Origin of the sequence: Stenotrophomonas sp. C3(2023) (assembly GCF_032911385.1) — a bacterium.
Taxonomy (GTDB): Bacteria; Pseudomonadota; Gammaproteobacteria; order Xanthomonadales; family Xanthomonadaceae; genus Stenotrophomonas.
Genome location: NZ_JAWJLO010000001.1, coordinates 2704409 through 2760291 on the forward strand (window position 1 = coordinate 2704409; position 55883 = coordinate 2760291).

A 55883-nucleotide genomic window follows, 5' to 3' on the forward strand; every position below is an offset into this window, starting at 1 on the left:
CGCGATCATCTCCGACGCGCTCAACCATGCCTCGATCATCGACGGCGTGCGTCTGTGCAAGGCCAAGCGCTTCCGCTACGCCAACTGTGACATGGCCGACCTGGAGGCCCAGCTGCAGGCGGCCGATGCCGCCGGCTGCCGCACCAAGCTGATCACCACCGACGGCGTGTTCTCGATGGACGGGTTCATTGCCCCGCTGGACGAGATCACCGCGCTGGCGAAGAAATACAACGCGCTGGTGCATATCGACGAATGCCATGCCACCGGCTTCCTCGGCGCCACCGGCCGCGGCTCGGCCGAGGTCAAGGGCGTGCTGGACCGGATCGACATCATCACCGGCACCCTGGGCAAGGCCATGGGCGGCGCGCTGGGCGGCTTCACCTGCGCCAGCAGCGAGGTGATCGAGCTGCTGCGCCAGCGTTCACGCCCCTACCTGTTCTCCAACTCGCTGCCGCCGCACGTGGTGGCCGCGGGCATCAAGGCCTTCGAGATGCTGGCGGCCGCAGACGACCTGCGCGATACGCTGGTGGACAACACGCGCTACTTCCGCGAGAAGATGACCGCTGCCGGCTTCGACGTGAAGCCCGGGGTGCATCCGATCAGCCCGGTGATGCTGTACGACGCACCGCTGGCGCAGCGCTTCGCCGAACGCCTGCTGGAGGAAGGGATCTACGCGATCGGCTTCTTCTTCCCGGTGGTGCCCAAAGGCCAGGCGCGCATCCGCACGCAGATCAGCGCGGCACACACGCGCGAACATCTGGACCGCGCCATTGATGCGTTCACCCGCATCGGCCATGAGCTGGGCGTCATCAAGGCCTGATCCGCGCGCCACGGAGCCGGGCGCTGCCCGGCCTCCGTCGACGCGCGCGATGACGCGTCACTTCTTCTTCTTTTTCTCTTCTTCCTTGCTGGCAACGACCACCGGTTCAAGGGGGCCATCGTTGCCCTTGGCCACACGGATGCCGTTGGCCTTCATCCAGGCATCGAACTGATCGGCGGTCATCTTCTGGTCGCCGTCGCTCATGGTGAAGCGGAAACTGCCGAGCGCATCACGCTCCTGAGGCTTGATCTCGACCACCGGCGGCGGCGGTTCGACCGGTGCGGCCACCTGCTTGTTGGTGCTGCACGCGGCGAGGGCGAGCACCGGCAGCAGGGTGGCGGTACAACGCAGTGGAGACAACAGGAAGGGACGGAACATGGCGGAACTCCTCGAACAACAGGGTGCAAAGACAGGCGCTCCCCCTCGCGCCCGGGCGATCAACCAGCGCACGGCGCCGGCTGCGGGTCTCCGCCCACGGTCTGGGCAGCGTCCAGCTGCCGCAATTGTTCGGCCTGCAGCACGCGCCACTGGCCCTTGCCGAGCTCACCCAGCGTCAACCCGCCGATGGCAACCCGGACCAGCCGCAGCACCTGCAGGTCGAAGGCCGCCAGCAGGCGGCGGATATGGCGGTTGCGGCCTTCTTCCAGCACCACTTCCAGCCAGGCGTTGCGCTGGCCTGAGCGCAGCAGCGCCACCCGGCGCGCGGCAAGAAACTCACCGTCATCGTCGATGCCGGCGCACAGCGCGGCCAGCGTGGAGGCATCGGGCAGCCCATCGACCTGGACGTGATACGTCTTGTCCGGTCCGGTCGTGGGATCGGTCAGCCGCGAGGCCCATTGCGGGTCGTTACTGAACAGAAGAAGGCCCTCGCTGGCCTTGTCCAGCCGCCCGACCGGCGCCAGCCACGGCAGGCCTGCGCCATCGAAGCAGCGGTAAACGGTATCGCGCCCCTGCTCGTCCTGTGCGGTGGTGACCAGCCCGCGCGGCTTGTTCAACATCAGATAGATGCGCGAGGCGGCGCCCAAGGGCTGGCCGTCCACTGCAATCTGCTGCAGGCCGGCCTGGATGGGAAACTCGGCATTGCGCACGACGCGTCCGTCCACCGTGACACGACCGGCCTCGATCCAGCGCGCAGCCTCGGTGCGCGAGCACACCCCCGCCTTGGAAAGGATCCGCGCCAGGCCGTGCCGCGGCGCAGACGACGTTGCAGGCGGAGGCATGCGCCCCGGCGCATGGCCGGGCCGCTGGTTGGGGGCTGCACGGGGGCGCCTGGCCCGCATGTCCTGCCCCCCTCGCATTACTTCTTGTCGACTGGCGGGGTTTCCGCCGCCGCTTCGGTGACCGGCGCCGGCGCGGCTGGACGCGCCTTGACCACGCGCACACCGCGCGCCTTCATCCAGGCGTCGAACTCTTCGGCGGTCATGCGCTTGCCGCCCTGGCTCATGTCAAACCGCCACGGCGTGTTGTCGTACTGGGTCGCCGGCTTGTAGGCCCCGGCATCGTTGGCCGGCACGGCCGATGGCGCGGGGATCGCGCTGGCCACATTCTGGCAGCCCTCGATGCGCAGGCGCTGCAGCACGCTGTCGAGCGACTGCGATGCGTCGCTGTTGCCACTGAGCACGCCAGCGGGCATGCCCAGCTGGACGTTGCGGATCGCCAGCTCGTCAGCCACCGGCGCAATGGCCGTAGCCGGCAGCGGCAGCGGTGCGGCACTGGGCCGGACCGAGCAGTCAACCGCCGCGTGGGCGGCAGGAACCAGGGCCAGCGCCATGACGGCAGCCGATGCGATGCGCAGCATGAGAGACATCCAGTAGAAGGGTGACGTCGGGAGTTTAACAGCGGCACAACGACTTACAAGATCCCACATTCAATGAATACGGCAACTCGTTGGTTTTTTTATGGTTTCACTGCAGTGGCTGCGGGCCCGCGAACGGCGCAGCCCCTCGCGGCTGGCACGAAAACCCACTCCTTGTGAGGGCCGGGCGGAATGGGGTTGAAGGAGACGCCGTAAATCCATCCATGGAGGCTTGGTCGCCGCATCCATGCGGCTCACACTCCTGCAACCCCATCCCGCCCGGCCTTGGACAATCTCCGCGTGTGCCAGCCGCGTAGAAAGAAAAAAAGGATCAAGAGCAACGGCAACAGCGTGACGGTCGCCGGTGGTCACGCTGTTGATCCTGCTTTCGGCTTTTATTCTTTCTTTCTCAACGCGGCTGGCGCCCACGCTATCTGTCCAAGGCCGGGCGGGCGAGGTTTGCGGGGGCGTAGAGCGCAGGATGCGCGTCCGAGCTTACATGGACGTACTTGCAGCGTCCCCCGCCAACCTCGCCCGCCCGGCCCCCCCGGATGATCGGGTGTCAGCCGCGAGGGGCTGTGCCGTTGGCGGCCATATCCGACGCATGAAAAAACAGGACCCGGCCGAAGCCGGGTCCTGCTTGATCTTACCGGTGAAGCGTCAGAACTCAGTTCTGGACGTTCAGCTCGGTACGACGGTTCTTGGCGCGACCTTCCGGGTTGTCCGAACCATCCGGGTTGGTGTTCGGGGCAATCGGACGGCTCTCGCCGTAGCCGATCGGACCGACCAGACGCGAAGCGGCAACGCCGTTCTGGGTCAGGTAGTCATACACGGCGGTTGCGCGACGCTCGGACAGCTTCTGGTTGTAAGCGTCAGAACCCTTCGAGTCGGTGTGGCCAGCCACTTCGACGCGCAGGTCCGGGTAACGCTTCAGGATTTCCGAAGCTTCGCTCAGGATCGCAACAGCGTCCGGACGCAGGGTCGACTTGTCGAAGTCGAAGTTGACGCCCTTCAGGTCGATCGAGACCGGGACCGGGCAACCGTCCGGACCGATGGTCTGACCCGGCTGCGAATCCGGGCAGCGGTCGTCGCAGTTGTTGACGCCGTCACCGTCGTCGTCCAGGTCGGCGCAGCTCGGCGCAACCGGAGCCGGAGCCGGAGCAGCAGCCACCGGGGCCGGGCCCAGCGGGATCACGACGCCGACCGAAGCCAGCACGTCGCCGAACCAGCTTTCGTTCGGAGCAGCGTTGCTCTGATCGTCGAAGTCACCGCGGTAGGCCACTTCGGCGCGGACAGCGACGCGCTTTTCGAAGGTGGTCTGCAGGCCGACGCCGACCTTGGCGGCGAAGTTGCCGTCCTTGCGCTTGGTCGGACCATTCAGGTCCAGAGCCGGCACTTCCTCTTCCGAACGCTGGTAGCCCAGGCCGAACAGCAGGTACGGGTTCCAGCCGCGGCCGTCCTGGATGAAGTGGCGACGCATGTCCAGCGAAGCGCCGTACTGCGACCAGTTCAGATCCTGATTGCCGTCGAAGTTCGGGTTCTGATAGTTCAGCTCACCGTCCAGCGACCAGTTCGGGCTGATGAACTTGCCCAGGCCCAGCGTGACGAACGGAGCATCGTTGGTGGTGCGATCGTTGTCCTGGAAGTTGAAGCCAGCCGAACCGGTCAGGTACCAGCGGTCGTCGAACTCCTGTGCCGAAGCAGCCTGGGCGAAAGCCAGACCGCCCAGCAGTGCGGCAGTAAGGATCTTCTTGTTCATTGAGTACAACTCCTATTTCGGGGGTATGAAACCGGTAGAGGCATGGCCCAGCACTACAATCGTCAGAACGCTCCGACAGCCGATTCAGCACGCCACCGTGGCGACATTATGCTCAGAGCGGTGAAGGCCATGTTAACAGTCCCGTAACATGTGAAACCGGGACCAAGCCGCCTGCCGCCTCTCGCCGTTGCACCCTATACAGGATGATGAAAAACCGCAACTCCCCTCTGCTACAAGGGTTTCGAGGCGATTGCCACATGCCGGCACAGAAGCCGGAGCCGCGCCGGATAAAGCGATTCATGCCGTAGGTGGCAGCGTGAGGAACTTTATACGCGGCCTATCGCTAGCTGTTTTCTGAATGAATCCCAAGGCATTCGCGACAGGAGTCGCCTGCAATCTCCCTGCATCGCGCCGTGCGTCCGTGCGCCGGCCGGTTGCGCGCTGCGCCTGCGCTGCGGTTGCGGTAACGTGCGCCATCGTCCGCCTGTCGCCGTCCGCCGTGTCCCTTCGCTCTGTCCCCGCCGCCCTCCCCGCTCGCCTGCTGCAGCTTGTGCTGGGCCTTTTCCTGTACGGCATCGGCATTGCACTGATGGTGCTCGCGCACGTCGGGGTCGCCCCCTGGGATGTGCTCTCGCAGGGCATCGCCAGCAGCTCACCGTTGTCGTTCGGTCTGGCCACCAATGTGGTCGGCGCCGTGGTGTTGCTGCTCTGGTGGCCGCTGCGGCAGAAGCCGGGCGTGGGCACCGTGCTCAACGTGCTGATGATCGGACCGTCGGCGCAACTGGGGCTCACGCTGCTGCCCGCGCCTGAAGGTCTGGCGCTGCGCATTGCCACCTTCGCCGGGGGCATGCTGTTGTTGGCGCTGGCGACCGGTCTGTACATCGGCGCCCGGCTGGGTCCGGGGCCGCGCGACGGCCTGATGACTGGCCTGCATGCACGCACCGGCTGGCCGATCTGGCAGGTGCGCAGCCTCATCGAGGGCAGCGCCCTGCTGCTCGGCTGGCTGCTGGGCGGCAATGTTGGTCTGGGCACAGTGGCCTTTGCCATGTTCATCGGCCCGCTGTGCGGACTGACCCTTGGCTGGTTCGGGATCGGTCGACCCCAGCCAGCGCCACGCGCGCCCTGAAGCCGACCGGATAACCCGGACGGGGCCTTGCCCGCTGGCGCGTTTCGCGGCACTCTGGCGATCTCCGTACGCAAGCGTATTGACATGTCGCCAGCTGCCGCCAGTCCCTACCCCCATCTGTTCACCCCGCTGGACCTGGGCTTCACCCAGCTGCGCAACCGCGTGCTGATGGGGTCGATGCATACCGGTCTGGAGGATCGCACCCGGGACTTCCCGCGTCTGGCCGCCTACTTCGCCGAGCGGGCGCAGGGCGGCGTGGGCCTCATCGTCACCGGCGGCTTCGCACCGAACGTGGTCGGCTGGCTGAAGCCGTTCGGCGGCAAACTCTCCTGGCCGTGGGAAGTGCGCCCGCACCGCCAGCTCACCGCTGCTGCGCACCAGTACGGCGCAAAGATCTGCCTGCAGCTGCTGCACGCTGGCCGCTATGCCTACCATCCGTTATCGGTGGCTCCGTCGAAGTTGAAGGCACCGATCAACCCGTTCACTCCGCGCGCCCTCTCCGCGCGCGGAGTGGAGAGGCACATCGATGACTACGCGCGCAGCGCGCGGCTGGCCCGCGAAGCCGGCTATGACGGCGTGGAAGTCATGGGTTCGGAAGGCTATCTGATCAACGAGTTCATCGCCCCGCGCAGCAACGCCCGCACTGACCGCTGGGGTGGCGATGCGGCCTCCCGCATGCAGTTCGCGGTGGAGATCGTGCGCCGTATCCGCCAGACATGCGGACCTGACTTCATCATCATCTTCAGGCTCTCGCTGATCGACCTGGTCGAGGACGGCAGCAACTGGGAGGAGATCGTCGCCCAGGCCCGCGCCATCGAGGCCGCCGGCGCCACGATCATCAACTCCGGCATCGGCTGGCACGAAGCGCGCATTCCGACCATCGCCACCTCGGTGCCGCGCGCTGCGTTCGCCGCAGTTACCGCCAAACTCAAGCCGCACGTGGGCATCCCGCTGGTGGCCACCAACCGCATCAACATGCCTGATGTCGCCGAGCGGATCCTGGCCGAAGGCAGCGCCGACATGGTGTCGCTGGCGCGTCCCCTGCTGGCCGACCCGCAGTGGGCCGACAAGGCGCGCCGCGGCCGGGCACACACCATCAACACCTGCATTGCCTGCAACCAGGCCTGTCTGGACCACGTGTTCGAGAACAAGCTGGCCAGCTGCCTGGTCAATCCGCGCGCCGTGCATGAAACCGAACTGGTCTACCGGCCGACCACCGCACCGCGGCGCATCGCGGTGGTCGGCGCCGGCCCGGCCGGTCTGGCCTGCGCCACGGTCGCGGCCGAGCGTGGCCACGCGGTGACGCTGTTCGAGGCCAGCGCGCAGATCGGCGGTCAGTTCAACGTGGCGCGGCTAATCCCCGGCAAGGAAGAGTTCAACGAGACCCTGCGCTACTTCGGCCAGCGTCTGCAGGACACCGGCGTGGAGGTGCGGCTGGGGGTGCGTGCGGACATCGACCAGCTGCGCGGATTCGACGAGATCATCCTGGCCACCGGGATCACCCCGCGCAGGGTGGCCTTCCCCGGTGCCGACCATCCCAAGGTGGTCAATTACCTGGACGTGCTGCAGGGCCGGGTCGTGGTCGGCCAACGGGCAGCCATCATCGGCGCCGGCGGCATCGGCTTCGACGTCGGCGAGTTCCTCGCCCACGCCGGGCCATCGCCCGCGCTGGATGCGGCGGCCTGGATGGCCGAATGGGGCGTGGACCCGGCTTTTGAGACCCGCGGCTCACTGTCTGCACCGCAGATCGCCCCTTCGCCGCGCCAGCTCTGGCTGCTGCAGCGCTCACCCGGCAAGCCTGGCGCACGACTGGGCAAGACCACCGGCTGGATCCACCGGGCGACGCTGAAGGCCAAGGGCGTGAAGATGCTCGGTGGCGTGCAGTACCTCGGTGTGGACGACCAGGGCCTGCATGTCAGCATCGGAGGCACGGCGCAGGTGCTGCCGGTGGACCACGTGGTGATCTGTGCCGGCCAGGATTCCAATAGGACGCTGCTGGAAAAACTTGAACAGGCGGGCCTGTCAGGCCGGGTCATTGGCGGCGCTGACGTCGCTGCCGAACTCGATGCGAAAAGAGCGATAGATCAAGGCAGCAGAGTCGCTGCAGAGCTCTAGGGAATCCTGAATGGGGGGCAGAAAGTGGGCCTCAGCCCCCTTTGTGAAACTGAATGTCAACCTGGACGGTTCAGGACAGGTTTGGAAAAGCCCCCTTACCTTGCGCCCACTTTCCGCTCACCAGCCAGTTTCCGGTGAGCAGGCGCGGCCCTTCCCCCGATCTCTTCCGGGCCGCCCGCGGGGCGGTCCCGATGATCGCCTCCCCATGACGCCAAGACGTAACCCAGCGTCTTCCTGCCCCTGCGGCAGGCAGAACCGCCCGGTGCGTCCCATACGGAGCAAGGAGTTATATGAAACTGGCCTGGATTCTCTGGCTGTCGCAGTTGTTGCCGCAGCCGGCCGCCGATTCGTTGTGCCTGAGCACGACCGTTTACCTGGAAGCCCGCGACCAGACCGTGCGCGGTCAGCAGGCCGTCGCTGAAGTCGCCCTGCGCCGCCGTGACAGCGGGCTGTGGGGTGACTCGATGTGCCAGGTGGTGACCGCACGCAAGCAGTTCGCACCGACCATCGTCTCACCGGGTACCCGCCTGGCCAATGACAAGGCCTGGAGCGAGGCCATGACCGTGGCATTCGACGCCGAGCGCAACTGGGCGCTGCCAGCCGGCGAGCGTCGCGAGATCGTGCCCGGTGCCAGCCATTTTGCCGCGCTGGCCATCGCCAGCCCCAGCTGGCGCAACGCCTACAAGGTCGGGACCATCGGTGACCACACCTTCTACCGGGTGCAGAGCCTGAAGCCGCGCGCGTCGTAACAGTCTGTCGCCCCGGCGCAATTGCCGGGCAGCGCTCCGCTCTGGGATAGTGTCCGCTTTCCGCGACCGACCCAGACGGAGTCTCCATGAAGCTGTACAGCAAGCCCGGTGCCTGTTCCACCGCCGACCACATCGCCCTGCAGTGGACCGGCCAGCCGTTCGAGGTTGAACTGCTGGACAAGGACACGCTGAAGGGGCCGGCGTTTCTGAAGATCAATCCGGCCGGCTCGGTCCCGGCACTGGTCGACGGCGACTTCGTGCTGACCCAAAACGCGGCCATCATGGGCTATATCGCCGATACGTTCCCGCAGGCCGGCCTGACCGGCGATGGCAGCCCGCGCCAGCGTGCCGAGGCCGCCCGCTGGCTGGCCTTCGTCAACTCCGACCTGCATCCGGCGTTCTCGCCGCTGTTCGCACCGGGCAAATTCATCGCCGATGAAGGCCAGAAGAGCGCCTTGGCAGAAGCCGCGCACAAGCGCCTGCGTGGGCTCTTCGAGCGCGCCGATGCCCAGCTGGCCGACCGCCCGTGGCTGGCCGGGTTCCGCAGCGTGGCCGATCCTTACTTCTACATCACCCTGCGCTGGGCCGAAGGCATGAAGGTCGACCTGTCCGGGCTGGAGAATCTCGCCGCGTACCGCAAGCGGATGGACGCCGACGCCGGCGTACAGGCCGCGCTCAAGGCCGAAGGGCTGGCCTGACCCTGGTCGCCAGGTCGTTGCTCGCAATCAAGAGCGTGACGACCAACGCTGCGCCGGTCATCCTGACCCGCGCCCTTGGGGCCGGCGCTTGCGTCACCTGCCGCGTAGTGCCGGGCTCTGCCCGGCAACCAACAAAGCAGGAGCCTGACGACCACGGTGCGCCGGGCCACCCCGCCAGTGCCCTTCGGGCCGGCGCAAGCTCCGTCAGCAAGGGGCTCCTGCCGTTGCCTGCGTCACCTGCCGGACGCAAAGGTCGCCCCGACGGCCTCAGCCTACGATGGCCGCCGCCTCACCGCGTGTATCGCGCAGCGTGGTCGGCCGCACCTCGATCACCAGCGCGCCGCCGTCGCCGAGTGGATACAGGCCGCGCTGTGGCCTCAACTGCTGCAGCAGCTGCGCCAGGCTGGCGGTGACCACGGTGCAGACCGCTGTCGCGCCGTCACACTGGACCCGGTCCACCCTGCCCGGCTCGAACACCCAGCTGCGTTGGCGGCCGGCCAGTTCCAGTGGCCGCCCATAGGGCAGGCGCGCTGGCAGCAGCCGCTGCAGGCGGGCTACCTGCCCGGCACCGATCACCAGCCGTGCAGGCCCCTGCCCGGTCACCTGCCAGTCGAGGTCGTCAACGAACAGGGCGGCGGTGCTGGACCCCTCGCGCTGGCTGCCGTGCCGGATCTGCCCCGCCAGCGCGGGGTCATCCATCAGGTCGCCACGGTCCAGATCGGTGATCCACAGGGGCATGGCCGGCGCGAGGGCATGCAGCACCGCCTCGGCCGACCACGTCAGGATCGCGTCCATTTCGCCGTCAGCCAGCCCGATCGCCTGCAGCAGTTCCAAGCGCCCATGGGGGGTCTGTCGGGGTGCCAGCTGCGGGTCGCGCATGAACGCCAGATGGCGCAGCCGCGTGTCGTGCTCCAGCGCGATCGGCCCATTGGCGTTCAGGTAATGGCCCTGCTCGAACACGTTGCCAGACTCGAACACATAGCGCGCCAGGTTCTGCAGCAGATTCAGCGGCCACATCGGAGGGGGGCTGTCTGCCGACGCATCGAGCGGCGCCGCCAGGCGGAAGGTCAGCTCGAAGCCGAACCCGCTGTGATCGGGATCGTCACTCTGCTTGTCGTACAGCTCGGAAAAGCCAAAGGTGACAAAGTGCCAGTGCGGTCGCGGCGTCCCGGTCCAGTAGACACTGATGCCGTCGAGCGGATCGTCGCCACCCAGCGTCAAAGGTCGCAGCGTGCCGAAGTGCCTCGGTTCCTGCCCGGGATACAGCGCAGTCATGGCCTGGTTGATCGCATCCCATCCGGGCGTGCCGTCACTCTGTGCGCTCCCTGGGAGCGCCGCGCGATGATCGTCCTGCACCTGCCAGCCCTTCACGGTTACGGCGCATCACTGTAGCCCAGCACTGCCGCCCTGTCGCTTACAGCAGGGCGGCTTCGATCAAAAGCCAGTAATTCAAAGGCGAGCGCGATGGCGCCCGCCAGGAAGCGGCCGGGCCGCAGCCCGGCCCAGCCTCTCTCACCGCCCCAGCGCGCGGCGGATCTCGTCCAGGGCACCGGGATCGTCCAATGTGGACAGATCCCCCGGATCACGCTGCTCGGCCAGCGCCTGCAGCGAGCGCCGCAGCAGCTTGCCCGAGCGCGTCTTGGGCAGGGCGTTGACTACATGGATGTGGGCAGGACGCGCCACCGCACCGAGCGAGTCGGTGACCTTGGCCATCATCTGGCCGACCACCTGGGCCGGATCCTCACCATTGAGACCCTGCTTGAGGGTGACGAACACCAGCGGCACCTGGCCCTTCAACTCGTCCTTGACGCCGATGACGGCCGCTTCGGCCACCTGGGGGTGGCTGGATATGGCCTCTTCGATCTCGCGCGTGCCCAGACGATGGCCGGCCACATTGATCACATCGTCGGTACGGCCGAGGATGAAGGTGTAGCCATCCTCATCCCGGATCGCCCAGTCCAGGGAGCTGTACAGCAGCTCCTTGAAATGGCTGAAATAGCTCTGCAGGAAACGCTCATCGTCATTCCAGACCGTGCTCATGCAGCCCGGCGGCAGCGGCGGGCTCATCACCAGCACGCCTTTCTGGCCCGGGCCCACTTCCTCGCCGGTGGCTTCATCGATGACCTTCATCCGGTAGCCCAGGTTGGGGAAGCCCGGCGAGCCGAAACGTACCGGCTTCATCTCCAGCCCCGGCAGCAGGGTCAGTGCCGGCCAGCCGGTTTCGGTCTGCCAGTAGTTGTCGATGATCGGTTTGCCCAGTGCTTCGCTGGCCCAGTGCGCGGTGGGCTCATCCAACGGCTCACCGGCCAGGAAGATGTATTTCAATGCACGCAGGTCGTGGCGGCGGATGAAATCAACATCGTGCTTCTTCAGGACACGGATCGCGGTGGGCGAAGAGAACAACGTACGCACGTTGTACTGCTCGCACAGCGCCCACCAGATGCCCGGGTCCGGGTTGGTCGGCAGCCCTTCGTACAGCAGCGACGTGCACCCGCCGATCAGCGGTCCATAGACATTGTACGAATGCCCCACCGCCCAGCCCACGTCGGAGGTGGAAAACATGACCTGGCCGGGCCTGCAGTCGAAGACCGTTTCCATGGACTGCGCCATCGCCACGGCGTAGCCGCCGACATCACGCTGCACCCCCTTGGGCTTGCCGGTGGTACCGGAGGTATAGAGCAGGTAGCTGGGCTCGCTGGACTCCAGCCACTGCACCGGCACATCGGTCTGGCCTACCTCCTCGCGCAGCTGCGCGTAGTCCACATCGCGCCCGGCCACGCGCGGCTGCGCCGGGTCCAGCCCACGCGAGACGATGAGCACGTGCGGCGGCGGACTGCTGGCTTCGGCACAGGCGGCATCGACCATCGGCTTGTAGGGGATGAGCTTGCCGCCGCGCATGCCGGCGTCGGCCGCGATCAGCAGCTTGGGTTTGGCGTCGTCGATGCGCAGCGCGAGGTTGTGGGCGGCGAAGCCGCCAAACACCACCGAGTGCACCGCGCCGATGCGCGCGCAGGCCAGCATGGCGAACACGGCCTCAGCCATATTGGGCATGTAGACCACCACGCGGTCGCCATGGCCGACGCCAAGCCGCTGCAGCACGGCAGCGAAGTCATTGACCTCGCGATACAGCTGGCGGTAGGTGATTTCGCGGGTGACGTTGGTCTCGGTGGACACCGTGACCAGGGCGAGCTGATCACCGCGTTCGGCCAGGTGGCGGTCCACGGCGTTGTAGCAGAGGTTGGTCCTGCCGCCGACGAACCAGCGCCGGAATGGCGGGTTGCTGTAATCCAGTATCTGCTGTGGTGGTTCGTGCCAGTAGATCCGTTTGGCTTCCTCGCCCCAGAACGCCTCCGGTTCGTCGATCGAACGGCGGTAGGTTTCCTCGTAGTTCATGACGCAGCCCTCCCAGACAAAGTCATGCTTCGAGCATAGTGCGGTGGCGGCCACCGGACCGCCCTACCTTGGTAGGGGGGTGGTAGCCGGGCTGCCGCCCGGCACCCGCCGAAGCCGAAGCCGAAGCCGAAGCCGAAGCCAAAGCCAAAGCCAAAGCAACAGCAACTGCTGGGTTCTGCGGGTTGGCGGGGCGGGGTCATTGGCGGGGGCCGCCGCAAGTACATCCATGTAGGCTAGGTCGCCGCATCCATGCGGCTCACACCCCCGCCAACGACCCCGCCCCACCTTCGACAACTCCCCGCAAGCTGTCAGAACAGCTCGATGCCTCCCCGTCTTTTCTCTCTCTGCTCAAGATGCTTGATTTCAATACATCTGAACTTTCAGATCATCTGAAAAATAGATTGAAGAAAAGAAAGCCTCGGGAACACAAGTTTCAACGCTGCAGCAGACGACAACTCGCAGTCACCTCGACATCGCGCAGCCGGTCAGCGGCCGCAGAACTGTCGAAGGCGGGGCGGTGTGGGTTTGCGGGGTGTGAGCCGCATGGATGCGGCGACCTAGCCTCCATGGATGGATTCACGGCGGCCCCGCAAACCCACACCGCCCCGCCACCCCGCAGAACCCGGGCTGTTGCTGTTGCTGTTGCTGTTGCCCTTGCTGTTGCCCTTGCTGTTGCTTCTGCGGGTGCCGGGTGCAACCCGGCCAGCCCCCCCTCCCCCTAGAACGGGGGGGCGGAGTGGAAGGCCAGGGACTGGCCGGTCACCGGATGCGCAAAGCGCAGTTCGCTGGCATGCAGGTGCACCCGCGATGCTGGCTCGGCTCCGTAGAGGACATCACCTACGATCGGGTGACCCAGACTGGCCATGTGCAGGCGCAACTGGTGACTGCGCCCGGTCACCGGCTCCAGCGCCACCCGCGTGCGCCCTGTGTCCGGGTCGCGGGCCAGCACCTGCCACCGCGTCAACGCCGGCTTGCCCTGCGCGTGATCCACCTTCTGCCGTGGCCGGTTCGGCCAGTCCACCACCAGCGGCAGATCCACCTCGCCCACGTCGTCCCGCACTTCGCCCTGCAGTACCGCGTGATACCGCTTGCCCACCTGGCGTGCGGCAAACAATGCCGACAGCGCCGCCTGCATCGGCTTGCCAAGCGCATGCAGCAGCAGGCCAGAAGTCACCTGATCGAGCCGGTGCACGGTCAGCGCCTCGGCGTGCACCTGCTGCAGGCGTGCGATGACGCAGTCCTGGTTGGCTTCGCCCCGTCCCGGTACCGAGAGCAGGCCGGCCGGCTTCTCGGCCACCAGAAGGTGCGCGTCGATGTAATGCAGGTCGATCAACTCTGACATTCCGCTCCCCCTACGCAGACGGGGAAGCCGAAGCTTCCCCGTCCGTGTCGCAACCGCGTGCCGCCCGGAGGCAGCCGCACACTCAGCCCAGCAGGTGGGCGACGCCGGCGCGCTCTTCTTCCAGCTCGGCCAGGGTCTTGTCGATGTACTTCTGGCTGAAGTCATCCACCGGCAGATCCTTGACCAGCGTGTATTCGCCGTTCTCGGTGGTCACCGCGAAGCCGAAGATCACGCCTTCCGGAATGCCGTAGGAGCCGTCGGACGGAACGCCCATGGTCACCCACTTGCCGTTGCTGCCCAGCACCCAGTCACGGATGTGGTCGATGGCGGCGTTGGCAGCCGACGCGGCCGAGGACGAGCCACGGGCGTCGATGATCGCCGCACCGCGCTTGCCCACGGTCGGAATGAAGGTGTTGGCGTTCCACTCCTGGTCGTTGATCGCCTCGGCGATGGACGCGCCATCGGCGGTAGCGAAGCGGTAGTCCGGGTACATGGTCGGGCTGTGGTTGCCCCACACCACCAGCTTTTCCATGCCGCCGACCGGCTTGCCCAGCTTGGTCGCCAGCTGGCTCAGGGCGCGGTTGTGGTCCAGACGCAGCATGGCGGTGAAGTTGCGCGGGTTCAGGTCCGGCGCCGACTTCATCGCGATATAGGCATTGGTGTTGGCCGGGTTGCCGACCACCAGCACCTTCACGTCACGCTTGGCGACCTTGTTCAGCGCTGCGCCCTGGGCGGTGAAGATCTTGGCGTTTTCCAGCAGCAGATCCTTGCGCTCCATGCCCGGGCCGCGCGGACGTGCGCCGACCAGCAGGGCGATGTCGGCGTCCTTGAACGCCACTTCGGCGTCATCGGTGCCGACCATGCCGGCCAGCAGCGGGAAGGCGCAGTCTTCCAGTTCCATCATCACGCCCTTCAGGGCGGCCTGGGCCTTGTCGACCGGCAGTTCCAGCAGCTGCAGGATGACCGGCTGGTCCTTGCCCAGCATTTCGCCGGATGCGATGCGGAACAGGAGGGCGTAGCCGATCTGGCCGGCAGCGCCGGTCACGGCAACACGAACAGGTGCTTTCATGGGGTTTTTCCTCTGCTAAGAAGCGATGGCGCAACGGGGAGCAGGGCCGCCGGGCGGGGGTTACCTGGCGGGGCGGCCGCAGACGTGAAAACGGCCCCCTTGCAGCAAGGGGGCCGTCGCATGAATCAGGCGGCGAGGTGCTTGTTCCACTCCGCCACGCGCTCGGCCTGGGCGGCCAGCACGGCGTCGGTGTCGCCTTCCAGGGTGATCGAGTGGATCACGTCCCCCTGCTTGACCGAGTCGACGATGGCCTGGCCTTCCAGCACCTGGCCAAACACGGTGTGCTTGCCGTCGAGCCAGTCGGTCTTGATGTGGGTGATGAAGAACTGGCTGCCGTTGGTGTTCGGGCCGGCGTTGGCCATCGACAGCGAGCCGATCTGGTGCTTCACACCGTTCTTCTCGTCCTCGAACTTGTAGCCCGGGCCGCCGGTGCCCTGACCCTTGGGGCAACCGCCCTGGATCATGAAGTCGGCGATCACGCGGTGGAAGATCAGGCCGTCATAGAAGCCATGCTTGACCAGGTTCACGAAGTTGGCGACGGTCAGCGGCGCCTTGTCGGCAAACAGCTCGACCTTGATCGGGCCCTGGGTGGTATCGAAAGTGGCGATGAGGGACATGAAGATCCTTGGGTGCAGATGGGAAGGCGTCTATCCCCCTAGTTTACACCTGCCCCGCGACGCCGGCGGCTTCGACCATCGGTGGATGACACGGCCCTCGGCAGGGTCCGTTCAGGCCGCCCGGCGCACTGGCTGAATGGGCGGCCGATCCCCACCGAACATCTGTTTTCGCGAAAGGCAAACTTACCCGTATAATGTTGGACTTCTTTTTCCAAATCCGGCGCCGACTGGCCCCCTTTCGCATGTCCATCGAAAACCTTCGCAACATCGCCATCGTCGCCCACGTCGACCATGGCAAGACCACCCTGGTCGATCAGCTGCTGAAGCAGTCCGGCACCCTGTCCGAGCGTACCGTCCTCGCCGAGCGCGTGATGGACAGCAACGACCAGGAAAAGGAACGCGGCATCACCATCCTGGCCAAGAACACGGCCATCACCTGGGAAGACAAGCGGACCGGCGTCAAGAACCGCATCAACATCGTCGACACCCCCGGCCACGCCGACTTCGGCGGTGAGGTCGAGCGCGTGCTGTCGATGGTCGACACCGTGCTGATCCTGGTCGATGCGATGGACGGCCCGATGCCGCAGACCCGTTTCGTGACCCAGAAGGCCTTTGCGATGGGCTTCAAGCCGATCGTGGTGGTCAACAAGATCGACCGTCCGGGCGCGCGTCCGGAGTGGGTGATCGACCAGGTGTTCGACCTGTTCGACAAGCTGGGCGCCACCAATGAGCAGCTGGACTTCCCGATCGTCTACGCCTCGGCCCTGAACGGCTACGCCGGCCTGGAAGACACCGTGCGTGACGGCGACATGACCCCGCTGTACGAAGCGATCATGCAGCATGCCCCGCGCCCGGAAGTGGACCCGGAAGGCCCGTTCCAGATGCGTATCAGCCAGCTGGACTACAACAACTTCGTGGGCGTGATCGGTATCGGCCGCATCCAGCGCGGCACCCTGAAGAAGAACATGCAGGTCGCGGTCATCGACCGTGAAGGCAAGAAGCGCAACGGCAAGGTGCTGCAGGTGCTGGGCTTCCTGGGCCTGGAGCGCATCGAACAGGATTCGGCCGAGGCCGGTGACATCGTGGCGATCTCCGGCATCCAGGAGCTGACCATCTCCGACACCCTGTGTGCCCCGGATACGCCCGAAGCCCTGCCGGCGCTGACCGTCGACGAGCCCACCATCTCCATGACCTTCCAGGTCAACAACTCGCCGTTCGCCGGCAACAAGGACCTGTCCGGTGGCAAGTTCCTGACCAGCCGCCAGATCAAGGACCGCCTGGACCGTGAAAAGGTCCACAACGTGGCCCTGAAGGTCGAACAGCTGGAAGACGCCGACAAGTTCCTGGTCTCCGGCCGTGGCGAACTGCACCTGTCGGTGCTGATCGAGAACATGCGTCGCGAAGGGTACGAGCTGGCCGTGTCGCGCCCGGAAGTCATCATCAAGGAAATCGACGGCCAGATGATGGAGCCGATCGAGCAGCTGGTGGTGGACATCGAAGAAGTGCACCAGGGCGGCGTGATGGAAAAGCTGGGCACCCGCAAGGGCCAGCTCAAGAACATGGAGCCGGACGGCAAGGGCCGCGTGCGCCTGGAGTACCAGATCCCGGCCCGTGGCCTGATCGGTTTCCAGAACGAGTTCAAGACCCTCACCCAGGGCTCGGGCCTGCTGTTCCACGTCTTCGACCATTACGGTCCGAAGGAACAGGGCGCCATTGCCAAGCGCATCAACGGCGTGATGATCGCCAATGCGCCGGGCACCACCCCCGCTTATTCGCTGGGGCCGCTGCAGGAGCGTGGCAAGCTGTTCGCCGCTGAAGGTGACAACGTCTATGAAGGCCAGCTGGTCGGCATCCACTCCAAGGACAACGACCTGACCGTCAACGCCATCAAGACCAAGCCGCTGACCAACATGCGCGCTTCGGGCAAGGATGACGCGATCCAGCTGACCCCGGCGATCAAGTATTCGCTGGAACAGGCGCTGGACTTCATCGAAGACGATGAACTGGTCGAGATCACCCCGAAGGAGATCCGCCTGCGCAAGAAGTTCCTGACCGAAAGCGATCGCAAGAAGGCCTCGCGCGGCGGCTGATCGCAGACGTGAACGCTGATGCGTACAACCCGGATCCCAAGCGGCATCCGGGCCTGCATGTCATCGCCCTGCTCGAAGCGGGCAAGGCGGTGCTTGCATTGGTGGCGGCGACCGGGCTGGAACTGCTCGGTCCGCAGCCCCTGCGCAACGGCATTGATGCCCTGATCCGGCGTTTCAGTCTGGACCCGGATCACGGCACCCTGCCCTCTCTGTTGAATCTGGTCAGCCCCGATGCCGTGCACCTGGCCGCTGTCGGGATGCTGGCCTACGCGCTGCTGCACCTAGTTGAAGCCTGGGGCCTGTGGCGTGCGCGCGCCTGGGCGTCCTGGCTGGGCTGTGTGTCGGCCGGCATCTATCTGCCGCTGGACATCTACGCCATCGCCCGCCACCCCGGCTGGGCATCCTGGACGGTACTGGCCGTCAACCTGCTGGTGGTCTACGTGCTCGCCCGCGACATCGGCAAGCGCAATCGCTGAGCGGCTACACTCCCGGTGTGTTACGCCGGTCCGCGCATGTCCCGAACTGACTGCTTCCGCCCGTTGCTGCCGTTACTGACCGTCGCGCTGGCGGCCAGCCTGCTCGGCTGCGCGCCCGCGCCGCCCGATCCCGCCGCCAGCGATGCTGCCGATGCCGCCGCGTCCTTCCTCCTGGCCGAGGCCGACATTCCGACCCTGCAGGCACACATGGCCCGCGGCGAGCTGGACAGCGCCGCCATCACCGCTCAGTACCTGCAGCGTATCGCCGCGAGCAACCGCAGTGGCCCGCAGCTGCGCGCCGTGCTGGAAACCAGTCCCGCAGCACCGCACGAGGCTGCCGCACTCGATCAAGAGCGGCGCCGGGGCATCAGCCGTGGTCCGCTGCATGGTGTTCCGGTGCTGCTCAACGACACCATCGCCGCAGCACCGCTGGCCACCAGCGCCGGCGCCCTGCCCCTGCAGGACTTCCGCCCGGATGATGCCTACCTGGTCAAGCGGCTGCGCCAGGCCGGCGCCGTGGTGCTGGGCAAGGGCAACATGAGCGAATGGGACGGCCATCAGGACCCGCCCGTCGCACCCGGCTGGAGCGCACGCGGCGGACAGACCCGCAACCCCTACAGTCTCCGCCACAGCCCGTGCGGCACGAGCAGCGGCGCGGCGGTGGCAGTGGCGGCCAACCTCACCAGCGTGGCCATCGGCACCGGGAGCCAGGGTGGCCTGCTCTGCCCGGCTGCGGTCAACGGCATCGTCGGCCTCAAGCCGACGGTGGGCCTGGTGAGCCGCGATGGCGTGTTGGCCGCTTCCTACAGCCAGGACAGTCCGGGACCGATGGCACGCACCGTGAGCGATGTGGCTGTCGTCCTGACCGCGATTGCCGGGCGCGACGACGCCGATCCGGCTACCGCGGCAATGCCCGGCAGGGCGGTGTACGACTACACCGCGCGGCTGCGCGACGACGGCCTGCGCAACGCGCGCATCGGCGTGCTCGACAGCCCACTGGCCGCCCAGCCCGGCGTCGATGTCCTGCTGCGTCACGCGCTGGCCGAGCTGCGTGCCGGTGGGGCAACGGTGATCAGGGTGCCCGACCTGGACAGCAGCGCCTGGGCCGAGGACGAACAGACCGTGTTGCGCCACGAGTTCAAAGCGGGCCTTGCACGCTACCTGGGCACGGCGCAGGCGCCGCTGCGGAGCATTGAAGAGGTGCTGGCCTGGTATCAGGACCATTCCGCTGGCCCTGATGGCCAGCGTTGGCTCGCGCTCGCCGCGCAGGCCGGGCCGCTGGGCAGCGCGGAGTACCTGGCCGCACGCAGCCGCGCGCGGCGCATGGCGGGAGAACAGGGGATCGACGCCCTGCTCAAGGCGCACAAGCTGGACGCACTGGTCGCGCCGACCGCGGGGCCGGCCCCCCTGCTGCAGGAGGGCACCGCCGCACGGGCAACGCAGGGCAGCTTTGCCGCAGCCACTGCTGCGGGCTATCCCGCCCTTACCGTGCCCATGGGCCAGGTCGACGGGCTGCCGGTGGGCCTGCTGTTCACCGGAACCGCCTGGAGCGAACCCCGCCTCATCGAGCTCGGCTACGCCTTCGAACAGCGCACGCTGGCCCGGCGGGCACCGCGCCTCGTCCTTCCCGGCCGCGCCGGGAATCCGGAACGCTGAGAGCGCCCGCGCGCGACGCGCGTAGGCACCCGGTCATACGGTTGCAGGCGGCACGATCGGCCCTTCGCCGTCCTCGGCACCCGGCGAACGCACGTCCTCGCTGTCGGCGCGGGGCGCGCTGGAGGGACGGCGGCGGTCATCCTCCTGCTGGATGCGCGCACGCACCTGGGGCAGTGCCTCGGGATGTTCGCGGGCCAGGAAGTCGAGCATGCGCTCACGGACAAGGCAGCGCAGATCGAACGCATCGCCTGAGTTGCGGGCGCTGACCAGCAAACGGACCTGCAGGGTCTTCTCCGTGGTCTCGGTGACCTGGGTGACACAGACCCGTCCATCCCAGAGCGGCGCCTCCTTGCAGATGCGCTCCAGCTCGGCGCGGATGGCGGCGATCGGCGCACGGTAATCCAGCCACAGGAACGCCGTGCCGAGCAGGTCGGCGCTGCGCCGGGTCCAGTTCTGGAACGGGTTCTCGATGAACCAGGTCAGCGGCACCACCATGCGGCGCTCATCCCAGATGCGCACCACCACGTAGCTGCTACCGATTTCCTCGATGCGTCCCCATTCACCCTCGACGATGACCACATCGTCCAGGCGGATCGGCTGGGTCAGCGCGATCTGCAGGCCGGCAATGAGATTGCCGAACACCGGCCGCGCCGCGATACCCGCGACCAGGCCGATCAGACCAGCCGAGGCCAGCAGCGCCGAGCCGATTTTGGCCACCATGTCGAACTGCAGCAGCACCAGCGAACTGCCGAGCACGATGATGCCGCCCATGACCACACGGCTGAGCACCCGGGTCTGGGTCTGCACGCGGCGGGCTTCGAGATTGTCAGCCACATCGATCGGATGGCTGCGCAGGATCGCACGCTCCACGGCCGCCACTGCGCGCACCAGCACCCAGATGAAACAGGCGACCAGACAGATATGCAGGACGCGCTGCAGCTGCGCCAGCAGTGGGTCCTGCAGAGGCGTGGCCTGCAACGCCGGTATCAACAGCAGCAGCGGGAAGGCGGTAGCCAGCGGCAGCCCAATGACCCGACCAATGCGCGCGCGCCGACGATCCCGGCCTTTGAGCCGGCGGTACAGCCAGCTGATCAACCACGCGCCGATACCGCCTATCAGCAGCGCGATCCCGAGCGGCCATGCATAGGCCTGTGCCTGTTCCCAGTCCACCACGCCTCACACCTCCGAGCAGTTGCAAAACCGCAGGGTGGCGCGCCGGCGATGATCGCCACGTCAGTCGTTCGTAAGCGTTGTGTCCACGCCCTGCTTGCGCACGATCGCCATGGCCATCTCCAGCGACTGTTCGTAGTTGAGTCGCGGGTCGACCGAAGAACGATACGCACGCTCGAGATCGCGCTCGGTCAACTCACGGGCGCCACCCGTGCACTCGGTGACATCCTCGGCTGTCAGCTCCAGATGGACGCCACCCAAGCGCGTGCCGGCGGCCGCGTGCAGGTCGAAGGACAGCTCCAGCTCGCGCCGGATGTTGTCAAAACGACGGGTCTTGTAGCCGTTGCCGGTGGCTTCGGTGTTGCCATGCATCGCATCGCACACCCACAGCACGCGTCGACCATCGGCCCGCATCGCCTGCAGCAGGGGCGGCAGCTTCTGCTCGATCTGCGCCGCTCCCATGCGGTGGATGAAGGTCAGGCGTCCCGGCTCGTCATCAGGACTGAGCACATCGACCAGACGCAGCAGCTGATCCGGCGTCACCGAGGGGCCCACCTTGATCGCGATCGGATTGCGCACGCCGCGCAGGTATTCCACATGCGCACCGTCCAGGGCCGCCGTCCGCATGCCGATCCACGGGTAATGCGTGCTGAGGTTGAACCAGCCCTGCTGGCGTGGCACTTGCCGTGTCAGCGCCTGTTCGTAGGGCAGCAGCAGTGCCTCATGCGAGGTGTAGAACTGCACGCGGTTGAGATTGTGTACAGGTGCCCCGGACAGCGTCTCCATGAAGCGCACCGCGTCCTCGATGGAGCCGACCATCTTCTGGTAATCGTTGGCCAGCGGCGAATGCCGCACCCAATCAAGGTTCCAGTATTCGGGATGGTGCAGGTCAGCGAAGCCGCCGTCGATCAAGGCGCGCACGAAGTTCATCGTCATCGCCGAATAGGCATGCGCCTGCAGCATCCGCCGCGGATCGGGCTGACGCGCGGCCTCGGTGAACGCCGGCCCGTTGATCACGTCGCCGCGATAACTGGGCAGGGTCACGCCATCGCGGGTTTCGGTGTCGGCTGAGCGCGGCTTGGCGTACTGCCCGGCGAAGCGGCCGACGCGGATCACCGGCCGGCGCAGCCCGTGCACCAGCACCAGGCTCATCTGCAGCAGCACCTTGAGCCGGTTGGACACCGTCGTCGATTCGCAGTCGCTGAAGTTCTCAGCGCAGTCGCCGCCCTGCAGCAGGAAGCGCTTGCCTTCCTGCGCCTCGGCCAGCTGCTGCTTGAGCGCCAGGATCTCCCACGAGGTCACCAGCGGCGGCAGGCGCTTGAGCTCGTGCAGCGCCGCATCGAGCGCCAGCGGGTCAGGATAGGTTGGCATCTGCAGCGCAGGCCGGGCCTGCCAGCTGTCCGGCGCCCACCCCGGCAGATGCGGCGGTGAGGACGGCGGGCACGAGGATGCGGCAGACATGGCAACTCCAATCAACAGTGACACCGGCAAGCACCGGCAGATGGGACCAACGTCCCGGAATCAGTTCAACGAACGCGGCGCAGTGAAACCCACAGCGCCCACACCGCCAGCAGCACGAACCAGACCAGCGACCACATCGGCATCGTCAGACCCAGGAAGGTCCAGTCGATGTTGCCGCAGTTGCCGGTACCGGTCAGCACCGTGCGGAACACTTCCAGCGGTCCCATGGTCTCGCTGAGGAAGGCCAGCGGCGGGCCACAGGTGGCCCCCATTTCCGGCGGCAGCAGCTGTACGTAGACGTGCCGCCCCGCGATGCCGATGCCCACGCCCGCAGCGATGAACGCCAACACGCCGTAGGTCGCCCGCCCGGCACGATTCGAGGGACCGTGCAAGGCACCGATCAGGAACAGCAGCCCCAGCGCAGCAAATGCCAGGCGCTGGAAGATGCACAATGGGCAAGGTTCCAGCCCCATCTTCAGCTGCAGGAAGATCGCGTAGGCCAGCAGGCCAGCACAGACAAGAAAACCCAGCAGGAACTGGGCGCGGTATGGCCAGCGCAACGGATTCATCGGCAACACTCACAGGGGACCGCCGCAAGCGTAACCGATGCACCGGCGCATTCGCACAGCTGACCGTGCACGACCGCAGAGCAGCCGACCGTGGGGTCGGCTCCACCGGACAGAAACCGCCACTGCAGATAGCAGAAACCCGGCACGAGGCCGGGCTTCTGTCAGCTCTGCAGCGGCGCGGTCGATTACTCGCCCACAGCCTCGGCAACGGCGACCGGACGGTCGACCAGCTCGACGTAGGCCATCGGCGCATTGTCGCCGGCGCGGAAACCGCACTTCAGCAGACGCAGGTAGCCACCCGGACGGTTCGCGTAGCGCGGGCCCAGGATGGTGAACAGGTTGCCCACGGCTTCGTTGTCACGCAGACGGGCAAAGGCCAGACGGCGGTTGGCAACGGAGTCGACCTTGGCCAGGGTGATCAGCGGCTCGGCGACGCGGCGCAGTTCCTTGGCCTTCGGCAGGGTGGTCTTGATCAGCTCGTGCTTGAACAGCGACGCGGCCATGTTCTTGAACATTGCTTCGCGGTGGGCGCTGGTACGGCTGAACTTACGGCCAGACTTCTGGTGACGCATGATGAATTCCTTCGTTAATGGTGTGACTGTGAGGTGCGTTGTCGCCATCCTGGCGTTGCTGCGCGGACTGCGGTTGGTCCTGGCCATCCCTCCTGGACGACCTGCCCGCGGGCCTGGGGCCCGTCATGGCATAAGCGGTTGAAGGCTCCACCGCGAACGATGGAGCCTTCAGCCATTACCGATCTCAGCCGAGCATGCCGTGGCTGGCGACACCGGCCGGCGGCCAGTTCTCCAGCTTCATGCCAAGGGACAGACCACGCTGGGCCAGCACTTCCTTGATCTCGGTGAGCGACTTCTTGCCCAGGTTCGGCGTCTTCAGCAGCTCCACTTCGGTCTTCTGGATCAGATCACCGATGTAGTAGATGCTTTCGGCCTTCAGGCAGTTGGCCGAACGCACGGTCAGCTCCAGGTCGTCGATCGGGCGCAGCAGCACCGGATCCACGCCGTTGTTGGCCGGCTTGGCCGCACCGCGGTCGCGGTGGGTGAAGTCACCGAACACCGACAGCTGGTCGCTGAGGATGTCGGCTGCGGTACGTACAGCTTCTTCGGCGTCGATGGTGCCATTGGTCTCGATATCGATGACCAGCTTGTCCAGGTCGGTACGCTGTTCGACACGCGCCGCTTCCACGGCGTAGGCGACACGGCGGACCGGCGAGAACGAGGCATCCAGGACCAGGCGGCCGATGGCGCGGGTTTCTTCGTCCGGACGACGACGCGCAGCAGCCGGCTGGTAGCCGAAACCACGCTCGATCTTCAGACGCATGTTCACTGCCGTATCCTTGGTCAGGTGGCAGATCACGTGTTCGCCGTTCAGGATTTCCACATTGTGGTCGACCTTGATATCGGCGGCGGTGACAACGCCCGGGCCCTGCTTGGACAGGGACAGGGTAGCGCTATCGCCGGAGTGCATACGGATAGCCACGTCTTTCAGGTTCAGCAGGACTTCGAGCACGTCCTCCTGCAGACCTTCGACCGTGGTGTACTCATGCAACACGCCGTCGATTTCGACTTCCGTGATGGCGAAGCCCGGGATGGACGACAGCAGCACGCGACGCAGGGCATTGCCCAGCGTATGCCCGTAACCGCGCTCCAAAGGTTCGATAACGACCTTTGCACGGGTGTCGGTAAGGCGTTCGATCTGCGGACCGCGAGGACGCAGAACCTGGTTGGCGGTAACCGTCATGTTGCGGGTTCTCCTAGTGAACCCCCGGCCGTCGCCGGGGGCTCTCCAATGTGAATTACTTCGAATACAGCTCGACGATCAGCGCTTCGTTGATGTCCGCAGGCAGATCCGAACGATCCGGAACAGCCTTGAAGATGCCGGTGAACTTGCCGGAATCCACTTCAACCCACGACGGGCTCAGGTCATGCTGGGCGGCAACGGTCAGGGCTTCCTGAACGCGCAGCTGCTTGGCAGCCTTTTCCGACAGAGCGATGGCGTCGCCAGCCTTGACCTGGTACGAAGCCAGGTTGACCGACTTGCCATTCACGGTGACGCCGCGGTGCGACACCAGCTGACGGGCAGCCGGACGGGTGACGGCGAAGCCCATGCGGTAGACAACGTTGTCCAGGCGGGTTTCCAGCAGCTGCAGGAGGTTCTCGCCGGTGTTGCCCTTCTTGGTCGAGGCCTTCTTGTAGTAGTTGCGGAACTGACGCTCCAGCAGACCGTAGATACGCTTGACCTTCTGCTTTTCACGCAGCTGGGTGGCGTAGTCGGACAGCTTGCCCTTGCGGGCAGTGGCGCCGTGCTGGCCGGGCTTCTGCTCCAGCTTGCACTTGGAGTCCAGCGCACGCGCCGGGCTCTTCAGGGACAGGTCGGCGCCTTCGCGACGGGCGAGCTTACAGGTAGGACCGATATAACGAGCCATTTCTTATCGCTCCCTTTAGACGCGACGCTTCTTCGGCGGACGGCACCCGTTGTGCGGGATAGGCGTCACGTCGATGATGTTGGTGATCTTGTAGCCGACGTTGTTCAACGAACGCACGGCCGACTCACGGCCCGGACCCGGGCCCTTGATGCGGACTTCCAGCGACTTCACGCCGTAGTCCAGCGCAGCACGACCGGCCTTCTCGGCAGCCACCTGGGCAGCGAAGGGCGTCGACTTGCGCGAACCGCGGAAGCCAGCGCCACCGGAGGTCGCCCACGACAGCGCATTGCCCTGGCGGTCGGTGATGGTCACGATGGTGTTGTTGAACGAAGCGTGGACGTGGGCAACGCCGTCGGTGACGACGCGCTTGATCTTCTTCTTGGTCTTAGCAGCGGGCTTAGCCATTTATAGGTCCCTTACTTCCTGATCGCCTTGCGCGGGCCCTTGCGGGTGCGGGCGTTGGTACGGGTGCGCTGGCCACGCAGCGGCAGACCGCGACGGTGACGCAGACCGCGGTAGCAGCCCAGGTCCATCAGGCGCTTGATCGCGATGCCGATTTCACGGCGCAGATCGCCTTCCACGATGTACTTGCCGACTTCGGCGCGCAGGCGCTCGATTTCCGGCTCGGACAGATCGCGGATCTTGGTGGTCGAAGCAACGCCTGCGACTTCGCAGACCTTCTTCGAACGGGTACGGCCGATGCCGTAAATGCTTTGCAACCCGACCCAGACATGCTTCTGGGCTGGCAGGTTGACGCCTGCAATACGCGCCATGACGCGGTTCTCCAGCTGAGTGATGGCCGACAGCGCACCAGGCGGCGCGCCAATCCGGCAGGATGGATCAAAAAAGTGAACTAGCGATACTAACAAGGTTCCGGTTTACTTGAAAGCCCGTGAAACCAGAAGGTTTCATGGACCTTGGCCTGGGGAGTGTGCCCAGGCTCCGGCGCCGGACCAGGTTGACCCCGCGAAACCCCTCTTGCGAGAGATTTCCGGAGCCGCCCGCGCTACTCCTGCGCGGTACGACCCGATCTCACCCCCACCCGGAACCGCTGCGGGGGCCGCCCTTCTTTGGATGGCCGGGCCCGCGAAGCGGAGGACCATCACAGCAGGAAGACGATAGTGTAGCAGGTGAATCAGCCGCGAGCAAAGCCGCCGCGGTTGCCACCCTTCAGATTGGCCTTCTTCAGCAGGCTTTCGTACTGGTGCGACATCAGGTGTGCCTGCACCTGGGCGATGAAGTCCATCACCACCACCACCACGATCAGCAACGACGTGCCACCGAAGTAGAACGAGGCGTTCAACTGGGTGCGCATCAGCTCCGGCAACAGGCAGACGATCACCAGATACGCCGAACCGGCTGCGGTCAGGCGGGTCAGCACGCCGTCGATGTAGTCGGCGGTGGCCTTGCCCGGTCGGATGCCCGGAATCAGCGCACCCGACTTCTTCAGGTTATCGGCGGTTTCCTGCGAATTGAAAACCAGCGCGGTATAGAAGAACGCAAAGCCGGTGATCAGCGCAGCGAACACGATCATGTGCAGCGGCTCGCCCGGGCCCAGTGCGTTGGCCACGCGCTGCAGCCACTGGCCGGTCGCGCTCTGGTTGGCCGCCTGGCCGGACCACATCGCCAGCGTCGCCGGGAAGGCCAGCAGGCTGGAGGCGAAGATCGCGGGGATCACGCCGGCCATATTGAGCTTCAGCGGCAGGAACGAGGTCTGGTTCATGTAGGCGTTGCGGCCGCCCTGGCGACGTGCGTAGTTCACCGTGATGCGGCGCTGGCCGCGTTCGACGAACACCACGAAGAAGGTGAAGGCCAGCACCACCAGCACGATCAGCAGCAGCTGGATGAACTGGATGTTGCCGTCGCGGTAGGCGTCGAAGGTGTGGATGACCGCACCCGGCAGACCGGCGACGATGCCGGCGAAGATGATCAGCGACACACCGTTGCCGATGCCGCGCTCGGTGACCTGTTCGCCTACCCACATCAGGAACATGGTGCCGGCGGTCAGCGCGATGATGGCAGTCAGCACGAAGCCCATGCCCGGTGCATAGACGACCGGCGCGCCGGTCGGCGAGGTCTGGCCCTGCAGCGCCAGGGCGATCGAACCGCCCTGCACCACGGCCAGCAGCACCGCACCGATACGGGAATACTGGGTGATCTTGCGGCGACCGGACTCACCTTCCTTCTGCAGCGCCTTCAGCGCCGGGAAGATGTGCACGGCCAGCTGCATCACGATCGATGCCGAAATATAGGGCATCACGTTCAGCGCGAAGATGCTGAAACGGTGCAGGGCGCCGCCCGAGAACATGTTGAACATGTCCACGATGCCGCCGCCCTGCTGTTGCATCATGGCAAGCATGGCATCGGGATTGACGCCAGGCACCGGCACGTAGCAGCCGATGCGATAGACGATCAAAGCCCCGACGACGAACAGCAAACGTTGGCGAAGTTCAGTGAACTTGCCCATTCCGCCCGCGAGGTTACCGATGCCAGCTTGCGCCATGATTCTCTTACTCCGTTACGCTGCCGCCGGCAGCTTCGATTGCGGCCTTGGCACCAGCCGTGGCAGCAACACCCTTCAGGGTGTACGCCTTGGTCAGCTCGCCCTTGACGACGACCTTGGCCTTCTTCGCGGTGCTCGGGACCAACTTGGCCGCACGCAGTGCGGCGAAGTCGATCTCACCGGCCGGCAGCTTGTCCAGCTGGTACAGCAGCACTTCAGCGGTGTCCTTGGCGATCGGCGAACGGAAGCCGATCTTCGGCAGACGACGCTGCATCGGGGTCTGGCCGCCTTCAAAGCCAGCCTTGATCTTGCCGCCACCCTTACGGGCGAACGAACCCTTGTGGCCGCGGCCGGCAGTCTTGCCCAGGCCCGAGCCGATACCGCGACCGACGCGGGTGCGCTCGGTACGGGCGCCCGGTGCCGGGCTCAGTTCATTGAGACGCATGGTCATGATCGATTACTCCTCAACCTTGACGAGGTAGTGAACGGTGTTGATCAGACCGCGAACCTGCGGGCTGTCCTTCAGTTCACGCACATCGTTGAGCTTGTTCAGGCCCAGGGCACGCACCGACAGGCGGTGACGCGACTGGGTGCCACGCAGGCCGCGCACCAGGCGCACCTTGACGGTCTTGACGGTGTCATTAGCCATGGTTCAGATCCTCTACCTTCTTGCCGCGCTTGGCCGCGATGCGGGCCGGCGACTGCGCAGCAGACAGACCCTTCACGGTGGCACGCACCAGATTGATCGGGTTGCGCGAGCCGGTGGCCTTGGCCAGCACGTTCTTCACGCCAACGGCTTCCAGCACGGCGCGCATGGCACCGCCGGCAATGACGCCGGTACCTTCCGAAGCGGGCTGCATGAACACGCGGGCTGCGCCGTGACCATCCTTGATGGTGTGCCACAGGGTGCCGTTGTTCAGATCAACGGTGACCAGATTCTTGCGGGCCTGCTCCATCGACTTCTGGATGGCGACCGGCACTTCGCGCGCCTTGCCGTAGCCGAAACCGACCTTGCCTTCGCCGTCGCCGACCACGGTCAGGGCGGTGAAGGTGAACTGGCGACCGCCCTTGACGGTCTTGCTGACGCGGTTGACCGCGACCAGCTTTTCGATCATGCCGTCGTCGACTTTCTCTTCGCGGTTACGGTCGCGATCGCGACCCCGCTGCTGACGTTCTTCTGCCATGTTTATTCCTTGGTTGTTTGAGTATGTACGGCTCAGGGCCGCTTGTTGTTGTGGAATGCAACGGTGAAGCGGGCGCCCCCGCAGAAGGAAGGCGTCGCCCGGCTGAGCCCCAGCCGGCAGGCAGGCGGAAAGGGGCCGCTGGCCCCTTTCCTTGTCCCTTAGAACTGCAGACCGGCTTCGCGGGCAGCGTCAGCCAGGGCCTTGATGCGGCCGTGGTAACGGTAACCGGAACGGTCGAAGGCAACCTTCTCGATGCCGGCAGCCTTGGCGCGCTCGGCAACGATACGGCCAACCTTGGCGGCAGCGTCGGCGTTCTTGCCGTTCTTCAGGCCTTCGATCACTTCGGACTGCGTGGTGCTGGCAGCAGCCAGCACCTTCGAGCCGTCGGCGGTGAAGACCTGGGCGTACAGGTGCTGACCGGTGCGCAGCACCGACAGACGGGCAACGCCGAGCTCACGGATGTGGGCGCGGGTCGACTTGGCGCGACGCAGGCGGGCGATGTTCTTGTTCATTTGATTATTCCCTGAAAGCTGAAGGATGGGCTTTTCCCTGGGGAGTCCGCACAGCGATGTGCGGGCTCTTGCGAGGGACTCGCACTTACGCCTTCTTGGCTTCCTTACGGATGATGACTTCGTCGGAGTACTTCACGCCCTTGCCCTTGTACGGCTCCGGCTTGCGGAACGCACGGATCTTGGCGGCAACTTCACCAACGACCTGCTTGTCGGCGCCCTGGACCAGAATTTCGGTCTGGGTCGGGGTGCTGATGGTGATGCCTTCCGGCGCCACGAACAGGACCGGGTGCGAGAAGCCCAGCGACAGGTTCAGGTCCTTGCCCTGCATGGCAGCGCGGTAACCCACGCCCACCAGCTCCAGCTTGCGCTCGAAGCCTTCGGACACGCCCTTGACCATGTTGGCCAGGATCGCACGCACGGTGCCGGTCAGTGCGACCAGCTCAGCGTTCTCGGTGCTCAGGGTGGCAACGCCGTTCTCGACGTTGATGGCAATACCTTCCGGCTTGGCCAGCGACAGGGTGCCCTTCGGGCCCTTGGCGGTGACGTTGTCAGCGGTGACGTTCAGTTCAACCTTGCCCAGGTCGATCGGCTTTTTGGCTACGCGGGACATGTTCTACTCCTTCTCGCCTTAGGCCACGAAGCACAGGACTTCGCCGCCGACGCCCAGCTGGCGCGCCTGCGCATCGGTCATGATGCCCTTGGAGGTGGAAATGATGGAGATACCCAGGCCATTCATGACCTTCGGCAGCTCGCTCTTGCCGCGGTACTGACGCAGACCCGAACGCGAGAAGCGCTTCAGGGTCGCGATGACCGGCTTGCCTTCGAAATACTTCAGCACGATTTCCAGCTCGGCCTTGTTGTTCTCGAGCGGGGTAACGCGCAGATCGCTGATGTAACCCTCGTCCTTCAGGACCTGGGCGATCGCAACCTTGATCTTGGACGACGGGGCTTTCACCGTCTGCTTGCCCACCGCTGCCGCATTCTTGATGCGGACCAGCAGGTCGGCGATGGGATCAGTCATGCTCATTCTGAGTACCTTTGAGTGCACCGATATCCGCTTTCGCGAATTTCTGTTGTGTCCTGGAAACGGGCCAGGTCCCTTGGTGCGCGGGCCAATGGCCCTGCCCACACCCTACCCTTCGCAGGGCAAGACGCGGGATTATACGCCAAAAGAGCCCGACCTGCGTCGGGCTCTTCGGTTTTTTTCAGGGAAAGCTGAACGCCCTCCCCTGCTGGGTCACGTCCTGCCCTGGCGGGCTGGACGTGGCACGGCCGGCTGGATTACCAGCTGGCCTTGCGCAGGCCCGGCACGTCGCCACGCATGGTGGCTTCGCGGAGCTTGTTGCGGCCCAGGCCGAACTTGCTGTACACGCCACGCGGACGGCCAGACAGTTCGCAACGGTTGCGATGGCGGCTCGGCGACGAATCGCGCGGCAGCTTCGACAACTTGGTGGCGGCTTCGATCTTCTCTTCGTAGCTCGCGTCCACGGAGGACACGATCTTCTTCAGAGCAGCGCGCTTGTCAGCGAACTTCTCAGCCAGCTTCTTCCGCTTGATGTCGCGGTTGACCATGGAGGTCTTTGCCATTTCGGATTCCTCGACGTATCAGTTACGGAACGGGAACTTGAACGCTGCCAGCAGCGCCCTCGCTTCCGCATCGGTCTTCGCCGTGGTGGTGATGGCGATATCCATGCCGCGGATCGCGTCGACAGCGTCGAAGTCGATTTCCGGGAAGATGATCTGTTCCTTCACACCCATGTTGAAGTTGCCGCGACCGTCGAACGAGCGACCCGACACACCACGGAAGTCGCGCACGCGCGGCAGCGAGATGTTGATCAGACGATCCAGGAACTCGTACATCTTTTCACGACGCAGCGTGGTCTTGCAGCCGATCGGCCAACCGTCGCGGATCTTGAACGAAGCCACCGAAACGCGCGACTTGGTGACCACCGGCTTCTGGCCGGAGATCTTTGCCATGTCGGCGACGGCGTTTTCGAGGATCTTCTTGTTGGTCGCTGCTTCGCCGACACCCATGTTCAGGGTGACCTTGACCAGCTTCGGCACTTCCATCGGATTGGTGTAGCCGAACTGCTTCATCAGCGCCGGCACCACTTCTTCCTTGTAGAACTTTTCGAGACGGGTATTCATCTACGCATTCCTCAGGCGTCGAGCGCCTCACCGCTGGAGCGGAACACACGCAGTTTGCGTCCATCCTCCAGCACCTTGAAGCCAACGCGTTCGCCCTTGCCCGAAGCCGGGTTCAGCACATTCACGTTGGAGATATGGATCGACGCTTCGCGCTCGACCACGCCACCAGCAACACCTGCCTGGGGGTTCGGCTTGGTGTGGCGCTTGACGATGTTCACGTTGGCGACGACCACACGGTCGCCGTCGACGCGGACGACTTCGCCCTGCTTGCCCTTGTCCTTGCCAGCGTTGACGACAACCTGGTCGCCCTTCTTGATACGGTTAGCCATGATTATCTCCTGTCGCTCACAGCACTTCGGGAGCGAGCGAGACGATCTTCATGAACTTCTCGGAACGAAGTTCACGGGTCACCGGCCCGAAGATACGGGTACCGATCGGCTCCTGCTTGTTGTTCAGCAGAACGGCAGCGTTGCCGTCGAAGCGGATCAGCGAACCGTCGGGACGACGCACACCCTTGCGGGTACGCACCACGACGGCGTCGTAGACTTCGCCCTTCTTGACCTTGCCGCGCGGAATCGCATCCTTCACGGTGACCTTGATGATGTCGCCGATGTGGGCATAACGGCGCTTGGAACCACCCAGCACCTTGATGCACATCAGTTCCTTCGCACCGGAATTGTCCGCGGCGTCAAGGTAGCTCTGCATCTGGATCATGATTCAGACTCCTTATTCAGCCGCACGCGTGATGACTTCCACCACGCGCCAGTTCTTGGTCTTGGACATCGGAGCAATTTCGGTCACGCGCACGACATCGCCTTCCTTGCAGGCGTTGTCGGCGTCATGGGCGTGCAGCTTGGTCGAGCGCTTGATGTACTTGCCGTACAGTGCGTGCTTGACCTGGCGCTCGACCAGGATGGTGACCGTCTTGTCCATCTTGTTGCTGACGACACGGCCTTCGACCGTGCGCAGCGTCTTCTTTTCAGTATTGTCGCTCATAGCGGCCATCCTTACTTGGTGCTGCCGAGCAGGGTCTTGACGCGAGCAATCTCGCGACGGACCCGGCGGATATCGTGGGTCTTCGGCAGCTGCCCGGTGACCTGCTGCATGCGGACAGAGAACTGTTCCTTACGCAGGTCGATCAGGTGGGCTTTCAGTTCGTCAGCCGACTTTTCACGGAGTTGTTTGAGGTCCATCAGCGCACCGTCCGGGTTACGAAAGTGGTGGTGACCGAGAGCTTGGCGGCGGCCAGGCGGAACGCCTCGCGTGCCACTTCTTCGGAGACACCCTCGATTTCATAGATCATGCGACCGGGCTGGATCTGGGCTACCCAGTATTCCACGTTGCCCTTACCCGAACCCATTCGAACTTCGATGGGCTTCTTGGTGATGGGCTTGTCGGGGAACACACGGATCCACATCTTGCCACCGCGCTTGACGTAGCGGCTGATCGAGCGGCGGGCCGCTTCGATCTGACGCGCGGTCAGCTGACCGTGGGCGGTTGCCTTGAGACCGTATTCGCCGAAGCTGACAGCGTTGGCGCTCCAGCTCAGACCGTCGTTACGGCCCTTGTGTACCTTGCGGTATTTGGTTCGCTTGGGTTGCAACATTGCCGTTACCTCGCTTCACGAGCCGGGCGCTGACGGTCACCGCGGTCGCCGCGATCATGACGATCGTTGCGCGACGGGGTGTCGTCCTGCTTTTCCTGGCCAACCTGGGAGAAATCGAAGACCTCGCCCTTGTAGATCCAGACCTTGATGCCGATGATGCCGTAGGTCGTCTTGGCTTCAGCGAAGCCATAGTCGATGTCGGCACGCAGCGTGTGCAGCGGCACGCGGCCTTCGCGGTACCACTCCGAACGGGCGATTTCCGCACCGTTGAGGCGGCCACCGACGTTGACCTTGATGCCCAGGGCACCCAGGCGCATCGCGTTGCCGACCGAACGCTTCATCGCGCGGCGGAACATGATGCGACGCTCCAGCTGCTGCGCGATCGACTCGGCAACCAGCTGTGCGTCCAGCTCGGGCTTGCGCACTTCGGTGACGTTGATGTGCGCCGGAACGCCCATCATCTCGCTCACTTCCTTGCGCAGCTTCTCGATGTCCTCACCACGCTTGCCGATCACCACGCCCGGACGGGCGGTGTGGATCGTCACGCGCGCGGTCTTGGCCGGACGCTCGATCAGGATCTTGCTGATGCCGGCCTGAGCCAGCTTCTTGCGCAGCATGTCGCGCACTTTGAGGTCGGCTGCCAGGTAACCAGCGAACTCGGCCTTGTTGGCGTACCACTTGGAGTTCCAGTCCTTGGCGATACCGAGGCGGATACCAATCGGATGAACTTTATGACCCATGGTCTTTTCCTTTCCGCTTACTTGCCGGCGCCCACAACCACAGTGATGTGGCTGGTGCGCTTGAGGATGCGGGTACCGCGGCCTTTCGCCCGCGCCATGAAACGCTTCAGGGTCGGACCTTCATCTACCATGATGGTCTGGACCTTCAGCTCGTCGACGTCAGCGCCCTGGTTGTTCTCGGCATTGGCAATTGCCGACTCCACCACCTTCTTGATCAGGTGGGCAGCCTTCTTGTCCGAGAACTTCAACAGGTTCACCGCACGCTCGGCCGGCAGACCGCGCACCTGGTCAGCGACCAGACGTGCCTTCTGCGGGGAGATGCGCGCAGTGCGCAGGATGGCTTTCGCTTCCATTGTCATCTCTCCTTACTTGCCCGACTTCTTGTCACCACCGTGACCCTTGAAGGTCCGGGTGATGGCAAACTCGCCGAGCTTGTGGCCGACCATGTTCTCGTTGACGAGAACCGGGATGTGGTTTTTGCCGTTATGCACAGCAATGGTGACGCCTACCATTTCCGGCAGGATCATCGAACGACGCGACCAGGTCTTGACCGGACGCTTGCTACCCGCAGCGGCAGCCACCTTAGCAACCAGGTGGTGATCGACAAACGGGCCCTTCTTGAGTGAACGTGCCATGGTCGATTAGCCCCTACGATCGCGGACGATGAACTGCTGAGTGCGCTTGTTATGGCGCGTCTTGTAACCCTTGGTCGGGACACCCCACGGGGTGACCGGATGCGGGTTACCCTGGCCGGCCTTGGCCTCACCACCACCGTGCGGGTGGTCAACCGGGTTCATGGCAGCACCACGAACGGTCGGGCGGACGCCGCGCCAACGCTTGGCACCGGCCTTACCCAGCTTTTCCAGGTTGTGCTCGTCGTTACCGACTTCGCCGATGGTGGCGCAGCACTCGATCGGCACCTTGCGCATTTCACCCGAGCGCAGGCGCAGGGTGGCGTAGATGCCTTCACGTGCGACCAGCTGCACGGCAGCGCCGGCGGCGCGGGCGATCTGGGCACCCTTGCCCGGCTTCAGTTCGATGCCGTGGATGGTGGTACCGACCGGGATGTTGCGCAGCGGCAGAGTGTTGCCCGCCTTGATCGGGGCGTCCGAACCTGCGATCACCTGATCACCGGCCTTCAGACCCTTCGGGGCGATGATGTAGCGACGCTCGCCGTCGACGTAGCACAGCAGGGCGATGTGGGCGGTGCGGTTCGGATCGTATTCGATGCGTTCCACGCGCGCCGGGATGCCCAGCTTGTTGCGCTTGAAGTCGATGATGCGGTAGTGCTGCTTGGCGCCACCACCGACGTGACGCACGGTGATGCGGCCGTGGTGGTTACGACCACCGGAGCGGCTCTGCGACTCGACCAGGGCAGCGTGCGGAGCACCCTTGTGCAGGTCGGGAGTGACCACGCGCACGGCCGAACGGCGGCCGGGGGAAGTGGGCTTGAATTTCATCAATGGCATGGGATGTACCTCAGGCCTTGGCCGTTACATCGATCGACTGGCCATCGGCCAGACGAACGTACGCCTTGCGCCAGTCGCCGCGGCGGCCAGCACGGTTACGGAAGGACTTGTTCTTGCCCTTGACGTTGACCACGTTGACGGCCTCGACCTTGACGTCGAACAGCTGCTCGACCGCGGCCTTTACATCGGCCTTGGTGGCTTCGTTCGAGACTTCGAAGACATACTGGTTGGAGAGTTCCTGCAGGCGCGCGGTCTTTTCGGAGACACGCGGGGCACGCAGCACGCTGAAGATTTTTTCGTTGCTGTTCATGCCAGCCACTCCTCGACCTTCTTGACCGCGTCAGCGGTGATGACGACCGTGTCGGCACCGACCAGCGACACCGGGTCCAGACCCTGCACGTCACGCACTTCCACGTAGGGAACGTTGCGGGCCGACAGGTACAGGTGCTCGGAGGCTTCTTCAGTGACGATCAGCGGGCGCTTGCCCACTTCCAGGCCGGCCAGCTTGGCGATCAGACCCTTCGTGCTGGTCGCTTCGACGTCGAAGGACTCCACGATGGTCAGACGGCCCTGACGGTTCAGCTCGGACAGGATCGCGCACATGGCGGCACGGTACTGCTTACGATTGACCTTCTGCTCGAAGCTGCGCGGCTTGGCCGCGAAGGTGACACCACCGCCGACGAAGATCGGAGCCGTCAGTGCGCCATGACGCGCGCCGCCGCCCTTCTGCTTCTTCGACTTCTTGGTGGTACCAGCCACTTCGGAGCGAGTCTTCTGTGCCTTGGTGCCGGCGCGACCGGCGTTGCGGTAAGCAACGACGACCTGGTGGACCAGATCTTCGCTGAAATCGCGACCGAACACGGCGTCGGAGACCGAGACCTTGTTGTTGCTACCCGTGATAACGAGTTCCATCGTCATCTCTCCTTATGCCTTGCTCGCCGGACGGACGATCACATCGCCACCCGCCGCGCCAGGAACGGCGCCGCGAACTGCGATCAGACCGCGCTCGACGTCGACCTTGACCACTTCCAGGTTCTGCGTGCTCTGCTGCACGGCGCCCATGTGGCCCGACATCTTCTTGCCCGGGAAAACGCGACCCGGGGTCTGGCGCTGACCCAGCGAACCCGGCGCGCGATGCGACAGCGAGTTACCGTGGGTTGCATCGCCCATACGGAAGTTGTAGCGCTTGATGGTGCCCTGGAAACCCTTACCCTTGGTGACACCCTGGACGTCGACGATCTGGCCGACTTCAAAGATGTCCGCCTTGACTTCGCCGCCGACGGCGAAATCGCCGAGCTGCGAATCTTCAACGCGGAACTCCCACAGGCCACGACCCGCTTCCACCTTCGCCTTGGCGAAGTGGCCGGCTTCCGGCTTGTTGACCAGGGCAGCGCGACGCGCGCCGACGGTCACCTGCACGGCGCTGTAGCCGTCGGTTTCGACGGTCTTGACCTGCGCGATGCGGTTCGGGGTTGCTTCAATCAAGGTCACCGGGATGGACCGGCCATCTTCGGTGAAAACGCGGCTCATGCCAGCCTTGCGGCCCACGAAGCCCAACGAATACTTCTTCGTCATGGTCGTAGTCCTCAGGTCAGCTTGATCTGAACGTCGACGCCGGCAGCCAGTTCGAGCTTCATCAGCGCGTCCACGGTCTTGTCGTTGGGGTCGACGATATCGAGCACGCGCTTGTGCGTGCGGGTCTCGTACTGGTCACGCGCGTCCTTGTCGACGTGCGGGGAGACGAGGATGGTGTAACGCTCGATCTTGGTCGGCAGCGGGATCGGGCCACGCACTTGCGCGCCGGTCCGCTTGGCCGTTTCAACGATCTCGCTGGCCGAACGGTCGATCAGACGATGATCGAACGCTTTCAGCCGGATACGGATCTTTTGGTCCGCCATGACGGTGATTCCTTCGTTAAAAGAGCGACGAGCAAGGCCTCTGGGTTGCCTTGCCCCATGAAAATCCTGAATAAAGACAGCCCGCAATCCTGTGGGCCGACAAGGTCAATCCATGGACCCCAAAACAACAGGCAGACCAGTTTCCCGGCCTGCCCAGACGTGGAAGCATAATGGCACGCAAGGCAGCTGTCAACAGTTGCCTGTTGACGCCGCCTGAATGGCATTGACCGTTCCTGGTCCGGGGAACACAAGGCACATCCTGTGCCTGCTTTCCCATTTAAAACGCCCCGATGCCCTACCCAGGCAACATCGGGGCGCCGATTCTAGCAGATTACGCGATGATCTTCGAGACCACGCCGGCGCCGACGGTACGACCACCTTCACGGATTGCGAAGCGCAGGCCTTCGTCCATTGCCACCGGGTTGATCAGCTCGACAACCATCTTCACGTTGTCGCCCGGCATCACCATCTCGACGCCTTCCGGCAGGTTGGCCTTACCGGTGATGTCGGTGGTGCGGAAGTAGAACTGCGGGCGGTAGCCGTTGAAGAACGGGGTGTGACGGCCGCCCTCGTCCTTCGACAGCACGTACACTTCGCCTTCGAAGGTGGTGTGCGGCTTGATCGTGCCCGGCTTGGCCAGCACCTGGCCACGCTCGACGTCGTCACGCTTGGTGCCGCGCAGCAGCAGACCGGCGTTGTCGCCTGCCTGGCCCTGGTCCAGCAGCTTGCGGAACATTTCCACGCCGGTGACGGTGGTCTTCTGCACCGGACGGATGCCGACGATCTCGATTTCCTCGCCGACCTTGATCACGCCGCGCTCGATACGACCGGTCACCACGGTGCCGCGGCCCGAGATCGAGAACACGTCTTCCACCGGCATCAGGAACGGCTTGTCGACCGCACGCTCCGGCTCCGGGATCCAGCTGTCGAGCGCGTCGACCAGCTTGATGATCGCCGGCACGCCGATGTCGCTCTGGTCGCCTTCCAGCGCCAGACGAGCCGAACCGGCGATGATCGGGGTGTCGTCGCCCGGGAAGTCGTACTTGCTCAGCAGTTCGCGCACTTCCATTTCGACCAGCTCGAGCAGCTCGGCATCGTCAACCATGTCGGCCTTGTTCAGGAACACGACGATGTACGGCACGCCGACCTGACGCGACAGCAGGATGTGCTCGCGGGTCTGCGGCATCGGGCCGTCAGCAGCCGAGCAGACCAGGATCGCGCCGTCCATCTGCGCAGCACCGGTGATCATGTTCTTGACGTAGTCGGCGTGGCCGGGGCAGTCAACGTGAGCGTAGTGGCGGCTGGCGGATTCGTATTCGACGTGAGCGGTCGAAATCGTGATGCCGCGGGCCTTCTCTTCCGGCGCGGCGTCGATGGCGTCGTAGCCCTTGAACTCGCCACCGAAGCGCTCGGCACCGATCTTGGTCAGTGCAGCGGTCAGCGTGGTCTTGCCGTGGTCGACGTGACCGATGGTGCCGACGTTGACGTGCGGCTTGGTGCGCTCGAACTTACCCTTTGCCATTGTTATCTACCTTTATTCAAAAAAGTTGGGGAGGACCTGAGCTTGCGCTCAGGCCTTCTTCATGACCGCTTCGGCGATGTTGTTCGGCGCCGGCTCGTAGTGGTCGAACTCCATGGTGAAGGTGGCGCGGCCCTGGGTCTGCGAACGCAGCGCCGTGGCGTAGCCGAACATTTCACCCAGCGGGATCATCGCATTGATGATGCTCGCCGAACCGTCACCGGTGGTATCAGAACCCTGCAGAACGCCGCGACGACGGCTGACGTCGCCCATCACGTCACCCTGATAGTCTTCCGGGGTAACGATTTCGACCTTCATGATCGGCTCCAGCAACACCGGCTTGGCCTTCGAGAAGCCCTGCTTGAAGGCCATCGACGAAGCCAGCTTGAACGCCATTTCCGACGAGTCAACGTCGTGGTACGAACCGAAGACGAGCTTGACCTTCACGTCCACCACCGGGAAGCCGGCCAGCGGGCCGCTGGTGATGGTTTCGCGCAGACCCTTTTCCACCGACGGAATGAATTCCTTCGGAATGACACCACCGGTGATGTCATTGATGAACAGGAAGTCATCCTTGATCTGGGCGGCCAGCTTCTCGTCAGCGCGGTCTTCAGCGGTGATCGGCGACAGCTCGATCACGACGTGACCGTACTGACCCTTACCACCGGACTGCTTGGCGTGCTTGTAGTCCGACTTGACGTCGGCCATGGTGATGGTTTCGCGGTAGGCCACCTGCGGCGCGCCGACGTTGGCTTCAACGTTGAATTCGCGCTTGAGGCGGTCAACGATGATGTCCAGGTGCAGCTCGCCCATGCCCGAGATGATGGTCTGGCCGGACTCCTCGTCGGTCTTGACGCGGAACGACGGATCTTCCTGGGCCAGACGACCCAGTGCCAGACCCATCTTTTCCTGGTCGGACTTGGTCTTCGGCTCGACGGCCATCGAGATCACCGGTTCCGGGAACGTCATGCGCTCCAGGATGATCGGGGCATCGACAGCGCACAGGGTGTCACCGGTCGTGGTGTCCTTCAGGCCCACGGCAGCGGCGATGTCACCGGCCAGAACTTCCTTGATTTCCTCGCGGTTGTTCGAGTGCATCTGCAGGATGCGGCCGATGCGCTCCTTCTTGCCCTTCACCGAGTTCAGCACGGTGTCGCCACCGTTCAGGGTGCCCGAGTAGACGCGGAAGAACGTCAGCGCGCCGACGAACGGGTCGGTGATGATCTTGAAGGCCAGCGACGAGAACGGAGCCTTGTCGTCGGACTTGCGGGTCATCGCCTTGGTGTCGTCGTCCACGTCGGTACCATTGACGTCCGGCACGTCGACCGGCGACGGCAGCAGCTGGATCACGCCGTCGAGCATGGCCTGCACGCCCTTGTTCTTGAACGCCGAACCGCAGTACATCGGGACGATTTCGGTGGCCAGGGTACGGGTGCGCAGTGCATTGATGATTTCAGCCTCGGCCAGCTCTTCGCCGCCCAGGTACTTTTCCATCAGCTCTTCGCTGGCTTCAGCCGCGGTCTCGATCATGAAGGTGCGCGCCTCTTCAGCAGCGTCCTTCAGCTCGGCCGGGATTTCGCCGTACTCGAACTTCATGCCCTGCGAGGCTTCATCCCAATGGATGGCCTTCATCTTGAGCAGATCGACGACGCCCTTGAAGTTTTCCTCGGCACCGATCGGCAGCTGCATCGGCACCGCGACGGCGCCGAGCTTGGCCTTCAGCTGGCCCACGACCTTGGAGAAGTTGGCACCGGTGCGGTCCATCTTGTTGACGAACGCGATGCGCGGCACCTTGTACTTGTTGGCCTGGCGCCACACGGTTTCCGACTGCGGCTGCACGCCACCGACGGCGCACAGCACGAACACGGCACCGTCGAGCACGCGCAGCGAGCGTTCGACTTCGATGGTGAAGTCAACGTGCCCGGGGGTATCGATGATGTTGAAACGGTGCTCCGGCAGGGACTTGTCCATGCCCTTCCAGAACGCGGTGGTCGCAGCGGACTGGATCGTGATGCCACGCTCCTGCTCCTGCTCCATCCAGTCCATGGTTGCAGCGCCGTCGTGCACTTCACCGATCTTGTGGCTCTTGCCGGTGTAGAACAGGATGCGCTCGGACGTGGTGGTCTTGCCGGCATCGATGTGAGCCATGATGCCGAAGTTACGGTAACGCTCGATGGGAGTGGTGCGGGCCACGGGAGCCTCTCGATTTCTTGGATTTCGGATGGCCGAACGCCGCCTTGCGGCGGCCTTCGGGTTGGCGCAGCCCTTCTGGGGCCGCGAGGCAGCACCAGCAATGGTGCTGCCCTGCCTGTTTTACAAGGCCGTAAAACTTACCAGCGGTAGTGCGCGAAGGCCTTGTTGGCTTCGGCCATACGGTGGGTTTCTTCACGCTTCTTGATCGCGCCGCCACGGTTTTCCGAGGCATCGATCAGTTCGGCGGCCAGCTTCTTCGGCATGGAGTTCTCACCACGCTTGCGCGCGGAGTCGATCAGCCAGCGCATGGCCAGCGCCATCTTGCGCGAGGAACGCACTTCGACCGGCACCTGGTAGGTGGCACCGCCGACGCGACGCGACTTGACTTCGACCGCCGGAGCGACATTGTCCAGCGCCTTCTGCACCAGCTCGATGGAGTTGCCGTTCTTCTCGGAGATGACGTCCATCGCACCGTAGACGATCTTCTCGGCCACGGACTTCTTGCCGCTCTGCATCACCATGTTGATGAAGCGGGCGATGGTTTCACTTCCGTGCTTCGGATCGGGCAGGACGGAACGCTGCGGAGTATTACCCTTACGCGACATGTGCTCTCTCCTTATGCCTTCGGACGCTTGGCGCCGTACTTCGAACGGGCCTGGCGACGCTTGGCGACGCCGGCGGCATCGAGCGAGCCACGAACGGTGTGGTAACGCACACCCGGCAGATCCTTGACGCGGCCGCCACGGATCAGGACCACGGAGTGCTCCTGCAGGTTGTGGCCTTCACCACCGATATAGGAGATCACCTCTTCCTGGTTGGTCAGGCGAACCTTGGCAACCTTGCGCAGAGCCGAGTTCGGCTTCTTCGGAGTGGTGGTGTAAACGCGCGTGCAGACGCCACGGCGCTGCGGGCACTTGTCGAGCGCCGGCGAGGCACTCTTATAGGTGGTAGCTTGCCGCGGCTTGCGGACCAGCTGGTTGATCGTCGCCATCAGTAGGTTCTTCTGATTGGTGGCCAGGAACTGGCCAGAGATGCGGAAATGTTAAAGCAGGCCAAATTTCTGGCCTGCTGAGACAGACGATTGTAGCAACCTGTCAGAAACGCGGTCAACTGCGTCCTGTCAAGCCCATCCCTGATCCCGGGACGTTACAGGGGGGCCTCCATGTACCCCGTTCAGGTTCAGCATTGAATGCCGCAAGCGGCAGACCCGGCTGTTACAGCCAGACTGGACGACCTGCATCGCCCTGCCCTTTCTTCTCCGGTCGGACATGGCCCGACCGGTGCAGCAAAGGTGGGTCCGACCGGGCGGCCGGACCCCGTACCTCATTCTTCGCCCGAGGCCTGTTCGGCTTCGACTTCCACCGCCGGGGCTTCCACCGCGACCGGCGTGCCGGCCAGGGTCTGCAGCTCCGAGTCGGTCAGGCCCGTGGCGCCACGACGGCGCTGGCTGTGGTAGGTCAGACCGGTACCGGCCGGAATCAGACGGCCGACGATGACATTTTCCTTCAGGCCGCGCAGATTGTCCTTGGTGCCGCGGACGGCAGCCTCGGTCAGCACGCGGGTGGTCTCCTGGAAGGACGCTGCCGAGATGAACGACTCGGTGGCCAGCGACGCCTTGGTGATGCCCAGCAGGACCGGATCGAAGCGGGCCGGCAGTTCATTGCGGGTACCGAGGCGTGCATTCTCCTCGATTACACGCTGACGTTCCACCTGCTCACCATTCAGGAACTTGCTGTTGCCCTGGTCGGTGATTTCAACCTTGCGCAGCATCTGACGGGTGATGACCTCGATGTGCTTGTCGTTGATCTTCACGCCCTGCAGGCGGTACACGTCCTGGATTTCCTTGACCAGGTAAGCCGCCAGCGGCTCGACACCCAGCAGACGCAGGATGTCCTGCGGGCTCGGCTCGCCGTCCACGATGGTTTCGCCCTTGGTGACGTGCTCGCCTTCGAACACGATCACCTGGCGATACTTCGGAATCAGCTCTTCGTGCTCCGAACCATCGGTGTCCTTGATGATCAGGCGCTGCTTGCCCTTGGTGTCCTTGCCGAAGCTGATGATGCCCGAACGTTCGGCCAGCACTGCCGGATCCTTCGGCTTGCGGGCTTCGAACAGATCGGCCACGCGCGGCAGACCACCGGTGATGTCGCGGGTCTTGGACGCCTCCTGCGGAATCTTGGCAACCACGTCGCCCACGCCCACCGGCGCGCCGTCCTGCAGGTTGACGATCGAGCGCGGCGGCAGCAGGTACTGCGCCGGCAGATCGGTGCCCGGGATGGACAGGTCGTTGCCCTTGGCGTCGACGATGCGCACGATCGGGCGCAGGTCCTTGGCCTGGGTACCACGGCGCTTCGGGTCGGTGATTTCGCGCGACGCCAGACCGGTCAGTTCGTCGGTCTTTTCGATGACGGTCACACCGTCGACGAAGTCGATGAAGCGCACGAAACCGGCCACTTCCGAGACGATCGGGTGGTTGTGCGGATCCCAGTTCGCCACCGTCTGGCCAGCCTTGACGGCTTCGCTGTCCTTGGAGGTGATGGTGGCACCGTAGGGCAGCTTGTAACGCTCACGCTCACGGCCGTGGGCATCGAGCACCGAGATTTCGCCCGAGCGCGACACCGCCACCAGCGAGCCGTTGGCGTGCTCGACCGACTTGAGGTTGTTGAACTTCACCGAACCGGTGGTCTTGACCGTGATGTTATCCACGGCAGCCGCACGCGATGCCGCACCACCGATGTGGAACGTACGCATGGTGAGCTGGGTACCCGGCTCACCGATGGACTGGGCAGCGATGACGCCGACCGCTTCACCGATGTTGACCAGGTGGCCACGGGCCAGATCGCGGCCGTAGCAGCGGGCGCAGACACCGAAGGCCGACTCGCAGGAGATCGTCGAGCGGACCTTGATGGTCTGCACGCCGGCTTCTTCCAGCTTCGCCACCCAGGCTTCGTCCAGCAGCGTGTTGCGGGTGACGATCGGATCCTCGTCGTTGCCCGGCAGGAACACGTCCTCGGCCACGACGCGGCCCAGCACGCGGTCCTTCAACGGCTCGACAACGTCGCCGCCTTCCACGATCGGGGTCATGATCAGACCTTCGGTGGTACCGCAATCCACCTCGGTGATCACCACGTCCTGCGCCACGTCGACCAGACGACGGGTCAGGTAACCCGAGTTGGCGGTCTTCAGCGCGGTATCGGCCAGACCCTTACGGGCACCGTGGGTGGAGTTGAAGTACTCCTGCACGTTCAGGCCTTCGCGGAAGTTCGCCTTGATCGGCGTCTCGATGATCGAGCCATCCGGACGGGCCATCAGGCCACGCATGCCGGCCAGCTGACGGATCTGCGCCTGCGAACCACGCGCACCCGAGTCGGCCATGATGTACAGCGAGTTCATCGACTTCTGGTCGATGGTCTCACCCTTGGCGTTGAGCACCTTCTCGGTACCGATGGTGTCCATCATCGCCTTGGCGATGCGCTCATTGGTGCGCGACCAGATGTCGACCACCTTGTTGTAGCGCTCACCGGCGGTGACCAGACCCGACTGGTACTGCTCCTGGATTTCCAGCACTTCGGCTTCGGCCTCGGTGAGGATGCCCTTCTTCTCGTCCGGGATCAGCATGTCGTCGATGCCGATCGAAACGCCGGCACGGGTCGCGTAGGCAAAGCCGGTGTACATCAGCTTGTCGGCGAACACCACGGTGTCCTTCAGGCCCAGCTGACGGTAGCTGGAGTTGATCAGACGGCTGATGTTCTTCTTGGTCAGCTCGGTGTTGGCCAGCGCGAACGGCAGGCCTTCGGGCAGGATTTCAGCCAGCAGCGCACGCCCGATCGTGGTGTCCACGATCGAGTTGCGCGACTGCTTGTTGCCGTCCTCGTCGGTCACCACCTCGGTGATGCGGACCTTGACGCGCGCGTGCAGTTCCACCACGCGGTTGTCGTAGGCGCGCTTGACCTCGGCGATGTTGGCGAAGGCCATGCCCTCGCCCTTCTTGTTCTCCAGCGAGCGGGTCATGTAGTACAGACCCAGCACCACGTCCTGCGACGGCACGATGATCGGCTCGCCGTTGGCCGGCGACAGGATGTTGTTGGTGGACATCATCAGCGCACGCGCTTCCAGCTGGGCTTCCAGCGAGAGCGGCACGTGGACGGCCATCTGGTCACCGTCGAAGTCGGCGTTGAACGCGGTGCAGACCAGCGGGTGCAGCTGGATGGCCTTGCCTTCGATCAGCACCGGCTCGAACGCCTGGATGCCCAGACGGTGCAGGGTCGGCGCACGGTTCAGCATCACCGGATGCTCGCGGATCACCTCTTCCAGGATGTCCCAGACTTCGGCTTCTTCGCGCTCGACCAGCTTCTTGGCGGCCTTGATGGTGGTGGCCAGGCCGCGACGCTGCAGCTTGGCGAAGACGAACGGCTTGAACAGCTCCAGCGCCATCTTCTTCGGCAGGCCGCACTGGTGCAGGCGCAGGTACGGACCGACCACGATGACCGAACGGCCCGAGTAGTCCACGCGCTTGCCGAGCAGGTTCTGGCGGAACCGACCCTGCTTGCCCTTGATCATGTCGGCCAGCGACTTCAGCGGGCGCTTGTTGGTGCCGGTGATGGCACGGCCGCGACGGCCGTTGTCCAGCAGCGCATCGACCGATTCCTGCAGCATGCGCTTTTCATTGCGCACGATGATGTCCGGCGCACTCAGTTCGAGCAGACGGCGCAGGCGGTTGTTGCGGTTGATGACGCGGCGGTACAGGTCGTTCAGGTCCGAGGTCGCGAAGCGGCCACCGTCCAGCGGCACCAGCGGACGCAGGTCCGGCGGCAGCACCGGCAGCACGGTCATCACCATCCACTCCGGACGGTTGCCCGACTCGAGGAAGGCCTCGATCAGCTTGATGCGCTTGGTCAGTCGCTTGAGCTTGGTTTCCGAACCGGTGGCGGCGATCTCCTCGCGCAGGCGGGTCATCTCCGACTGCAGGTCGATCGTGCGCAGCAGTTCGTAGACGGCCTCGGCGCCCATGGCGGCGTCGAAGTCATCCCCGTGTTCCTGACGGGCGGTCAGGTACTGCTCTTCGGTCAGCAGCTGGCGGCGCTCCAGGGCGGTCAGGCCCGGCTCGGTCACCACGTAGGCTTCGAAGTACAGCACGCGCTCGATGTCACGCAGCGTCATGTCCAGCATCAGGCCGATGCGCGACGGCAGCGACTTGAGGAACCAGATGTGCGCGACCGGCGATGCCAGGTCGATGTGGCCCATGCGCTCGCGGCGCACCTTGGCCAGGGTCACTTCGGTACCGCACTTCTCGCAGACCACGCCGCGGTGCTTCATGCGCTTGTACTTGCCGCACAGGCACTCGTAGTCCTTGACCGGCCCGAAGATGGCGGCGCAGAACAGGCCGTCGCGTTCCGGCTTGAAGGTACGGTAGTTGATGGTTTCCGGCTTCTTCACTTCGCCGAAGGACCACGAGCGGATCAGGTCCGGCGAGGCCAGCGCGATCTTGATCGCGTCGAAGTCCAGCGTCTGGCGCTGCTGGTTGAAGAGGTTGAGCAGGTCTTTCATGGTGTTCTCCAGAAGGAGGAATGCTTTGTCGATGGGCTGTCGGTCAACGGTCCGGCAGCGCGGCGGCGAAGCCGCCGCGCCGGCACGGATCAGTTGTCTTCCAGTTCCATGTTGATGGCCAGCGAACGGATTTCCTTCACCAGCACGTTGAAGGATTCCGGCATGCCGGCAACCATCTCGTGCTCACCGTCGACGATGTTCTTGTACATCTGGTTACGGCCCTGCACGTCATCGGACTTCACCGTCAGCATTTCCTGCAGGGTGTAGGCCGCGCCGTAGGCTTCCAGTGCCCAGACTTCCATTTCACCGAAGCGCTGGCCGCCGAACTGCGCCTTGCCGCCCAGCGGCTGCTGGGTGACGAGCGAGTACGGACCGGTCGAGCGCGCGTGCATCTTGTCGTCGACCAGGTGGTTCAGCTTCAGGTAGTGCATGTAACCGACCGTGGTGTGGCGGTCGAAGGCTTCGCCGGTGCGGCCGTCATACAGCTGGGTCTGACCACTGCTCGGCAGGTCGGCCAGTTCCAGCATGCGCTTGATTTCCGCTTCGGTGGCGCCGTCGAACACCGGGGTGGCCATCGGCACGCCGTCGGTGAGGTTACGTGCCAGACGCAGCAGCTCCTCGTCACTGAACTGCGACAGGTCGACACGGTTGGCCACGTTGGTGTCGTCGTGGTTGTAGATGTCGTCCAGGAACCTGCGCAGGTCGGCAACCGCAGCCTGGGCTTCCATCATCGCCTGGATCTTGCGACCCAGACCCTTGGCCGCCCAGCCCAGGTGCACTTCCAGAATCTGGCCGATGTTCATACGCGAAGGCACGCCCAGCGGGTTCAGCACGATGTCGACAGTCTCGCCCGATGCCATGTACGGCATGTCCTCGACCGGCACCACGTTGGAGACCACACCCTTGTTGCCGTGGCGGCCTGCCATCTTGTCGCCCGGCTGGATGCGGCGCTTGACCGCCATGAACACCTTGACCATCTTCAGCACGCCCGGGGCGAGGTCGTCGCCGGCGGTGATCTTGCCGCGCTTGTCGGCGAAGCGACGCTCGAATTCCTTCTCGTGCGCCTGGATCTGCTTCTGCGCGCGCTCGATGGCTTCGGCAGCGTCCTCGTCCTTCATGCGCAGCACGAACCAGTCAGCCTTCTTCAGACCGTCCAGGTAGGCGTCACTGATGACGTCGCCCTTCTTCAGGCCGGCGCCGCCGTTGACCACCTTGCCCACGATCTGCGAACGCAGACGCATGTAGATGGCCGCTTCCAGGATGCGGAACTGGTCGTCGAAGTCCTTCTTGACGCGCTTGATCTCCGATTCCTCGATCTGGCGCGCACGCTTGTCCTTCTCGATGCCGTCGCGGGTGAAGACCTGCACGTCGATGACGGTGCCGTCCATGCCCGGCGGCACGCGCAGCGAGCTGTCCTTCACGTCCGAAGCCTTCTCGCCGAAGATCGCGCGCAGCAGCTTCTCTTCCGGGGTCAGCTGGCTTTCGCCCTTCGGGGTGACCTTGCCGACCAGGATGTCACCGGCACGCACTTCGGCGCCGATGTACACCACGCCGCTCTCGTCCAGACGGTTCAGCGCCTGCTCGGAAACGTTCGGGATATCGGCGGAGATTTCCTCCGGCCCCAGCTTGGTGTCACGCGCGACGCAGGTCAGTTCCTCGATGTGGATCGTGGTGTATCGATCCTCTTCCACCACGCGCTCGGAGAGCAGGATGGAGTCTTCGAAGTTGTAGCCGTTCCACGGCATGAACGCGATCAGCATGTTCTGGCCCAGGGCCAGCTCGCCGATGTCGGTGGACGGACCGTCGGCCAGCACGTCGCCGCGGGCGATGACATCACCCACCTGGACCAGCGGACGCTGGTTGATGCAGGTGTTCTGGTTCGAGCGGGTGTACTTGACCAGGTTGTAGATGTCCACGCCGGCGTCGGTTGCGCCGATGATTTCTTCTTCGTTGACCTTGACCACGATGCGCGCAGCGTCGATCTGCACGATCTCGCCACCACGACGGGCGTTGACGGTCACACCGGAGTCGCGGGCCACGGCGCGTTCGATACCGGTACCCACCAGCGGCTTCTGCGCACGCAGCGTCGGCACGGCCTGGCGCTGCATGTTGGCGCCCATCAGTGCACGGTTGGCGTCATCGTGCTCCAGGAACGGCACCAGTGCCGCTGCGATGGACACGGTCTGCATCGGCGAGACGTCCATGAAGTGGACCTCCGCCGGCGGCTTCAGCAGCGACTCGCCCTGGAAGCGGCAAGGCACGAACTGCTCGGTGAGCACGCTGTTGGCATCGGTCAGGGCATTGGCCTGGGCGATGACGTACTCGTTTTCTTCGATGGCCGACAGGAACTCGACTTCATCATGGACCTTGCCGTCCACGACCTTGCGGTACGGCGTCTCGAGGAAGCCGTACTGGTTGGTGCGGGCGTACACGGCCAGCGAGTTGATCAGGCCGATGTTCGGGCCTTCCGGCGTTTCGATGGTGCAGACGCGGCCGTAATGGGTCGGATGCACGTCGCGCACTTCGAAGCCGGCGCGCTCGCGGGTCAGACCGCCCGGGCCCAGTGCGGAGACACGACGCTTGTGCGTGACTTCCGACAGCGGGTTGTTCTGGTCCATGAACTGCGACAGCTGCGAGGAGCCGAAGAACTCCTTGATGGCGGCAGCAACCGGCTTGGCGTTGATCAGTTCCTGCGGGGTCAGGCCTTCGGACTCGGCCATCGACAGGCGCTCCTTGACCGCGCGCTCGACGCGGACCAGGCCCACGCGGAACACGTTCTCGGCCATTTCACCGACCGAGCGCACGCGACGGTTGCCCAGGTGATCGATGTCATCGACCACGCCGCGACCATTGCGGATCTCGGTCAGAACCTTGATCACGTCCAGGATGTCGGACGACTCGCCGTGCGCGGCAACCAGACGCTTGGACTCTTCGTCGTTGCGCTCGCCGTAGTACTTGCGGTCGTACAGCACGGCTTCACCGGTGACTTCCTTGCGGCCGACACGACGGTTGAACTTCATGCGGCCGACCGTGGACAGGTCGTAGCGCTCGAAGGTGAAGAACAGATTGTGGAACAGGTTCTGCGCGGCATCCTTGGTCGGCGGCTCGCCCGGACGCATCATGCGGTAGATCTCGACCAGCGCTTCGAGCTGGGTCTTGGTCGGGTCGATGCGCAGGGTGTTGGACAGGTACGGGCCACGATCCAGATCGTTCACCCACAGCGTGCCCACCGCATCGACGCCGGCCTTGCGGAAGTTCTGCAGCTGCTCGTCGGTGATCTCGTCGTTGGCCTGCGCCAGCAGTTCGCCGGTCGAGGCGTCGACCACGTCGTGCGACAGGATGCGACCGACCAGGTAGTCGTCCGGCACGGCCAGTGCGGCGATGCCCGAGGCTTCCAGCTGCTTGACGTGGCGCGCGGTGATGCGCTTGCCGGCTTCCACGATGACCTTGTCACCGTCAGCCAGGTCGAAGCCCAGGGTTTCACCACGCAGACGCTCGGCGACCAGCTCCAGCTGCACGCCTTCGTCGGGATTGATGTGGAAGGTGTTGACCTCGAAGAACTCGGCCAGCATTTCCTCGTTGCTGTAGCCCAGGGCGCGCAGCAGGATCGACACCGGCAGCTTGCGGCGACGGTCGATACGGGTGAACAGCGCATCCTTCGGGTCGAACTCGAAGTCCAGCCAGGAGCCGCGGTACGGGATGATGCGGGCGCTGTACAGCAGCTTGCCCGAGCTGTGGGTCTTGCCACGGTCGTGGTCGAAGAACACACCCGGCGAGCGGTGCAGCTGCGAAACGATGACGCGCTCGGTACCGTTGACGATGAAGGTGCCGTTGTCGGTCATCAGCGGGATTTCGCCGAGGTAGACCTCCTGCTCCTTCACGTACTTGATGGCCTTGGTCGACGACTCACGGTCGTAGATCACCAGACGCACGGTCACGCGCAGCGGCGCGCCGTAGCTCATGCCGCGCTGGCGGCACTCGCGTTCGTCGAAGACCGGCTCGCCCAGCTTGTAGCCGACATATTCCAGGGCAGCATTGCCGCTGTAGCTGGCGATCGGGAAGACCGACTTCAGCGCTGCGTGCAGGCCGTGGTCCGTGCGCTTGGCCGGGTCGACATTTTCCTGCAGGAATTCACGGTAGGAATCCACCTGGATCGCGAGCAGGAACGGCACTTCGAGAATCGAGCGCTGCTTGCCGAAATCCTTGCGGATGCGCTTTTTTTCGGTGAACGAATAGGACGTCATGAGGTCTTCCACCTTGTTGTGCGGGGCGTGCGTCCACGACCCTGAAGGGAACTTGAAATTGTCAGTTGGAAGTCGCTGGTATTGCCGGCACCAGCACGCCTTCTCCCGCTACTTCCAACTGCCAACTCGTCTGCCTGCTCTGCCCTGCCGCCGCGCATGGCGCTGGCTGGCCGGGGGTTCACTGCAGCCCGCGTTGGGCTTTTTTCAACGTATTGCAACAACGACCAAAGGCCGGGGGCTTACGCCCCCAGCCTTGGCTGCACCGCCGTGATTCGATGGCGACGCAAGGGATCTGCTTACTTGACTTCGACAGTCGCGCCAGCAGCTTCCAGGTCCTTCTTCATCTTCTCGGCTTCGTCCTTCGAGGCGCCTTCCTTCAGCACGCCACCGGCTTCTGCCAGGTCCTTCGCTTCCTTCAGGCCCAGGCCGGTGATGGCGCGGACGGCCTTGATGACCTCGACCTTCTTGTCGCCGGCGGTCTTCAGGGTGACGGTGAACTCGGTCTGCTCTTCAACAGCAGCGGCCGGGCCAGCGGCAGCAGCCACGGCAACCGGAGCAGCGGCGGAGACGCCGAACTTCTCTTCGATGGCCTTGACCAGCTCCATCACTTCCATCAGGGACTTTTCGGCGATTGCTTCGACGATCTGGTCGTTGGTAAGGGACATGATTGATACCTTTGAATGATTTTCTGGGGTCAGGTTCCGTCAGGAACCACGGTAAGTCGAAACTCAGGCGGTCTCGGCGGCCGGTTCGGCAGCGTCGGCGGCGGCTTCGCCACCTTCCTGCTTCTCGCCGATGGCCTTGATGGCGCGGGCGAACATCGTGACCGGCTCGGTCAGGACGCGTGCCAGCATTGCCAGGGCCTGGTCGCGGGTCGGCAGCGAGGCCAACACGTCAACGTGGCTTGCCGGGAACACTTCGCCACCAATGGCGACGACCTTGGGCTGCAGCTTGTCGTTGCCCTTGGCGAATTCCTTGATCAGGCGACCGGCTGCGCCGGGCTCCTCAAGCGAGAACGCATACAGCAGCGGACCAACCAGCTTGTCCTGCGCGCATGCAAACTCGGTGCCTTCAACAGCACGCGAAGCCAGGGTGTTCTTGACAACCTTCAAGAAAACACCGGTTTCACGCGCCTGCTTGCGCATCGCGGTCATCTGGGAGACCGTGGTGCCAGCGTATTCGGCTGCGATCAAGGAGTGGGCCTTGGCGGCGACGTCTGCCAGCTCCGCGACTACTTCTTGCTTCTGGGACAGATTGAGAGCCATTGCACTCCTCCAATTGAACTCCGCTTACGGCTCCTGCCGTGTGCGGTCCTGTGCGGCGTCCTTCCTGGACGCCGGGAACATCAGGGTGATGTTCCGGGGGGTGGGCCGTTCCAGAACTGGAAGCGCGGGATAACCCGAACAGCGACTACCAGAAAAAACTCCAGAAGGGCACCATCTACGCAGGGTGATCCTCGCGGATCGATTAAGCGGCGATGACTGCTCCGGCGGCGACTCCTTGCCAGTTCGAGCGTCCCTGCCCGTCGCCGGTATGCCACGACCGCGCCTGCGGTCTTTGACGGCTACCACTGGCGATGTACGGCCAGCGATGCCTTCAAATGTGACGGACACGGCACCTGGGCGCCGTGCCCGCTTCAAGCCATTACTTCAGGTTCAGCGACGACTGGTCGACGGTGACGCCCGGGCCCATCGTCGAGGAGACCGAAACCTTCTGCAGGTAGGTGCCCTTCGAGGTGGCCGGCTTGGCCTTGACCAGGTCCAGCAGCAGTGCGGTCAGGTTCGACTTCAGCGCGTCTTCGGCGAAGTCGGCCTTGCCGATGGTGCAGTGGATGATGCCGGCCTTGTCGGTGCGGTAACGCACCTGGCCCGACTTGGCGTTCTTGACGGCTTCGCCCGGGTTGGCCGAGACGGTGCCGACCTTCGGGTTCGGCATCAGGCCGCGCGGGCCCAGCACGGTGCCCAGCTTGCCGACAACGCGCATGGCATCCGGGGTCGCGATGACCACGTCGTAGTTCAGATCGCCGGCCTGCATCTTCTCGGCCAGATCGTCCATGCCGACGGCTTCGGCGCCAGCTGCCAGGGCTTCGTCAGCCTTGGCACCGGCCGGAGCGAACACGGCAACGCGGACCGACTTGCCGGTACCGGCCGGCAGCACGGTGGAGCCACGGACCTGCTGGTCGGACTTCTTCGCGTCCACGCCCAGGCGCACGGCGACGTCGATCGACTCGACGAACTTGGCCTTGGCAGTGGTCTTCAGGATGTTGATTGCGTCCTCGAAGGCGTATGCCTTGCCCGGGACGACGGCGGCCTTCAGGGCCTTCTCACGCTTGGTCTGTGCCATCTTCTTAACCCTCCACCACGAGGCCCATGGAACGGGCAGAGCCAGCGATGGTACGCACGGCGGCGTCCAGATCGGCGGCAGTCAGATCCGGTTCCTTCGCCTTGGCGATCTCTTCCAGCTGCTTACGGGTGACCTTGCCGACCTTCTCGGTGTTCGGGCGCTTGGAGCCCGACGAGATGCCAGCAGCCTTCTTCAGCAGGGTGGTGGCCGGGGTGCTCTTGGTGATGAAGGTGAACGTACGGTCCGAGTAGGCCGTGATGATCACCGGAACCGGCAGACCCGGCTCGAGCTTCTGCGTGGCGGCATTGAAGGCCTTGCAGAATTCCATGATGTTCAGACCGCGCTGACCCAGCGCAGGACCGACCGGCGGCGAGGGGTTGGCCTGACCGGCCTTCACCTGCAGCTTGATGTAACCGACAACTTTCTTTGCCATGAGTATGCTCTCCGGGTGCTAGCGCCTTGCGACAACAGGCTCCCCATCGGACCGGGAATCACGCGTCCCGGCATCGCGTTTTTTAACAGAAGCGTGCCAGCGGGCTGACAGCAAGCCGCGCACTATACCAGCTTTTTTCGCCACGCGCCTGAAGGCCGGCATGAACGGACAAAACCGGGCGAGGCCCGGTTCTGCTCTGGCATCACCGGACGTGCCGGCGATGCGGGGGCCGCAGCCCCAGGTCCTCAGACCTGCTTTTCGACCTGGCCGAACTCAAGCTCGACCGGCGTGGCGCGACCGAAGATCAGCACCGAGACGCGCAGACGGCTCTTCTCGTAGTTGACCTCTTCGACAACACCGTTGAAATCGTTGAACGGACCGTCGGTGACGCGCACCATCTGACCCGGCTCGAACAGCACCTTCGGACGCGGCTTTTCGACGCCTTCCTGGACGCGGTTGAGGATGGCCTCGGCTTCGGAATCGGCGATCGGCAGCGGACGGTCGGCGGTACCGCCGATGAAGCCCATCACGCGCGGCGTCTCCTTCACCAGGTGCCAGCTTTCATTGTCGATGCGCGGAATACCACCCTCTTCGTGGGTCTCGATCTGGACCAGCACGTAGCCGGGAAAGAACTTGCGCTCCGACCGGCGCTTCTGGCCAGCGCGCATCTCGACCACTTCTTCGGTCGGGACCAGCACGTCACCAAAACGCTCTTCCATGCTGTCGCGCGCGATGCGGTCGCGAAGAGCCTGGGCGACGGACTTTTCAAAGCCCGAATAAGCATGCACCACATACCAACGCTTCATGGGTTTCTCCTTACCGGCCCAGGAACCACTGGGTCAGTTTCTGAATGACGAAGTCAAACCCACCCAACAGCAGACTCAGGATGATCACCACGACGATCACCACCCAGGTCATGCGAATGGCTTCCTGGCGCGTCGGCCAGACCACCTTGCGCAGCTCAAAACGCGATTCGGACAGGAACTCGCGGGTATCGCGACCCTTGCCCGAGGTCATGAACACGCCGATGCCGCCCACCAGGCCGACAATGACGGCCAGTGCGCGGATCTGACCGGACCACGAGCCCAGCTGGGCTGCGCGACCGGAATCTGCAGAGAACCAGAACCACACGAACAGTCCCGCCAGCACCAGCAGGGATGCAATGACGTACTTGAAGATATCACCACCGTTGGCGGTGTTTTCCTTGGAGTGTTCGATCTTGCTGTTCATCCGGCTCAGGCTGCTTGAGCGGCTTTGGCCGCTGGGAAAGGTGGGCAGATGGCACGCCAGGAGGGACTCGAACCCCCAACCTGCGGTTTTGGAGACCGCTGCTCTGCCAATTGAGCTACTGGCGTACGTTGAATTGTGCCTTCCCTTAGACGGCGAAGGCGGACCGGGGTTTCCGGCCCGCCATCCGCGAGACCGACAGTGGACTAGACCGCCGGTACTGCAGAGTTACTCGATGATGTTGGCAACCACACCGGCGCCGACGGTACGGCCACCTTCGCGGATCGCGAAGCGCAGGCCGGAGTCCATGGCAACCGGGTTGATCAGGGTGACAACCATCTTCACGTTGTCGCCCGGCATCACCATCTCGACGCCTTCCGGCAGTTCAACAGCACCGGTGATGTCGGTGGTGCGGAAGTAGAACTGCGGACGGTAGCCCTTGAAGAACGGCGTGTGACGGCCACCTTCGTCCTTCGACAGCACGTACACTTCGCCGTCGAACTTGGTGTGCGGCTTGATCGAACCCGGCTTGGCCAGCACCTGGCCACGCTCGACGTCGTCACGCTTGGTGCCGCGCAGCAGCAGACCGGCGTTGTCACCTGCCTGGCCCTGGTCCAGCAGCTTGCGGAACATTTCCACGCCGGTCACGGTGGTCTTCTGCACCGGACGGATGCCGACGATTTCGATTTCCTCGCCGACCTTGATCACGCCGCGCTCGATACGACCGGTCACCACGGTGCCGCGGCCCGAGATCGAGAACACGTCTTCGACCGGCATCAGGAACGCCTTGTCGACGTCACGCTCCGGGGTCGGGATCCAGCTGTCGAGGGCATCGACCAGCTTGATCACGGCCGGCACGCCGATGTCGCTCTGGTCGCCTTCCAGCGCCAGGCGGGCCGAACCCGAGATGATCGGGGTGTCGTCGCCCGGGAAGTCGTACTTGCTCAGCAGCTCGCGCACTTCCATTTCGAC

General features: G+C 64.4%; 60 protein-coding genes and 1 tRNA gene (2 of these 61 running past the window's edge). 8 read left to right on the forward strand and 53 right to left on the reverse strand.

Annotated features, from left to right (window positions below):
• Positions 1 to 820: the 3' portion of a glycine C-acetyltransferase gene (gene kbl, locus RZA67_RS12035; RefSeq protein ID WP_317214008.1), read on the forward strand. It extends 392 nt beyond the left edge of the window; 820 of the gene's 1212 nt are visible here — the last part of the coding sequence; its start codon lies off the left edge, out of view; its stop codon occupies positions 818 to 820.
• A 57-nt stretch (positions 821 to 877) separates the two neighbouring features.
• Here the strand turns inward: kbl and RZA67_RS12040 are convergent, their stop codons facing one another.
• The 4 genes from RZA67_RS12040 to RZA67_RS12055 form a co-directional block, all read right to left on the reverse strand.
• The gene (locus RZA67_RS12040) at positions 878 to 1198 is read right to left on the reverse strand and encodes a hypothetical protein (RefSeq protein ID WP_317212976.1); all 321 of its coding nucleotides are present in this window, start codon (positions 1196 to 1198) and stop codon (positions 878 to 880) included.
• A 59-nt stretch (positions 1199 to 1257) separates the two neighbouring features.
• The gene (locus RZA67_RS12045) at positions 1258 to 2040 is read right to left on the reverse strand and encodes a pseudouridine synthase (protein WP_317212977.1); all 783 of its coding nucleotides are present in this window, start codon (positions 2038 to 2040) and stop codon (positions 1258 to 1260) included.
• A gap of 77 nt (positions 2041 to 2117) precedes the next feature.
• The gene (locus RZA67_RS12050) at positions 2118 to 2618 is read right to left on the reverse strand and encodes a hypothetical protein (RefSeq protein WP_317212978.1); all 501 of its coding nucleotides are present in this window, start codon (positions 2616 to 2618) and stop codon (positions 2118 to 2120) included.
• 664 nt (positions 2619 to 3282) lie between these two features.
• The gene (locus RZA67_RS12055; RefSeq protein WP_317212979.1) at positions 3283 to 4374 is read right to left on the reverse strand and encodes an OmpA family protein; all 1092 of its coding nucleotides are present in this window, start codon (positions 4372 to 4374) and stop codon (positions 3283 to 3285) included.
• A gap of 499 nt (positions 4375 to 4873) precedes the next feature.
• Here RZA67_RS12055 and RZA67_RS12060 point away from each other — a divergent pair, with 499 nt between their 5' ends.
• The 4 genes from RZA67_RS12060 to RZA67_RS12075 all read left to right on the forward strand — a co-directional run bounded on the left by RZA67_RS12060 (position 4874) and on the right by RZA67_RS12075 (position 9062).
• Positions 4874 to 5500 (forward strand): hypothetical protein, encoded by a 627-nt coding sequence (locus tag RZA67_RS12060; RefSeq protein ID WP_317212980.1) that lies wholly within the window; start codon positions 4874 to 4876, stop codon positions 5498 to 5500.
• Positions 5501 to 5584: 84 nt separating this feature from the next.
• Entirely contained in the window at positions 5585 to 7615 is a 2031-nt protein-coding gene (locus tag RZA67_RS12065) for an NADPH-dependent 2,4-dienoyl-CoA reductase (protein WP_317212981.1), read from the forward strand.
• A 290-nt stretch (positions 7616 to 7905) separates the two neighbouring features.
• Positions 7906 to 8364: a cell wall hydrolase gene (locus RZA67_RS12070; protein ID WP_317212982.1), complete on the forward strand. Its 459-nt coding sequence runs from the start codon at positions 7906 to 7908 to the stop codon at positions 8362 to 8364.
• A gap of 86 nt (positions 8365 to 8450) precedes the next feature.
• Positions 8451 to 9062, forward strand: coding sequence for a glutathione S-transferase N-terminal domain-containing protein (locus tag RZA67_RS12075; RefSeq protein WP_317212983.1), 612 nt, complete (start codon positions 8451 to 8453; stop codon positions 9060 to 9062).
• A 267-nt stretch (positions 9063 to 9329) separates the two neighbouring features.
• Here the strand turns inward: RZA67_RS12075 and RZA67_RS12080 are convergent, their stop codons facing one another.
• The 5 genes from RZA67_RS12080 to RZA67_RS12100 form a co-directional block, all read right to left on the reverse strand.
• Complete coding sequence (locus RZA67_RS12080; RefSeq protein ID WP_317212984.1) at positions 9330 to 10337, reverse strand: suppressor of fused domain protein; 1008 nt, start codon at positions 10335 to 10337, stop codon at positions 9330 to 9332.
• A gap of 237 nt (positions 10338 to 10574) precedes the next feature.
• Positions 10575 to 12455: a propionate--CoA ligase gene (prpE, locus tag RZA67_RS12085; protein ID WP_317212985.1), complete on the reverse strand. Its 1881-nt coding sequence runs from the start codon at positions 12453 to 12455 to the stop codon at positions 10575 to 10577.
• A 718-nt stretch (positions 12456 to 13173) separates the two neighbouring features.
• Positions 13174 to 13797 (reverse strand): RluA family pseudouridine synthase, encoded by a 624-nt coding sequence (locus RZA67_RS12090; RefSeq protein ID WP_317212986.1) that lies wholly within the window; start codon positions 13795 to 13797, stop codon positions 13174 to 13176.
• Positions 13798 to 13879: 82 nt separating this feature from the next.
• On the reverse strand, positions 13880 to 14866 hold the full coding sequence (locus RZA67_RS12095; RefSeq protein ID WP_317212987.1) for a malate dehydrogenase: 987 nt from the start codon (positions 14864 to 14866) through the stop codon (positions 13880 to 13882).
• Between the two features lie 125 nt (positions 14867 to 14991).
• Positions 14992 to 15483: a peptidylprolyl isomerase gene (locus tag RZA67_RS12100; RefSeq protein WP_317212988.1), complete on the reverse strand. Its 492-nt coding sequence runs from the start codon at positions 15481 to 15483 to the stop codon at positions 14992 to 14994.
• Positions 15484 to 15725: 242 nt separating this feature from the next.
• Between RZA67_RS12100 and typA the strand changes: the two genes are divergently transcribed.
• Genes typA through RZA67_RS12115 form a run of 3 tightly spaced genes read left to right on the forward strand, consistent with a single transcriptional unit; the run spans position 15726 to position 19705 of the window.
• Positions 15726 to 17573 carry a translational GTPase TypA gene (gene typA / locus RZA67_RS12105; protein WP_317212989.1) on the forward strand — a complete coding sequence of 616 codons (1848 nt, stop codon included), beginning with the start codon at positions 15726 to 15728 and terminating at the stop codon, positions 17571 to 17573.
• Positions 17574 to 17581: 8 nt separating this feature from the next.
• Complete coding sequence (locus RZA67_RS12110) at positions 17582 to 18049, forward strand: DUF2127 domain-containing protein (protein ID WP_317212990.1); 468 nt, start codon at positions 17582 to 17584, stop codon at positions 18047 to 18049.
• A 36-nt stretch (positions 18050 to 18085) separates the two neighbouring features.
• Entirely contained in the window at positions 18086 to 19705 is a 1620-nt protein-coding gene (locus RZA67_RS12115) for an amidase (RefSeq protein ID WP_317212991.1), read from the forward strand.
• Positions 19706 to 19738: 33 nt separating this feature from the next.
• Here RZA67_RS12115 and RZA67_RS12120 read toward each other — a convergent pair whose 3' ends face one another.
• From RZA67_RS12120 to tuf (RZA67_RS12335), 44 genes are all read right to left on the reverse strand, one after another.
• Positions 19739 to 20875: a mechanosensitive ion channel family protein gene (locus tag RZA67_RS12120; RefSeq protein WP_317212992.1), complete on the reverse strand. Its 1137-nt coding sequence runs from the start codon at positions 20873 to 20875 to the stop codon at positions 19739 to 19741.
• A gap of 63 nt (positions 20876 to 20938) precedes the next feature.
• Complete coding sequence (locus RZA67_RS12125; RefSeq protein ID WP_317212993.1) at positions 20939 to 22336, reverse strand: 3-deoxy-7-phosphoheptulonate synthase class II; 1398 nt, start codon at positions 22334 to 22336, stop codon at positions 20939 to 20941.
• A 65-nt stretch (positions 22337 to 22401) separates the two neighbouring features.
• Positions 22402 to 22905, reverse strand: coding sequence for a disulfide bond formation protein B (locus RZA67_RS12130; RefSeq protein ID WP_317212994.1), 504 nt, complete (start codon positions 22903 to 22905; stop codon positions 22402 to 22404).
• Between the two features lie 185 nt (positions 22906 to 23090).
• A complete protein-coding gene (gene rplQ, locus RZA67_RS12135) occupies positions 23091 to 23477 on the reverse strand; it encodes a 50S ribosomal protein L17 (protein WP_317212995.1) in 387 nt (128 codons plus the stop codon).
• 184 nt (positions 23478 to 23661) lie between these two features.
• A complete protein-coding gene (rpoA, locus tag RZA67_RS12140) occupies positions 23662 to 24660 on the reverse strand; it encodes a DNA-directed RNA polymerase subunit alpha (RefSeq protein WP_317212996.1) in 999 nt (332 codons plus the stop codon).
• Between the two features lie 55 nt (positions 24661 to 24715).
• Complete coding sequence (gene rpsD, locus RZA67_RS12145; RefSeq protein WP_004145446.1) at positions 24716 to 25345, reverse strand: 30S ribosomal protein S4; 630 nt, start codon at positions 25343 to 25345, stop codon at positions 24716 to 24718.
• A 15-nt stretch (positions 25346 to 25360) separates the two neighbouring features.
• Positions 25361 to 25750, reverse strand: coding sequence for a 30S ribosomal protein S11 (rpsK, locus tag RZA67_RS12150; protein WP_004145443.1), 390 nt, complete (start codon positions 25748 to 25750; stop codon positions 25361 to 25363).
• A gap of 11 nt (positions 25751 to 25761) precedes the next feature.
• Complete coding sequence (rpsM, locus tag RZA67_RS12155; RefSeq protein WP_004145437.1) at positions 25762 to 26118, reverse strand: 30S ribosomal protein S13; 357 nt, start codon at positions 26116 to 26118, stop codon at positions 25762 to 25764.
• Positions 26119 to 26480: 362 nt separating this feature from the next.
• Complete coding sequence (gene secY / locus RZA67_RS12160) at positions 26481 to 27848, reverse strand: preprotein translocase subunit SecY (RefSeq protein ID WP_317212998.1); 1368 nt, start codon at positions 27846 to 27848, stop codon at positions 26481 to 26483.
• A gap of 7 nt (positions 27849 to 27855) precedes the next feature.
• Entirely contained in the window at positions 27856 to 28299 is a 444-nt protein-coding gene (gene rplO, locus RZA67_RS12165; RefSeq protein WP_317212999.1) for a 50S ribosomal protein L15, read from the reverse strand.
• Positions 28300 to 28305: 6 nt separating this feature from the next.
• Positions 28306 to 28497 (reverse strand): 50S ribosomal protein L30, encoded by a 192-nt coding sequence (rpmD, locus tag RZA67_RS12170; protein WP_317213000.1) that lies wholly within the window; start codon positions 28495 to 28497, stop codon positions 28306 to 28308.
• A complete protein-coding gene (gene rpsE, locus RZA67_RS12175) occupies positions 28490 to 29032 on the reverse strand; it encodes a 30S ribosomal protein S5 (RefSeq protein ID WP_317213001.1) in 543 nt (180 codons plus the stop codon). The genes rpmD and rpsE overlap by 8 nt, the downstream gene beginning before the upstream one ends.
• 158 nt (positions 29033 to 29190) lie before the next feature.
• The gene (rplR, locus tag RZA67_RS12180; protein WP_317213002.1) at positions 29191 to 29544 is read right to left on the reverse strand and encodes a 50S ribosomal protein L18; all 354 of its coding nucleotides are present in this window, start codon (positions 29542 to 29544) and stop codon (positions 29191 to 29193) included.
• Between the two features lie 85 nt (positions 29545 to 29629).
• Positions 29630 to 30154: a 50S ribosomal protein L6 gene (rplF, locus tag RZA67_RS12185; protein ID WP_317213003.1), complete on the reverse strand. Its 525-nt coding sequence runs from the start codon at positions 30152 to 30154 to the stop codon at positions 29630 to 29632.
• 18 nt (positions 30155 to 30172) lie between these two features.
• Positions 30173 to 30571, reverse strand: a complete 399-nt coding sequence (gene rpsH, locus RZA67_RS12190) for a 30S ribosomal protein S8 (RefSeq protein WP_317213004.1) — start codon at positions 30569 to 30571, stop codon at positions 30173 to 30175.
• 254 nt (positions 30572 to 30825) lie between these two features.
• Positions 30826 to 31131, reverse strand: coding sequence for a 30S ribosomal protein S14 (gene rpsN, locus RZA67_RS12195; protein WP_317213005.1), 306 nt, complete (start codon positions 31129 to 31131; stop codon positions 30826 to 30828).
• Positions 31132 to 31149: 18 nt separating this feature from the next.
• Complete coding sequence (gene rplE / locus RZA67_RS12200) at positions 31150 to 31692, reverse strand: 50S ribosomal protein L5 (protein ID WP_317213006.1); 543 nt, start codon at positions 31690 to 31692, stop codon at positions 31150 to 31152.
• An 11-nt stretch (positions 31693 to 31703) separates the two neighbouring features.
• Positions 31704 to 32021 (reverse strand): 50S ribosomal protein L24, encoded by a 318-nt coding sequence (gene rplX / locus RZA67_RS12205; protein ID WP_004154490.1) that lies wholly within the window; start codon positions 32019 to 32021, stop codon positions 31704 to 31706.
• A gap of 16 nt (positions 32022 to 32037) precedes the next feature.
• The gene (gene rplN / locus RZA67_RS12210; RefSeq protein ID WP_042614221.1) at positions 32038 to 32406 is read right to left on the reverse strand and encodes a 50S ribosomal protein L14; all 369 of its coding nucleotides are present in this window, start codon (positions 32404 to 32406) and stop codon (positions 32038 to 32040) included.
• 12 nt (positions 32407 to 32418) lie between these two features.
• A complete protein-coding gene (gene rpsQ, locus RZA67_RS12215; protein WP_317213007.1) occupies positions 32419 to 32688 on the reverse strand; it encodes a 30S ribosomal protein S17 in 270 nt (89 codons plus the stop codon).
• Between the two features lie 11 nt (positions 32689 to 32699).
• Positions 32700 to 32885, reverse strand: coding sequence for a 50S ribosomal protein L29 (rpmC, locus tag RZA67_RS12220; protein ID WP_317213008.1), 186 nt, complete (start codon positions 32883 to 32885; stop codon positions 32700 to 32702).
• On the reverse strand, positions 32885 to 33298 hold the full coding sequence (rplP, locus tag RZA67_RS12225) for a 50S ribosomal protein L16 (protein ID WP_004154486.1): 414 nt from the start codon (positions 33296 to 33298) through the stop codon (positions 32885 to 32887). The genes rpmC and rplP overlap by 1 nt, the downstream gene beginning before the upstream one ends.
• Before the next feature lie 5 nt (positions 33299 to 33303).
• The gene (rpsC, locus tag RZA67_RS12230; protein ID WP_317213009.1) at positions 33304 to 34038 is read right to left on the reverse strand and encodes a 30S ribosomal protein S3; all 735 of its coding nucleotides are present in this window, start codon (positions 34036 to 34038) and stop codon (positions 33304 to 33306) included.
• Positions 34039 to 34055: 17 nt separating this feature from the next.
• On the reverse strand, positions 34056 to 34391 hold the full coding sequence (rplV, locus tag RZA67_RS12235) for a 50S ribosomal protein L22 (RefSeq protein ID WP_080375339.1): 336 nt from the start codon (positions 34389 to 34391) through the stop codon (positions 34056 to 34058).
• Positions 34392 to 34403: 12 nt separating this feature from the next.
• On the reverse strand, positions 34404 to 34673 hold the full coding sequence (rpsS, locus tag RZA67_RS12240; protein ID WP_317213010.1) for a 30S ribosomal protein S19: 270 nt from the start codon (positions 34671 to 34673) through the stop codon (positions 34404 to 34406).
• 6 nt (positions 34674 to 34679) lie between these two features.
• Positions 34680 to 35507: a 50S ribosomal protein L2 gene (rplB, locus tag RZA67_RS12245; RefSeq protein ID WP_317213011.1), complete on the reverse strand. Its 828-nt coding sequence runs from the start codon at positions 35505 to 35507 to the stop codon at positions 34680 to 34682.
• Positions 35508 to 35517: 10 nt separating this feature from the next.
• Positions 35518 to 35817 (reverse strand): 50S ribosomal protein L23, encoded by a 300-nt coding sequence (rplW, locus tag RZA67_RS12250; protein ID WP_004145338.1) that lies wholly within the window; start codon positions 35815 to 35817, stop codon positions 35518 to 35520.
• On the reverse strand, positions 35814 to 36419 hold the full coding sequence (gene rplD, locus RZA67_RS12255) for a 50S ribosomal protein L4 (protein ID WP_102944279.1): 606 nt from the start codon (positions 36417 to 36419) through the stop codon (positions 35814 to 35816). The genes rplW and rplD overlap by 4 nt, the downstream gene beginning before the upstream one ends.
• Before the next feature lie 12 nt (positions 36420 to 36431).
• Positions 36432 to 37082, reverse strand: a complete 651-nt coding sequence (gene rplC, locus RZA67_RS12260; RefSeq protein ID WP_317213012.1) for a 50S ribosomal protein L3 — start codon at positions 37080 to 37082, stop codon at positions 36432 to 36434.
• 11 nt (positions 37083 to 37093) lie between these two features.
• On the reverse strand, positions 37094 to 37405 hold the full coding sequence (gene rpsJ, locus RZA67_RS12265; RefSeq protein WP_010341589.1) for a 30S ribosomal protein S10: 312 nt from the start codon (positions 37403 to 37405) through the stop codon (positions 37094 to 37096).
• A 331-nt stretch (positions 37406 to 37736) separates the two neighbouring features.
• Positions 37737 to 38927, reverse strand: a complete 1191-nt coding sequence (tuf, locus tag RZA67_RS12270) for an elongation factor Tu (RefSeq protein ID WP_317213013.1) — start codon at positions 38925 to 38927, stop codon at positions 37737 to 37739.
• Positions 38928 to 38975: 48 nt separating this feature from the next.
• Positions 38976 to 41117, reverse strand: a complete 2142-nt coding sequence (gene fusA / locus RZA67_RS12275) for an elongation factor G (RefSeq protein ID WP_317213014.1) — start codon at positions 41115 to 41117, stop codon at positions 38976 to 38978.
• Positions 41118 to 41254: 137 nt separating this feature from the next.
• Complete coding sequence (rpsG, locus tag RZA67_RS12280) at positions 41255 to 41722, reverse strand: 30S ribosomal protein S7 (RefSeq protein ID WP_317213015.1); 468 nt, start codon at positions 41720 to 41722, stop codon at positions 41255 to 41257.
• A gap of 11 nt (positions 41723 to 41733) precedes the next feature.
• A complete protein-coding gene (gene rpsL, locus RZA67_RS12285; protein ID WP_004145320.1) occupies positions 41734 to 42108 on the reverse strand; it encodes a 30S ribosomal protein S12 in 375 nt (124 codons plus the stop codon).
• 332 nt (positions 42109 to 42440) lie between these two features.
• Positions 42441 to 46664, reverse strand: coding sequence for a DNA-directed RNA polymerase subunit beta' (gene rpoC / locus RZA67_RS12290; protein WP_317213016.1), 4224 nt, complete (start codon positions 46662 to 46664; stop codon positions 42441 to 42443).
• Between the two features lie 89 nt (positions 46665 to 46753).
• Positions 46754 to 50908 carry a DNA-directed RNA polymerase subunit beta gene (gene rpoB, locus RZA67_RS12295; RefSeq protein ID WP_317213017.1) on the reverse strand — a complete coding sequence of 1385 codons (4155 nt, stop codon included), beginning with the start codon at positions 50906 to 50908 and terminating at the stop codon, positions 46754 to 46756.
• A gap of 296 nt (positions 50909 to 51204) precedes the next feature.
• Entirely contained in the window at positions 51205 to 51573 is a 369-nt protein-coding gene (gene rplL, locus RZA67_RS12300) for a 50S ribosomal protein L7/L12 (RefSeq protein WP_317213018.1), read from the reverse strand.
• Positions 51574 to 51636: 63 nt separating this feature from the next.
• The gene (gene rplJ / locus RZA67_RS12305) at positions 51637 to 52173 is read right to left on the reverse strand and encodes a 50S ribosomal protein L10 (protein ID WP_317213019.1); all 537 of its coding nucleotides are present in this window, start codon (positions 52171 to 52173) and stop codon (positions 51637 to 51639) included.
• Between the two features lie 379 nt (positions 52174 to 52552).
• The gene (gene rplA / locus RZA67_RS12310; RefSeq protein WP_317213020.1) at positions 52553 to 53251 is read right to left on the reverse strand and encodes a 50S ribosomal protein L1; all 699 of its coding nucleotides are present in this window, start codon (positions 53249 to 53251) and stop codon (positions 52553 to 52555) included.
• A 4-nt stretch (positions 53252 to 53255) separates the two neighbouring features.
• A complete protein-coding gene (gene rplK, locus RZA67_RS12315) occupies positions 53256 to 53684 on the reverse strand; it encodes a 50S ribosomal protein L11 (protein ID WP_004145248.1) in 429 nt (142 codons plus the stop codon).
• 245 nt (positions 53685 to 53929) lie between these two features.
• On the reverse strand, positions 53930 to 54490 hold the full coding sequence (nusG, locus tag RZA67_RS12320) for a transcription termination/antitermination protein NusG (protein WP_317213021.1): 561 nt from the start codon (positions 54488 to 54490) through the stop codon (positions 53930 to 53932).
• A 10-nt stretch (positions 54491 to 54500) separates the two neighbouring features.
• Entirely contained in the window at positions 54501 to 54914 is a 414-nt protein-coding gene (gene secE / locus RZA67_RS12325; protein ID WP_317213022.1) for a preprotein translocase subunit SecE, read from the reverse strand.
• 49 nt (positions 54915 to 54963) lie between these two features.
• A tRNA-Trp gene (locus RZA67_RS12330) sits at positions 54964 to 55039 on the reverse strand.
• A 100-nt stretch (positions 55040 to 55139) separates the two neighbouring features.
• Positions 55140 to 55883, reverse strand: partial view of an elongation factor Tu gene (tuf, locus tag RZA67_RS12335; RefSeq protein ID WP_317213023.1) — the 3' portion only. The gene runs 447 nt beyond the window's last position; the window shows 744 of its 1191 coding nt (coding positions 448–1191); its start codon lies off the right edge, out of view — the gene reads right to left on this strand; it ends in the stop codon at positions 55140 to 55142.

Bases quoted from the DNA above. Each gene is read 5' to 3' on its own strand.
- RZA67_RS12040 (WP_317212976.1), bottom strand. From the start codon at position 1,198: ATGTTCCGTCCCTTCCTGTTGTCTCCACTGCGTTGTACCGCCACCCTG.
- RZA67_RS12045 (WP_317212977.1), bottom strand. From the start codon at position 2,040: ATGCCTCCGCCTGCAACGTCGTCTGCGCCGCGGCACGGCCTGGCGCGG.
- RZA67_RS12050 (WP_317212978.1), bottom strand. From the start codon at position 2,618: ATGCTGCGCATCGCATCGGCTGCCGTCATGGCGCTGGCCCTGGTTCCT.
- RZA67_RS12055 (WP_317212979.1), bottom strand. From the start codon at position 4,374: ATGAACAAGAAGATCCTTACTGCCGCACTGCTGGGCGGTCTGGCTTTC.
- RZA67_RS12065 (WP_317212981.1), top strand. From the start codon at position 5,585: ATGTCGCCAGCTGCCGCCAGTCCCTACCCCCATCTGTTCACCCCGCTG.
- RZA67_RS12070 (WP_317212982.1), top strand. From the start codon at position 7,906: ATGAAACTGGCCTGGATTCTCTGGCTGTCGCAGTTGTTGCCGCAGCCG.
- RZA67_RS12075 (WP_317212983.1), top strand. From the start codon at position 8,451: ATGAAGCTGTACAGCAAGCCCGGTGCCTGTTCCACCGCCGACCACATC.
- RZA67_RS12080 (WP_317212984.1), bottom strand. From the start codon at position 10,337: ATGACTGCGCTGTATCCCGGGCAGGAACCGAGGCACTTCGGCACGCTG.
- prpE (WP_317212985.1), bottom strand. From the start codon at position 12,455: ATGAACTACGAGGAAACCTACCGCCGTTCGATCGACGAACCGGAGGCG.
- RZA67_RS12090 (WP_317212986.1), bottom strand. From the start codon at position 13,797: ATGTCAGAGTTGATCGACCTGCATTACATCGACGCGCACCTTCTGGTG.
- RZA67_RS12095 (WP_317212987.1), bottom strand. From the start codon at position 14,866: ATGAAAGCACCTGTTCGTGTTGCCGTGACCGGCGCTGCCGGCCAGATC.
- RZA67_RS12100 (WP_317212988.1), bottom strand. From the start codon at position 15,483: ATGTCCCTCATCGCCACTTTCGATACCACCCAGGGCCCGATCAAGGTC.
- typA (WP_317212989.1), top strand. From the start codon at position 15,726: ATGTCCATCGAAAACCTTCGCAACATCGCCATCGTCGCCCACGTCGAC.
- RZA67_RS12115 (WP_317212991.1), top strand. From the start codon at position 18,086: ATGTCCCGAACTGACTGCTTCCGCCCGTTGCTGCCGTTACTGACCGTC.
- RZA67_RS12125 (WP_317212993.1), bottom strand. From the start codon at position 22,336: ATGTCTGCCGCATCCTCGTGCCCGCCGTCCTCACCGCCGCATCTGCCG.
- RZA67_RS12130 (WP_317212994.1), bottom strand. From the start codon at position 22,905: ATGAATCCGTTGCGCTGGCCATACCGCGCCCAGTTCCTGCTGGGTTTT.
- rplQ (WP_317212995.1), bottom strand. From the start codon at position 23,477: ATGCGTCACCAGAAGTCTGGCCGTAAGTTCAGCCGTACCAGCGCCCAC.
- rpoA (WP_317212996.1), bottom strand. From the start codon at position 24,660: ATGACGGTTACCGCCAACCAGGTTCTGCGTCCTCGCGGTCCGCAGATC.
- rpsD (WP_004145446.1), bottom strand. From the start codon at position 25,345: ATGGCTCGTTATATCGGTCCTACCTGTAAGCTCGCCCGTCGCGAAGGC.
- rpsK (WP_004145443.1), bottom strand. From the start codon at position 25,750: ATGGCTAAGCCCGCTGCTAAGACCAAGAAGAAGATCAAGCGCGTCGTC.
- rpsM (WP_004145437.1), bottom strand. From the start codon at position 26,118: ATGGCGCGTATTGCAGGCGTCAACCTGCCAGCCCAGAAGCATGTCTGG.
- secY (WP_317212998.1), bottom strand. From the start codon at position 27,848: ATGGCGCAAGCTGGCATCGGTAACCTCGCGGGCGGAATGGGCAAGTTC.
- rplO (WP_317212999.1), bottom strand. From the start codon at position 28,299: ATGACCATGCGTCTCAATGAACTGAGCCCGGCACCGGGCGCCCGTACC.
- rpmD (WP_317213000.1), bottom strand. From the start codon at position 28,497: ATGGCTAATGACACCGTCAAGACCGTCAAGGTGCGCCTGGTGCGCGGC.
- rpsE (WP_317213001.1), bottom strand. From the start codon at position 29,032: ATGGCAGAAGAACGTCAGCAGCGGGGTCGCGATCGCGACCGTAACCGC.
- rplR (WP_317213002.1), bottom strand. From the start codon at position 29,544: ATGAACAAGAACATCGCCCGCCTGCGTCGCGCCAAGTCGACCCGCGCC.
- rplF (WP_317213003.1), bottom strand. From the start codon at position 30,154: ATGTCCCGCGTAGCCAAAAAGCCGATCGACCTGGGCAAGGTTGAACTG.
- rpsH (WP_317213004.1), bottom strand. From the start codon at position 30,571: ATGAGCATGACTGATCCCATCGCCGACCTGCTGGTCCGCATCAAGAAT.
- rpsN (WP_317213005.1), bottom strand. From the start codon at position 31,131: ATGGCAAAGACCTCCATGGTCAACCGCGACATCAAGCGGAAGAAGCTG.
- rplE (WP_317213006.1), bottom strand. From the start codon at position 31,692: ATGAATACCCGTCTCGAAAAGTTCTACAAGGAAGAAGTGGTGCCGGCG.
- rplX (WP_004154490.1), bottom strand. From the start codon at position 32,021: ATGGCTAACCGTATCAAGAAGGGCGACCAGGTTGTCGTCAACGCTGGC.
- rplN (WP_042614221.1), bottom strand. From the start codon at position 32,406: ATGATCCAGATGCAGAGCTACCTTGACGCCGCGGACAATTCCGGTGCG.
- rpsQ (WP_317213007.1), bottom strand. From the start codon at position 32,688: ATGAGCGACAATACTGAAAAGAAGACGCTGCGCACGGTCGAAGGCCGT.
- rpmC (WP_317213008.1), bottom strand. From the start codon at position 32,885: ATGGACCTCAAACAACTCCGTGAAAAGTCGGCTGACGAACTGAAAGCC.
- rplP (WP_004154486.1), bottom strand. From the start codon at position 33,298: ATGTTGCAACCCAAGCGAACCAAATACCGCAAGGTACACAAGGGCCGT.
- rpsC (WP_317213009.1), bottom strand. From the start codon at position 34,038: ATGGGTCATAAAGTTCATCCGATTGGTATCCGCCTCGGTATCGCCAAG.
- rplV (WP_080375339.1), bottom strand. From the start codon at position 34,391: ATGGAAGCGAAAGCCATCCTGCGCACTGCGCGCATCTCCCCGCAGAAG.
- rpsS (WP_317213010.1), bottom strand. From the start codon at position 34,673: ATGGCACGTTCACTCAAGAAGGGCCCGTTTGTCGATCACCACCTGGTT.
- rplB (WP_317213011.1), bottom strand. From the start codon at position 35,507: ATGCCATTGATGAAATTCAAGCCCACTTCCCCCGGCCGCCGTTCGGCC.
- rplW (WP_004145338.1), bottom strand. From the start codon at position 35,817: ATGAACAGCAACGAAAAAATCTTCAGCGTGCTGCGTGCCCCGCGTGTC.
- rplD (WP_102944279.1), bottom strand. From the start codon at position 36,419: ATGGAACTCGTTATCACGGGTAGCAACAACAAGGTCTCGGTCTCCGAC.
- rplC (WP_317213012.1), bottom strand. From the start codon at position 37,082: ATGACGAAGAAGTATTCGTTGGGCTTCGTGGGCCGCAAGGCTGGCATG.
- rpsJ (WP_010341589.1), bottom strand. From the start codon at position 37,405: ATGGCGGACCAAAAGATCCGTATCCGGCTGAAAGCGTTCGATCATCGT.
- tuf (WP_317213013.1), bottom strand. From the start codon at position 38,927: ATGGCAAAGGGTAAGTTCGAGCGCACCAAGCCGCACGTCAACGTCGGC.
- rpsG (WP_317213015.1), bottom strand. From the start codon at position 41,722: ATGTCGCGTAAGGGTAATACTCCGCAGCGTTCCGTCCTGCCCGATCCG.
- rpsL (WP_004145320.1), bottom strand. From the start codon at position 42,108: ATGGCGACGATCAACCAGCTGGTCCGCAAGCCGCGGCAAGCTACCACC.
- rpoC (WP_317213016.1), bottom strand. From the start codon at position 46,664: ATGAAAGACCTGCTCAACCTCTTCAACCAGCAGCGCCAGACGCTGGAC.
- rpoB (WP_317213017.1), bottom strand. From the start codon at position 50,908: ATGACGTCCTATTCGTTCACCGAAAAAAAGCGCATCCGCAAGGATTTC.
- rplL (WP_317213018.1), bottom strand. From the start codon at position 51,573: ATGTCCCTTACCAACGACCAGATCGTCGAAGCAATCGCCGAAAAGTCC.
- rplJ (WP_317213019.1), bottom strand. From the start codon at position 52,173: ATGGCTCTCAATCTGTCCCAGAAGCAAGAAGTAGTCGCGGAGCTGGCA.
- rplA (WP_317213020.1), bottom strand. From the start codon at position 53,251: ATGGCACAGACCAAGCGTGAGAAGGCCCTGAAGGCCGCCGTCGTCCCG.
- rplK (WP_004145248.1), bottom strand. From the start codon at position 53,684: ATGGCAAAGAAAGTTGTCGGTTACATCAAGCTGCAGGTGAAGGCCGGT.
- nusG (WP_317213021.1), bottom strand. From the start codon at position 54,490: ATGAAGCGTTGGTATGTGGTGCATGCTTATTCGGGCTTTGAAAAGTCC.
- secE (WP_317213022.1), bottom strand. From the start codon at position 54,914: ATGAACAGCAAGATCGAACACTCCAAGGAAAACACCGCCAACGGTGGT.